The 57671-nt window shown below is 36.8% G+C and carries 56 protein-coding genes and 1 riboswitch (2 of these 57 running past the window's edge); of the genes, 46 read left to right on the top strand and 10 right to left on the bottom strand.

The genetic code is table 11. The annotated features are described in order from the left end of the window. Both feoB and JJQ93_RS08225 read left to right on the top strand, forming a co-directional pair. Nucleotides 1–207: the 3' portion of a ferrous iron transport protein B gene (gene feoB / locus JJQ93_RS08230; RefSeq protein WP_274893415.1), read on the top strand. The gene continues 1608 nt to the left of window position 1, outside the view; the window shows 207 of its 1815 coding nt (coding positions 1609–1815); its start codon lies off the left edge, out of view; the stop codon is at nucleotides 205–207. A 16-nt stretch (nucleotides 208–223) separates the two neighbouring features. Then, nucleotides 224–376 (top strand): FeoB-associated Cys-rich membrane protein, encoded by a 153-nt coding sequence (locus tag JJQ93_RS08225; protein WP_274893414.1) that lies wholly within the window; start codon nucleotides 224–226, stop codon nucleotides 374–376. A 15-nt stretch (nucleotides 377–391) separates the two neighbouring features. On the opposite strand, the gene JJQ93_RS08220 is transcribed toward JJQ93_RS08225, so the two are convergent. The 3 genes from JJQ93_RS08220 to JJQ93_RS08210 all read right to left on the bottom strand — a co-directional run bounded on the left by JJQ93_RS08220 (nucleotide 392) and on the right by JJQ93_RS08210 (nucleotide 2977). Further along, nucleotides 392–1555 (bottom strand): pyridoxal phosphate-dependent aminotransferase, encoded by a 1164-nt coding sequence (locus JJQ93_RS08220; protein ID WP_274893413.1) that lies wholly within the window; start codon nucleotides 1553–1555, stop codon nucleotides 392–394. Beyond that, the gene (locus JJQ93_RS08215; RefSeq protein WP_085111807.1) at nucleotides 1552–2040 is read right to left on the bottom strand and encodes an Lrp/AsnC family transcriptional regulator; all 489 of its coding nucleotides are present in this window, start codon (nucleotides 2038–2040) and stop codon (nucleotides 1552–1554) included. Before JJQ93_RS08215 ends, JJQ93_RS08220 begins: the two co-directional genes overlap by 4 nt. A gap of 73 nt (nucleotides 2041–2113) precedes the next feature. Further along, nucleotides 2114–2977 (bottom strand): DUF2156 domain-containing protein, encoded by an 864-nt coding sequence (locus JJQ93_RS08210; protein WP_274893412.1) that lies wholly within the window; start codon nucleotides 2975–2977, stop codon nucleotides 2114–2116. Between the two features lie 154 nt (nucleotides 2978–3131). On the opposite strand from JJQ93_RS08210, the gene JJQ93_RS08205 reads away from it, so the two are divergent. The 3 genes from JJQ93_RS08205 to JJQ93_RS08195 all read left to right on the top strand — a co-directional run bounded on the left by JJQ93_RS08205 (nucleotide 3132) and on the right by JJQ93_RS08195 (nucleotide 6704). Next, nucleotides 3132–3866, top strand: coding sequence for a class I SAM-dependent DNA methyltransferase (locus JJQ93_RS08205; protein WP_274893411.1), 735 nt, complete (start codon nucleotides 3132–3134; stop codon nucleotides 3864–3866). A gap of 90 nt (nucleotides 3867–3956) precedes the next feature. Next, nucleotides 3957–5093 carry a THUMP domain-containing class I SAM-dependent RNA methyltransferase gene (locus JJQ93_RS08200; RefSeq protein WP_274893410.1) on the top strand — a complete coding sequence of 379 codons (1137 nt, stop codon included), beginning with the start codon at nucleotides 3957–3959 and terminating at the stop codon, nucleotides 5091–5093. A 159-nt stretch (nucleotides 5094–5252) separates the two neighbouring features. Then, complete coding sequence (locus JJQ93_RS08195) at nucleotides 5253–6704, top strand: amino acid permease (protein ID WP_085111803.1); 1452 nt, start codon at nucleotides 5253–5255, stop codon at nucleotides 6702–6704. Between the two features lie 231 nt (nucleotides 6705–6935). Here JJQ93_RS08195 and JJQ93_RS08190 read toward each other — a convergent pair whose 3' ends face one another. Then, on the bottom strand, nucleotides 6936–7688 hold the full coding sequence (locus JJQ93_RS08190; RefSeq protein ID WP_274893409.1) for a DUF4367 domain-containing protein: 753 nt from the start codon (nucleotides 7686–7688) through the stop codon (nucleotides 6936–6938). Continuing rightward, on the bottom strand, nucleotides 7685–8242 hold the full coding sequence (locus JJQ93_RS08185) for an RNA polymerase sigma factor (protein WP_085111801.1): 558 nt from the start codon (nucleotides 8240–8242) through the stop codon (nucleotides 7685–7687). Before JJQ93_RS08185 ends, JJQ93_RS08190 begins: the two co-directional genes overlap by 4 nt. A gap of 252 nt (nucleotides 8243–8494) precedes the next feature. Here JJQ93_RS08185 and JJQ93_RS08180 point away from each other — a divergent pair, with 252 nt between their 5' ends. The 22 genes from JJQ93_RS08180 (at nucleotide 8495) to JJQ93_RS08075 (ending at nucleotide 28319) form a co-directional block, all read left to right on the top strand. Beyond that, complete coding sequence (locus JJQ93_RS08180) at nucleotides 8495–8983, top strand: RNA polymerase sigma factor (protein ID WP_274893408.1); 489 nt, start codon at nucleotides 8495–8497, stop codon at nucleotides 8981–8983. Nucleotides 8984–8985: 2 nt separating this feature from the next. Further along, complete coding sequence (locus tag JJQ93_RS08175) at nucleotides 8986–10929, top strand: peptidase S9 (protein ID WP_274893407.1); 1944 nt, start codon at nucleotides 8986–8988, stop codon at nucleotides 10927–10929. 382 nt (nucleotides 10930–11311) lie between these two features. Further along, on the top strand, nucleotides 11312–11863 hold the full coding sequence (locus tag JJQ93_RS08170; RefSeq protein WP_274893406.1) for a hypothetical protein: 552 nt from the start codon (nucleotides 11312–11314) through the stop codon (nucleotides 11861–11863). 193 nt (nucleotides 11864–12056) lie between these two features. Continuing rightward, nucleotides 12057–12920 (top strand): Rpn family recombination-promoting nuclease/putative transposase, encoded by an 864-nt coding sequence (locus tag JJQ93_RS08165; protein ID WP_085111798.1) that lies wholly within the window; start codon nucleotides 12057–12059, stop codon nucleotides 12918–12920. A 170-nt stretch (nucleotides 12921–13090) separates the two neighbouring features. Further along, nucleotides 13091–13222: a hypothetical protein gene (locus JJQ93_RS08160; protein WP_274893405.1), complete on the top strand. Its 132-nt coding sequence runs from the start codon at nucleotides 13091–13093 to the stop codon at nucleotides 13220–13222. After that, entirely contained in the window at nucleotides 13209–13844 is a 636-nt protein-coding gene (locus JJQ93_RS08155; protein WP_085111797.1) for a hypothetical protein, read from the top strand. Before JJQ93_RS08160 ends, JJQ93_RS08155 begins: the two co-directional genes overlap by 14 nt. 67 nt (nucleotides 13845–13911) lie before the next feature. Next, complete coding sequence (locus tag JJQ93_RS08150; protein ID WP_274893404.1) at nucleotides 13912–14574, top strand: hypothetical protein; 663 nt, start codon at nucleotides 13912–13914, stop codon at nucleotides 14572–14574. A 401-nt stretch (nucleotides 14575–14975) separates the two neighbouring features. After that, nucleotides 14976–15147, top strand: a riboswitch (cobalamin riboswitch). A gap of 150 nt (nucleotides 15148–15297) precedes the next feature. After that, a complete protein-coding gene (locus tag JJQ93_RS08145) occupies nucleotides 15298–16248 on the top strand; it encodes an ABC transporter substrate-binding protein (protein ID WP_274893403.1) in 951 nt (316 codons plus the stop codon). Nucleotides 16249–16288: 40 nt separating this feature from the next. Then, on the top strand, nucleotides 16289–17239 hold the full coding sequence (locus JJQ93_RS08140; protein ID WP_350494250.1) for a FecCD family ABC transporter permease: 951 nt from the start codon (nucleotides 16289–16291) through the stop codon (nucleotides 17237–17239). Between the two features lies 1 nt (nucleotide 17240). Next, nucleotides 17241–18041, top strand: coding sequence for an ABC transporter ATP-binding protein (locus tag JJQ93_RS08135; RefSeq protein ID WP_274893402.1), 801 nt, complete (start codon nucleotides 17241–17243; stop codon nucleotides 18039–18041). Beyond that, nucleotides 18034–19416 (top strand): cobyrinic acid a,c-diamide synthase CobB, encoded by a 1383-nt coding sequence (locus JJQ93_RS08130; RefSeq protein ID WP_274893401.1) that lies wholly within the window; start codon nucleotides 18034–18036, stop codon nucleotides 19414–19416. The genes JJQ93_RS08135 and JJQ93_RS08130 overlap by 8 nt, the downstream gene beginning before the upstream one ends. Further along, entirely contained in the window at nucleotides 19406–20920 is a 1515-nt protein-coding gene (locus JJQ93_RS08125) for a cobyric acid synthase (protein ID WP_274893400.1), read from the top strand. The genes JJQ93_RS08130 and JJQ93_RS08125 overlap by 11 nt, the downstream gene beginning before the upstream one ends. 1 nt (nucleotide 20921) lies before the next feature. Continuing rightward, on the top strand, nucleotides 20922–21872 hold the full coding sequence (gene cbiB / locus JJQ93_RS08120; RefSeq protein ID WP_274893399.1) for an adenosylcobinamide-phosphate synthase CbiB: 951 nt from the start codon (nucleotides 20922–20924) through the stop codon (nucleotides 21870–21872). Then, nucleotides 21873–22358 (top strand): ECF transporter S component, encoded by a 486-nt coding sequence (locus JJQ93_RS08115; protein ID WP_085111789.1) that lies wholly within the window; start codon nucleotides 21873–21875, stop codon nucleotides 22356–22358. Between the two features lie 9 nt (nucleotides 22359–22367). Next, on the top strand, nucleotides 22368–23099 hold the full coding sequence (locus tag JJQ93_RS08110) for an AIR synthase related protein (RefSeq protein WP_274893398.1): 732 nt from the start codon (nucleotides 22368–22370) through the stop codon (nucleotides 23097–23099). Nucleotides 23100–23109: 10 nt separating this feature from the next. Then, on the top strand, nucleotides 23110–24159 hold the full coding sequence (gene cobD, locus JJQ93_RS08105) for a threonine-phosphate decarboxylase CobD (RefSeq protein WP_274893397.1): 1050 nt from the start codon (nucleotides 23110–23112) through the stop codon (nucleotides 24157–24159). A 24-nt stretch (nucleotides 24160–24183) separates the two neighbouring features. Beyond that, the gene (gene cobU, locus JJQ93_RS08100) at nucleotides 24184–24750 is read left to right on the top strand and encodes a bifunctional adenosylcobinamide kinase/adenosylcobinamide-phosphate guanylyltransferase (protein WP_274893396.1); all 567 of its coding nucleotides are present in this window, start codon (nucleotides 24184–24186) and stop codon (nucleotides 24748–24750) included. A 13-nt stretch (nucleotides 24751–24763) separates the two neighbouring features. Continuing rightward, on the top strand, nucleotides 24764–25522 hold the full coding sequence (cobS, locus tag JJQ93_RS08095; RefSeq protein WP_274893395.1) for an adenosylcobinamide-GDP ribazoletransferase: 759 nt from the start codon (nucleotides 24764–24766) through the stop codon (nucleotides 25520–25522). Between the two features lie 217 nt (nucleotides 25523–25739). Next, nucleotides 25740–26231 (top strand): QueT transporter family protein, encoded by a 492-nt coding sequence (locus JJQ93_RS08090; protein ID WP_274893394.1) that lies wholly within the window; start codon nucleotides 25740–25742, stop codon nucleotides 26229–26231. 79 nt (nucleotides 26232–26310) lie between these two features. After that, nucleotides 26311–27213, top strand: coding sequence for a DUF5685 family protein (locus tag JJQ93_RS08085; protein ID WP_274893393.1), 903 nt, complete (start codon nucleotides 26311–26313; stop codon nucleotides 27211–27213). Beyond that, nucleotides 27189–27800 (top strand): J domain-containing protein, encoded by a 612-nt coding sequence (locus JJQ93_RS08080; RefSeq protein WP_274893392.1) that lies wholly within the window; start codon nucleotides 27189–27191, stop codon nucleotides 27798–27800. Before JJQ93_RS08085 ends, JJQ93_RS08080 begins: the two co-directional genes overlap by 25 nt. Before the next feature lie 12 nt (nucleotides 27801–27812). Next, a complete protein-coding gene (locus JJQ93_RS08075; RefSeq protein WP_274893391.1) occupies nucleotides 27813–28319 on the top strand; it encodes a hypothetical protein in 507 nt (168 codons plus the stop codon). A gap of 3 nt (nucleotides 28320–28322) precedes the next feature. On the opposite strand, the gene JJQ93_RS08070 is transcribed toward JJQ93_RS08075, so the two are convergent. Beyond that, complete coding sequence (locus tag JJQ93_RS08070; RefSeq protein WP_274893390.1) at nucleotides 28323–29408, bottom strand: VIT1/CCC1 transporter family protein; 1086 nt, start codon at nucleotides 29406–29408, stop codon at nucleotides 28323–28325. Between the two features lie 127 nt (nucleotides 29409–29535). Continuing rightward, complete coding sequence (locus tag JJQ93_RS08065) at nucleotides 29536–29994, bottom strand: FMN-binding protein (RefSeq protein ID WP_085111778.1); 459 nt, start codon at nucleotides 29992–29994, stop codon at nucleotides 29536–29538. A 216-nt stretch (nucleotides 29995–30210) separates the two neighbouring features. Between JJQ93_RS08065 and JJQ93_RS08060 the strand changes: the two genes are divergently transcribed. Further along, a complete protein-coding gene (locus JJQ93_RS08060; RefSeq protein ID WP_274893389.1) occupies nucleotides 30211–30768 on the top strand; it encodes a hypothetical protein in 558 nt (185 codons plus the stop codon). 24 nt (nucleotides 30769–30792) lie between these two features. Here JJQ93_RS08060 and JJQ93_RS08055 read toward each other — a convergent pair whose 3' ends face one another. The 3 genes from JJQ93_RS08055 to nifJ all read right to left on the bottom strand — a co-directional run bounded on the left by JJQ93_RS08055 (nucleotide 30793) and on the right by nifJ (nucleotide 36697). After that, a complete protein-coding gene (locus JJQ93_RS08055; protein ID WP_274893387.1) occupies nucleotides 30793–31740 on the bottom strand; it encodes an AEC family transporter in 948 nt (315 codons plus the stop codon). Between the two features lie 72 nt (nucleotides 31741–31812). Beyond that, entirely contained in the window at nucleotides 31813–33024 is a 1212-nt protein-coding gene (locus tag JJQ93_RS08050; protein WP_085111775.1) for an NADP-dependent isocitrate dehydrogenase, read from the bottom strand. Between the two features lie 145 nt (nucleotides 33025–33169). Continuing rightward, entirely contained in the window at nucleotides 33170–36697 is a 3528-nt protein-coding gene (nifJ, locus tag JJQ93_RS08045) for a pyruvate:ferredoxin (flavodoxin) oxidoreductase (protein ID WP_274893386.1), read from the bottom strand. Between the two features lie 575 nt (nucleotides 36698–37272). Between nifJ and JJQ93_RS08040 the strand changes: the two genes are divergently transcribed. The 18 genes from JJQ93_RS08040 to JJQ93_RS07955 form a co-directional block, all read left to right on the top strand. After that, nucleotides 37273–39141 (top strand): DUF4914 family protein, encoded by a 1869-nt coding sequence (locus JJQ93_RS08040; protein WP_274893384.1) that lies wholly within the window; start codon nucleotides 37273–37275, stop codon nucleotides 39139–39141. 112 nt (nucleotides 39142–39253) lie between these two features. Beyond that, nucleotides 39254–40150: a glutamate formimidoyltransferase gene (ftcD, locus tag JJQ93_RS08035; RefSeq protein WP_274893383.1), complete on the top strand. Its 897-nt coding sequence runs from the start codon at nucleotides 39254–39256 to the stop codon at nucleotides 40148–40150. Between the two features lie 58 nt (nucleotides 40151–40208). Further along, nucleotides 40209–40844, top strand: a complete 636-nt coding sequence (locus JJQ93_RS08030; RefSeq protein WP_085111771.1) for a cyclodeaminase/cyclohydrolase family protein — start codon at nucleotides 40209–40211, stop codon at nucleotides 40842–40844. A gap of 206 nt (nucleotides 40845–41050) precedes the next feature. Continuing rightward, nucleotides 41051–42109 (top strand): BMP family lipoprotein, encoded by a 1059-nt coding sequence (locus JJQ93_RS08025; RefSeq protein WP_085111770.1) that lies wholly within the window; start codon nucleotides 41051–41053, stop codon nucleotides 42107–42109. A gap of 51 nt (nucleotides 42110–42160) precedes the next feature. Then, nucleotides 42161–43687: an ABC transporter ATP-binding protein gene (locus JJQ93_RS08020; protein WP_274893382.1), complete on the top strand. Its 1527-nt coding sequence runs from the start codon at nucleotides 42161–42163 to the stop codon at nucleotides 43685–43687. A 2-nt stretch (nucleotides 43688–43689) separates the two neighbouring features. After that, complete coding sequence (locus tag JJQ93_RS08015; RefSeq protein ID WP_274893381.1) at nucleotides 43690–44745, top strand: ABC transporter permease; 1056 nt, start codon at nucleotides 43690–43692, stop codon at nucleotides 44743–44745. Beyond that, nucleotides 44742–45665 carry an ABC transporter permease gene (locus tag JJQ93_RS08010; protein ID WP_274893380.1) on the top strand — a complete coding sequence of 308 codons (924 nt, stop codon included), beginning with the start codon at nucleotides 44742–44744 and terminating at the stop codon, nucleotides 45663–45665. Before JJQ93_RS08015 ends, JJQ93_RS08010 begins: the two co-directional genes overlap by 4 nt. Nucleotides 45666–45673: 8 nt before the next feature. Then, a complete protein-coding gene (locus JJQ93_RS08005) occupies nucleotides 45674–46396 on the top strand; it encodes a GntR family transcriptional regulator (RefSeq protein WP_274893379.1) in 723 nt (240 codons plus the stop codon). Nucleotides 46397–46410: 14 nt separating this feature from the next. After that, on the top strand, nucleotides 46411–46806 hold the full coding sequence (locus JJQ93_RS08000) for a cytidine deaminase (RefSeq protein WP_085111859.1): 396 nt from the start codon (nucleotides 46411–46413) through the stop codon (nucleotides 46804–46806). A 58-nt stretch (nucleotides 46807–46864) separates the two neighbouring features. Next, a complete protein-coding gene (locus tag JJQ93_RS07995) occupies nucleotides 46865–48034 on the top strand; it encodes a phosphopentomutase (protein ID WP_274893378.1) in 1170 nt (389 codons plus the stop codon). A gap of 15 nt (nucleotides 48035–48049) precedes the next feature. Continuing rightward, complete coding sequence (locus tag JJQ93_RS07990; protein ID WP_274893377.1) at nucleotides 48050–49345, top strand: pyrimidine-nucleoside phosphorylase; 1296 nt, start codon at nucleotides 48050–48052, stop codon at nucleotides 49343–49345. Between the two features lie 96 nt (nucleotides 49346–49441). Further along, nucleotides 49442–51088 (top strand): methyl-accepting chemotaxis protein, encoded by a 1647-nt coding sequence (locus tag JJQ93_RS07985; RefSeq protein ID WP_274893376.1) that lies wholly within the window; start codon nucleotides 49442–49444, stop codon nucleotides 51086–51088. Between the two features lie 129 nt (nucleotides 51089–51217). Further along, on the top strand, nucleotides 51218–52168 hold the full coding sequence (locus tag JJQ93_RS07980; RefSeq protein WP_274893375.1) for a DUF7916 family protein: 951 nt from the start codon (nucleotides 51218–51220) through the stop codon (nucleotides 52166–52168). 155 nt (nucleotides 52169–52323) lie between these two features. Next, on the top strand, nucleotides 52324–53712 hold the full coding sequence (gene nagE / locus JJQ93_RS07975) for an N-acetylglucosamine-specific PTS transporter subunit IIBC (RefSeq protein ID WP_274893373.1): 1389 nt from the start codon (nucleotides 52324–52326) through the stop codon (nucleotides 53710–53712). Between the two features lie 100 nt (nucleotides 53713–53812). Then, nucleotides 53813–54301: a PTS sugar transporter subunit IIA gene (locus tag JJQ93_RS07970; RefSeq protein ID WP_085111760.1), complete on the top strand. Its 489-nt coding sequence runs from the start codon at nucleotides 53813–53815 to the stop codon at nucleotides 54299–54301. 28 nt (nucleotides 54302–54329) lie between these two features. Then, nucleotides 54330–55166 carry a glucose PTS transporter transcription antiterminator GlcT gene (gene glcT, locus JJQ93_RS07965; RefSeq protein ID WP_274893372.1) on the top strand — a complete coding sequence of 279 codons (837 nt, stop codon included), beginning with the start codon at nucleotides 54330–54332 and terminating at the stop codon, nucleotides 55164–55166. Between the two features lie 120 nt (nucleotides 55167–55286). Continuing rightward, entirely contained in the window at nucleotides 55287–56438 is a 1152-nt protein-coding gene (gene nifV, locus JJQ93_RS07960) for a homocitrate synthase (protein ID WP_274893371.1), read from the top strand. 17 nt (nucleotides 56439–56455) lie between these two features. Continuing rightward, nucleotides 56456–57671 carry the 5' portion of an aconitate hydratase gene (locus tag JJQ93_RS07955; RefSeq protein ID WP_274893370.1) on the top strand. The gene runs 707 nt beyond the window's last position, so the window shows 1216 of its 1923 coding nt (coding positions 1–1216); the start codon lies at nucleotides 56456–56458; its stop codon lies off the right edge, out of view.

Raw genomic sequence — 57671 nt, 5'->3', positions numbered from 1 at the left:
TTGCCGACAGTTTTTACGCCGATTTCAGCTATTAGCTTTCTCGTCTTTGTGCTTTTGTACACACCGTGTATATCTCTAATTGCCACAATGAAAAAAGAATACGGTGGAAAGATGGCAGCATTCTCTGTAACATATCAGTTGGTCTTAGCTTGGGTAGTTTCATTTATAGTTTACAATGGCGGAAATTTAATTTTGAGAATATTTTAATAAAAGGAGTGGTCATATGATTATTGAAGTGATTGCAACTATAGCAATAGTGACGGCAGCGGTGTTTATTCTTTATAAAAACATAAAGAAAAGCACTTCTGGTCAATGCAACTGCGGTAGTTGTTCTTCCAGTTGTCCTAAATTTTCTGCAGTAAAGCAAAAAAAGTAGGGGCACCTACTTTTTTTAAAATATTTTCTTAGCAAAGCTTTCTATTCTTTCAAGGGCTTTCATTATCTTATCGATAGAATACGCATAAGATACCCTTATGAATCCTTCTCCTCCGGGTCCAAAAGCATCTCCTGGTACGACGGCTATTTTTTCTTCTTTTAAAAGCCTTTCGCAAAATTCTTGTGATGAAAGGCCTGTTTTTTTAATTGAAGGGAATATATAAAAAGCTCCCTTTGGTTCAAAGCAATCAAATCCTATTTCTCTGAAGCCATTTACTATGAGACGTCTTCTTTGATCGTAAGTTTTACGCATCTTTTCTATATCGTCTTCGCACTCGTATATCGCTTTTATCCCAGCATATTGAGCCATTATGGGAGCGCATATAGTCGTATACTGATGAATCTTATTCATAGCCTCTATGAAGCTATGCTCCGCTGCTATGTATCCCAATCTCCAACCTGTCATGGCAAAAGCTTTTGAAAAGCCGTTTAAAACGATAGTCCTTTCCTTCATATCAGGCAATGAAGCTATGCTTACGTGTTTCCCGTCATAAGTAAGTTCACTGTAGATTTCATCAGATATTACGATTAAATCATGCTCTATTATTATGTCTTTTATAGCTTCTAACTCCTCTTTTTTCATGATAGCGCCTGTGGGATTATTTGGATATGGCAGTATAAGTGCTTTTGTCTTGCTGGTGATTTTTGATTTCAGATCATCAGGTGTTATTATAAAATTGTTTTCTTCATAGGTAGGTACGTATACCGGCACCCCTCTTGTAAGCTCTATACAAGGTGAATAAGAGACATAGCTTGGTACAGGCACTAAAACTTCATCGCCATCATTTATAAGGCATCTAAGTGCTAAGTCTATGGCTTCGCTGGCGCCTACGGTTATCATTATTTCATTTTCAGGATCGTAATTTAAGCCGTAATGATTTTTTAGAAAGAATGATACGGCTTCTCTTAATTCTAAGAGTCCAAGGTTTGATGTGTATGTAGTAGCACCTCTATCAAGCACATCTATGGCTTCTTTTCGCACAGTCCATGGCGTCACAAAATCTGGTTCGCCAACACCGAGAGAGATAATATCGCGAGAATTTGTAACAAGGTCGAAAAATTTTCTTATTCCAGAGGGTGGGATGTTTTTTACTACATCTGAAATGTATTTATTGCTCATGGTGTTACCACCAATCTTTTGTCTTCAGGACCGTCTGTAAAAAACACCCCATCTTGTTTGTATCTTTTAAGTATGAAGTGTGTAGTTGTACTTAGTACGCCGTCAATAGGAGCCAGTCTTTCCGCTACGAAAATAGCTATCTCCTTCATGGTTTTCCCTTCTACTTCTACGGATAGATCGTATCCGCCAGAGATTAAAGAGACAGATTTTACTTCATCGTATTGTCCAATTCTTTCAGCAATAGCGTTAAAACCTTGTCCTTGCTGTGGTGTGACTCTTACATCAATAAGTGCTCGCACTACTTCCTTTTCGGTTTTTTCCCAATTGACCAATGTGCTGTACTTTAATATAACTTTTTCTTCTTCAAGGCTTTTTACTATATCCTTTACTTCATCTTCGCTGAGCCCGGTGATTACGGATATTTGCTTGTCTGTCAAACGGCTGTTTTCATGAAGAAGCTCGACTATATCCATCTTTTTAGACATTTACGGCACCTCCCAAAAATAATGTTATGCACATTATAATACAAAAATTATAATAATTCAATCTATTAAAGTTTTAAATTTGCAACTTTCCTTTGAATTTCAATATCATCTTTGCAGGGTGGTATGACTTCTTTGCATACCTAAGGCCTGGGATTCCCAAATCTTGTTCTCTGTTTATATATTTGTACTCAGACATTAGCTTAGCAAAACACATGTTTATAAATGCGTACGCATCTTTAATCTCTGGGTTTGCCTTTTCTATGTGAGTCACTGCCGTTTCTGTATTTAATTTTTCTCCGAATGAATATGCTTCTATTTTTCCATTTATCTTTAATACGATTCCTTTTACATTAAAAAAATCGTAGTTTTCCAGAACTTTTTTTATCGCATCAAATTCCTTTAGTATTCCAGGATTTTCTTCTATGTCTTTTAAGGAAATCCATTTTTCAGTAAAATTTAAACATTCTAAAGCATTTTCACTGCGAAGTTCTTCCAAAACATAATCATAAGTTCTCATAAATTTGTTTATATGATTTTTTTTATTGTGATATTTTCTACCAGAAAGATTGATAAGGTCTTGTGTATTGTACACGTAGTCAAAATTGTCTTCATCTGGTTCCATCTTAACATTAAAATTTTCTCTAATCTTAGTGGCAGAATCATTGTCAAAGCGAGTTAGATTGATTTCAGAGTAATCTTTTTTAAGCATTTCACAAAATTTTTCCAGTGCATTTAATGTATTTTCAGATGGACCTACAGGAGGAAATACATTATTGCCTGAAGCAATCAAAAGACACCCATCGATTATCTCATATTTAATGTCGTAAACGTGATTCCACATAAAGAGATTTGTAAATGTGTATTCTGATATTTCTGGTGGATATGCACAAAAGTATTCATCAAAAACATTTTTATCTTCTATGGATAATGGTTTCAACTATTTTCACCTCTTGGATAACAATTATTTATTAAATATAGTTATTTGCACGTGTTAATATTATAACATACAGTTATTGAATAACAAAATTGACTTAAGCATTGTGATAATATAATATAGAAGAATGATAAAAAAATAATTAAGAGGTGTTTTTATGTACGACGAATTTGCTAAATTTTACGATAGATTAGGCTGGGATTCCTATGCTAAGGAGTTGTGGCCAGATTTTAAAAGATTTTTAGACAAATCTGGTTTTAATATTAAGACTATGTTGGATTTGGCATGTGGAACTGGGGTTTTTTGCATAGGCGCTTTAAGAGATGGCATAAATGTAGAAGGCCTTGATTTATCTGAGGAAATGCTTAAGAAGGCAGTTGAAAATTGTAGAAAGTATGGTTACGATATAAAGTTTCATCTTGGCGATATGAGCGATTTTGATTTAGGCAAAAAATTCGACCTTATAACTTGCACATTTGATGCTATAAATCACATGACGGATTTTCAAAAGTGGAAATCTATGTTTAATTGTGTTAAAAGACATCTTAACGAAAAGGGAGTTTTCATGTTTGACATGAACACATTGAAAGATTTAAGCGATAATTGGAATAATATCCATATAAGGAAGTATCCAAACGGTGATTACTATATTTCCAAAAGCATATCTTTTGGAGATAATGCTTTTATAACATTTACCGCCTTTTTAAAGAAAGAAGGAAGGCTGTATGAAGAATATGAAGAAACAGTTCATGAAATCAGTTTTTCATTAGACGAAGTTGTAAATGAATTAAAAATGGCTGGATTTAAAAGTGTCAACATAATGAATAGAAAATTTGATATTGTTGAAGATGTAGATAGTTTAGATAGAGCTTTCATTCTCTGCAGCATTTAAGACAATGTGGCGATGTGATTAAAGGGATTTAGTGCAATAATATAATATTGGAATTAATAAATTTGGAATTAATAAACGGGAGATAGTGATATGTCAAAGATTGAATTAATAGCACCTACACTTTTTGGAATTGAGTCAGTGACGGCTGATGAGATAAGATCTTTAGGCTATGATGATGTAAAAGTAGAGGACGGCAAAGTTACATTTAGTGGCGATATAGCTGCTATATGTAAGTCAAATTTGTGGTTAAGGACTGCTGAGAGGGTATACATTAAAGTTGGTGAATTTACGGCTACTACTTTTGATGAGCTTTTTGAAGGTGTAAAGTCTTTGCCGTGGGAAGAGTGGATTCCTGAAAATGGACAGTTTCCCGTCGATGGATACTCTCTTAAGTCGAAGCTTTTTAGTGTGCCTGATTGCCAGTCGATAGTAAAAAAAGCGGTAGTTGAAAGGCTTAAGAAGAAGTACAAAAGAGAGTGGTTTGAGGAAGATGGTCCAATATACAAGATAAAATTTTCATTAATGAAAGACAAAGCCGTACTGATGATAGACACAAGTGGAGAGGGACTTCATAAAAGAGGATATAGAGCTGTGTCAAATGTGGCGCCTTTAAGGGAGACTTTGGCGTCAGCCATGATAATGCTAAGCTATTGGAGGTACGATAGACCACTTATGGATCCATTTTGCGGATCAGGAACTATACCTATTGAAGCAGCGTTAATTGGTGCAAATATGGCTCCTGGGCTATATCGACAATTTGCATCGGAGAAATGGAGACAGATACCAAAAAAGCTGTGGACTGACGTGAGAAATGAAGCTTTTGATTTAATCAAAAAAGATGTAAAACTAAACATAAATGGATATGACGCCGATGAAGATGCAGTGAAATTATCCATAGACAATGCTAAAAAGGCTTGTGTCAGTGACTATGTAAAATTTTCAAAGCGATCTTTGAAAGATCTGAAAACCGATGATAAGTATGGGATAATAGTCTGCAATCCGCCTTACGGAGAAAGGATGGGGGAATTAAAAGAGGTAGAGAAATTGTATAGGGAGATGGGAAGAGTATTTACGAGGCTTGATACGTGGTCCTACTATATAATAACATCGCATGAAAATTTTGAAAAACTTTTTGGAAGGGATGCAAGCAAAAGAAGGAAGCTATACAATGGCATGATAAAAACCACATATTATCAGTATTTTGGGCCAAGGCCGCCGAAAAAATGACGCGTAAGCGTCTTTTGTTTTTGCGAAAAAATTTTAATAGTTGTGAAAAAGTTATTTGCGGCTCAATATAATTTTAATTATAATAAAATAAAATATCCTATTTTAAATAATCAATCTAAAATAATTAAATCTAATTAAAACTGGGGGGATAAATATAAGATGGCTCGCAAGGAAAACACTGGTAATTTAAATATATTAAGAAAAAAATCTCTTGACATGATAATAGATGACACACAGGACAAAAAGCACGCATTGAAAAAATCGCTATCATGGTTTGACCTTATTCTCTTTGGCATTGGCGCAATAATTGGCACAGGTATTTTCGTATTGACTGGCGTTGCGGCTGCAAAATATGCAGGACCAGGTCTTATATTGTCATTTGTTCTTTCAGGTATTGCATGCTCGTTTGCTGCGCTAAGTTATGCGGAGTTTGCATCTACATTTCCTGCAGCAGGATCTACGTATAGCTATAGTTATGTGGCACTTGGTGAAATATTCGCATGGATAATAGGATGGGACTTGATATTGGAGTATGCATTCGCTATACCTGCCATTGCATTAGGTTGGTCAGGGTACTTTACAAGTTTGCTTCACAGCTTTGGCATTAACATACCTGTATGGGCTGCAAATTCGGCAAGCTCTGCACCTGGTGGAATAATAAATCTACCGGCTATAGGCATAGTATTGCTTTTGGGAATAATTCTACTTTTTGGAACAAAAGAAAGTTCGATACTAAATAATATTGCTGTTATATTTAAAGTAATGGTGATATTGTTTTTTATAGCTGTCGCTGTATGGCATGTACATCCATCAAACTGGAAGCCGTTTTTGCCATTTGGATGGAAGGGAGTATTTTCAGGCGCTGCAATAATATTTTTTGCTTACATTGGGTTTGACTCTGTGTCGACGGCGGCCGAGGAGACAAAAAACCCTGAAAGGGATATGCCTATAGGAATTTTAGGGTCTTTAGGAATAAGCACAATTTTGTATATAGTCGTCGTTGCAATACTTACAGGTGTCGTATCATATACAAAGCTTAATACGCCTGAACCTGTGGCATTTGCACTAACAAGCCTCGGCATAAACTGGGCGTCGGGATTAGTTTCTTTTGGTGCGATAGCAGGAATAACGACGGTTCTTTTAGTTATGATGTATGGACAGACCAGGATATTCTTTGCTATGTCAAGAGATGGACTTTTACCGCCATTTCTTTCAAAACTTCATGAAAAGCACAAGACGCCTGTTGCAAGTACGATAATAGTTGCGCTATTTGCAGCAGTTGTTGCAGGATTTTTCTCTATCGATGAACTTGCAAAGCTTGTGAATATAGGAACCATGTTTGCTTTTGTCCTTGTATCGGTAGCTGTTATTGTTTTAAGGTACACAAAGCCTGAACTTCCGAGAAAATTTAGATGTCCATTTGTTCCGTTAGTGCCTATCTTATCCATTGCTTCAACTGTATTTTTGATGGTTTCACTGCCTCTTGAGACGTGGATAAGGTTTATAGTATGGTTTGTGTTGGGAATTGTCGTATATGTGTTTTATGGATATAGGCACAGCAAGCTGGCACAAAATGATTACAAAGGTGTGAAAACCGAAACCATTTATTAAAAAAGTATGATTATAGAGCCTTGGATGACCAAGGCTCCTTTTTATTATGGGTGAATGGACATATATAGAGAAAATATGCCGTAAAATATCGCATAGTTTACGACTACGATTAAAAAGACTATAATAAATGCTTTAACAAAATTCTTCTTCAACATTAAATCCCCTCTATGTTAGTTTTTTCTCCATATATATTAGACAAATAATCATTAATTTTGTTACAGTTAAAATAAATTATTTTTTCAGTTTGATGCTATTGGCAGCTTTTATAAGTTCGTTCTTATCGATTTTCGACATTAAGGAGAATAAATTGTTGTCTTTACGCCATACGATAGTGTTTAAACCGTTTTTTTGAACTAAGATGCCCTCATAGCCGTTTATATCAATCTTTTGTGTTATAGCATTTTCCGTGTCAACCATCATGTCAGTGTTTTCGTTAGAGCTTTGACTGAAAATTATGAAATCGCCTTTGTCATTTGTGTATTGAATGATTTTGGTTACCTCCTGTGATTCTACCTTGCTTATCTTGAAGCCATGTGGCACGTATGAAAGATAATATTCATTTTCCCAGTTGGATGGAACCAGCGATGTGGAAGAAGACGTACTGGGTTCATTGTTTTCTTTTAATTTTATGTCTGTATAATCTTTTTTGATTTCAATTATGAGGTTAAAGATGCGAGCTCTAAAAGCAGAAACAGTCGTCATTGCCACAGTGAAGCCAATAAAAACCACAAAGAAGAATACCGCGACTTTTGGGAAGATCATTTTTGCCGATGTGAAGAATTTTTTGACTGCTTCTTTTCTTTTGTGATGTATTAACATCTTTCTAATTTTAATGCTTAATTCTTCAGGGTAAGGTATTTCTTCACCATTGGCTTCTTCCAGATCATTAATTATGTTGTTTACATGGCAAGCCCCTGCATATTCTAGCAATGCCTCAAATATTTTGCTTTCAGATTTTAGCTTTTCATCGTAAAGGTCTTTCATATTTCCACATCTCCTTTATACTGGTATAAAGCATCTTTAAGGCTTTGCCGCGCGCGATACAGTCTTACTCTTACATTGTCTTCTGTGATGTTTAAAAGATTTGCGATGTCTTTATTAGAGTATCCGTAGTAGTATTTTAGAGAAATAATGTCTGCGTACTCTGTCTTTAGCTCTTTTACTTTTTCAGATACTCTTCTAAAAATGTCATCATTTATTACCTTCTCGTCAAACGGCTCTGAGTCATCATGGAAAAACTCATCCGCATCTTCAATAAATAAATTTTTTTGCCGCTTTATTTTATTGTACATATTTATTGAGATGTTTCTAACTATAATAACAACTAATGCTCTTATTTTGTTACAGTCATAATCAGAAATTTTTTCGATATAATTGATAATATTTATAAAAGCAGATTGGACCGCATCTTGTGCCAATTGATAGTCGTTTAAAATGTTGTATGCCACTTTAAACATATCTCTGCTGTACTTTACATATATATCTTCGACTTTTTTTCTTTGACTTTCGTCTGTAATCGTGTCAAATAAGATAAACAATTTCCTCCCTCCCTCGTCCATGCTTGCCCATAAAAATTTAAGCATGTCAAATAGATTATATCATAAAACTTTTTATGTGAGATATTTAACGATGTTAAAAGATTTAAAGATTATTTTTATGAAAAAAGATATAAGTTCACTCATACTGAGTATTTCTTTCTAAATTAACGTAAATTATTTTATTATATTAGAAGGAAAAAGTGTTACTATGATTTGGTTGATTCGTCTTTATATACGGAGGGAGGTTTAATGGTGCAAAATGATTTTTTAGATATGTATGAAAGCTATTTTGATGATGTGTATAGGTATGTGTATTTCAAAGTGGGCAACAGATGGGATGCAGATGATATTGTCAGCGACATTTTTAAAAAAGCCTATGAAAAGTACAGAAACCTTAATGCTAGTCCTAAATCGTGGCTTTTTACAATAGCAAGAAATACAGTTATCGACTTCTATAAAAAGAAAAAAGATATAGCTATAGGTGAAAGCCTTGAGCAATACGCCTATCCAGATATTTTTGAGGATAAATTTGATAAAGAGGCGGAGCTGAATTGCCTAAAGAAATCAATATACAGTCTGCAAAAGGAGGAAGTCGAAATCATAAACCTAAAGTATTTTTCAAATATGACAAACAAGGAATTATCGCTAATACTCAATAAAACAGAAGATGCAGTCAAAATGAAGTCATATAGGATTGTACAAAAGCTTAAAAAACTAGTCAATATATGTTTGGAGGGATAAAAATGGATGAGAATAGAATAGAAAATAACCTTAATAAAATAAAAGAGCAAATACCTGTTAATATGGAACTAAAGCGAAAGCTCCGCAAGAGATTTAAAAAAAATAACAATTGGATAAAAAGAACTTTTGTAGGAATGGCTGCTGTGGCATGCCTATTGACGGTGTTTTACTCCCTTGATATCAAGAAGATTCCTGACACAATCATTCCAAAAGTCAACGCAGCAGATCTCAAGATAGCTAATCAAATGTCGTTTGTGGATATCGGCGGAGGAGTCAACGGAAGAATTACTGAATATAATGGAACAATTTATATGCCAATAAGTGATAAAGGCTTATTTGAATACAACAAAGAAGGCTTTAAAAAGATTTCAAATAGGGAAATTAATTATGTTAGTGTTTCTAACGATGGCGATAAACTTGTTTACTCTTCAAACGGAAATATTTATTTGCTTGATCTTAAAACAAATAAAGAAACAGTAATATTAAAAGGTGATGAAGTGTCTATTTACTATGATGAACCTTCGTTTTCACCTGATGAAAATAAAATTATCTATACAAGAAAAGTCATATCACCAAGAGAGACACATGGATTTGATATAAAAGAGTCTTCTTTAAATGAAATAGATCTAAAAACATTGAAGTCCACTAAACTCGCAGACGGTTCATATGGCTCATTTATCAAAGGTGCTGATGCAATTGTATTTGAAAGGGACAATAAAATAATATACAAAGATTTGAATTATAACAAAGAAAAGATTGTCGATGATGGAAGATTCCCTTCCGTCTCTCCGGATGGCAATTATATTGCATACGAAAAAAGCGAGTTAAAAACAGATAAGATAAAAGATAATATAAGCGTAAAAGAATCAGTTTCAAATATATGGGTTACAGACACAGTGAATTTTGCCACTAAAAGACAGGTAACGTCTAATATATCTAATGAAATCACTGTTGAAAATTGGCTTAAAAGCATAAAACCTTCTGATGAGGCTCAAACTTTCGAGACGAATGGGTTGTACAGCTATTTTGATCCTGTCTGGAACAGCGGCTCAAATAGCATATTTGTTCTCAAAAATGCAAATGTAGACACAGGCGGCAATGCTATGCGCCTAATGAAGATAGATATAAGCAAAGAAAAAATCAGTGCACAAGATGTTGTAAGAAGGTATTTACAAGCATTGGTAGTTAGAGATGATGATTTTGCAAGAATGCTTATGAAAAATCCGCCACAGCTGCTTACAATATCAAATCCTCACCCGGTGGGATACACAATACTGTCGTCAGGCACGGAAAACGGAAAGATATATGTAGATGCTGAGTTAAACTATGCATATACGATGGAAAGCTACTACTCTATAGAAAAATCGAGGTACTATCTGATACCCAACAGCAATGGATATATAATAGATAGCATAAAAAACTTAAGCAAAGCAGAATATATAAATAAGAATGGATCTTTGTACATGGTAGAAGGACAAAGCAATGTAAAACTATTTGACAAAACAGACATTCCAAAGCAGTATTTGCCAGACGGAGACTATAGACTTGGACCAATAGCGTACAGTAGCAAGACGAATACGCTTGTATTTACAATACAAAATACAGGTAAACCAAGTGTGAAGTTGATAAGTTATGAATTAAACGGCAAGAAATTTAAAATGATCGATAGCATTAATAGCGGCGGATTTTTTGAACTTAAGATCGATGAAAGCGGAAGATACCTTGCGGCAAACTATATAACAGCACAAAATACAGCGAAAACGTATGTCTACGATTTAAATGATAACAAAAAAATAGATTTGCAAACATTGATTAAAGACACAACCATTCAAGCTTTAAACTCAAATTTTTGGGATGGTAAAACGCTTATGTTTAATGTAAATACAAACCATCAGTATCTTTATTATAAATACAATCCTGAAAAGTTTGAAATAAGCATTCCATAATGTATAAGGTTAATGATACGAAAAGTATCCTTAACCTTATATACTTCAAAAAGCAAATCATGATGGGTAAAAAGATTTATTGCTAGAAAATTTTGATATAAAAATATATTAATGCCCTCAATAAGGCTATTTTTTATACTTAAAAAGTTTTTTTAAAAAATTGTAACAAATTCTTTAAAAATTTGTCTTATATTATGGAGAGCTAATTTAGCGAAAAAAGTTTTAGGGTGGTACGATTTTAGTCCTAAAGGTCTATTTGCTAATCTCTTAAAACAAGGATATTTTTGCACTTTGTGATAAAGATAGATACGCAATTGATTGTCTGAAGGAAGAAAGTGTAATACCATGGAAGATTGTAGATTATAGATTGGAGGACGTTTCAATGTCAATAAAAATTAAAAAGAAAACAATTATTTTCACAATTGTTGGCATCGTGATTGTATTACTGGGTTTGTATTTTATTTTCGCACACAAGGGAAATACCGTTAATTATACAACCATATCAACAAATATGAAACAATTACAACAAGACGAAGAAAAATTTTTTCTTAACAATGTGCAAGTAAGCAATTTATCAATACAAAGGTGTCAAATGGAGGTTTCCGATAAAGTAGGACAGGGATTAAATTTTATTGTGACATACACACTACCTGGAATAAATAATGCTATAAAAAATCATAAAATTGGATTTCAAATAATATATCCCAAGAAATATGCAGATTTGATAGGGAGTAATATGACGCCCATAGCTTATGTATATCCCAACAATAACAATAATCAGACAATGTCTTCTGTTCTTAGCATATATATGCCAGACATTTCTGACGATGAATTAGACAAATTGATAAAAGAACAGAATGATTTCACAATATACATTTACGTCGATCAATTAAAGAAAAAAGAAATTACAGTCCATAACGATATTACAAACTAAATCAATTTATATGAAAGGCAGAAAATATTAGATTTAATCAAAAAGCTTATAAAATTGATTATAAAATGGGACGGTGGGGAAGAAGACTTAATGTTACAAAATTTTGATATAAAAATGTTAGAGCAATAATCTGTATTTTTAATATTCGTATGATATAATAAAGGTAAGATAAAGAGAGATGGAAGGAAGAAGTATGAGCCAGAAATACGATATAACGATGAAAAATATTTTTTCTGATATGGCTGATGACATAATGAGCTATTTTTTAGGTCTCCAATACACAAAGATTGATGAACTAAATATAGAATTTGCAAGAGTAGAACGCAGAGACAGCGATATGATATTTAAATGTACTACTGACAAAGGAAATGTGGCTGTGCACATAGAATTTCAATCGAAAAATGATGAAAAGATGCCTTACAGGATGCTAAGATATTCCCTGGAGATAATGGAAAAGCATGATCTCTTGCCATATCAGATAGTAATTTATATAGGCAAAGATAATGCAAACATCAAAAGTAGCTTAAATTACGACTTTGGAGAACAGAACATATTAGACTATAAATATAGAACAATAAATGTTGGTGACATAAAATATACTGATGTTTTAAAGACAGACTATTATGACTTGTATTCCCTTCTTCCGCTGATGGACAAAAATAGAAGGAAAGAAGAAGGAGAAAAATATCTGGAAAGATGTGTTGAGGCTATAAAAGATATTCCATTAGACATAAACAAAAAGAAAGACATAGCGTTTAAGGCAGAGATATTATCGGGCATAGTCTTTAAAAAAGAAGTTATTGAGAAAGTTTTTTCGGAGGTGATGAGGATGTTTAGGATTGAAGAATCTGAGACGTACAAAATGATATTAGAAAAGGGCATTAAACAAGGTATTAGAGAAGGCATGGAAAAAGGTATTGAAAAAGGTATTGAAAAAGGCGAAAAAGAAAAAAGTATAAAAATAGCAAAGAAGTTGTTAAAAGAAGGTATGGACATCGACAGAATAGCAGAAATTACAGAGTTGTCAAAAGATGAGATAAAAAAATTGATGAATTAGGATCATAAACAGGCTTCAAGCCTGTTTTTTTATGTGGTTTATCTATGACCGAAAGACGGTGGCGATTTCGACAATATATTACATAGATTGACAAAGGGTGACAGAAAAATTGACCTAATTTAGCACCTTCCCAGATGACGATAATTGGTTTATAATATCATTAACAGAAATTGGCGCCATTTCCTGCAGATCTTTATGCTAATGTCATACCACATTATTATGATGAAAATTGGATTACACAACAAGCCGAGTACAATTATCGTATGGGTGATAGGATAACTGAAGAATATGGCTGGAGGTGATTTTATAAAAAATAAGCGCATAATAATCTTATGTTTAATAGCAGTAGTTGTATTGAGCTTTTTTATATATTATGATTACTACAGCTATAATAAAAGTCATTTTCAAATTTATCTATATCAAACAAACGATGCACCTAATTTGAATTATACGACGAAAAGCAAACATTTTAAAATCAATACAACGATTGAGATTGGGAAAAATAATAATACAAAGACGAATGGTTTGGATTCTGCTGAAGACATCCAAAAAACACAAGATTCAAATGAATTTACTTCACTGAATTATACTATAAGAGTTGAGAACATTAGTAAGGAAAAATTAAATAACATTAAAATTGTTGTATTTCTTGATAAAGGGCTTGAGCCTTATGTAGTATCTGGACTTGTGTATTTTGGAACACCAATTCAACAGAGAATAGATTTAAATGTACCAAATACAAAGAAAAAAGATAATTGTATTGATGTTAGCAGATCTACATGGCTACCCAATTTCTCTCAAATAGATGCAGATGAAAGGCAGAAAATATTAGATTCAATCAAAAAGCCTATAAAATTGATAATAAAATGGGATGGCGGGGAAGAAGACTTATTGCTGCAAAATTTTGATATAAAAATGTATTGATGTCCCTTAATGGGGCTATTTTTCTTGAACAGCTACTACATTCGCTATATGATGTGAGGTGATATCAATGAATCTGCATACGCAATTGTATTTAGGCAATTTAGGCAATCGCATGGTTTACATATATGAAATATTTCTTATTAATGTAGCTGTATTGATGATTGTTTGGCTTGGCTTTTCGCTTTATAAATGGAGGCGATCTGGAAATAGGAATCTCATAAAATGGTGGGGGATAACAGTTGGTATTCTTTTTACTTTGGGATTGTGTATACTGATTTTTTCTAAGATATTTTCTGGGCCACAATATTTTGTCGCCTCCCAAACTGGCATCTACATTCCAAGATCAGTTAATGTGCTGGAGAATAACTATACAGGCGATAGGGATGAAGAATTGCATTATATCATTTTAAAGTTCAATAAGACCCAAATGGATGATTTCATAAAAGCTGCAGAAGAAAAAGGATGGAAGTTTGGTTCTGTCATCCCGTACTCATTAGCAAAATCACTGCCACAACCTAATTTAACGCTTGGGGAAAAATATCCATTTCCAAAAGTGAAAAAGGATGGATACTATTATTTATATACAAATACAAAGTCCAAAGGTTCAACTTCTTTTAGAACTAACTATACGACTAATAAACTATTCTTTTTGGATACTAAATCAGGGATATTGTACTTTTACTATGATAGTTTCGAACTTACATCGGATTTGCGTTTTGAAACTCATTAAAACAGTGTGCTTTTTGATACTGCACATTTCATTTGATAATTGGCCCTTTGGGCTATTTTTTATACATAAAAATTTTTTTAAAAAACTGTAACAAAATGAGGAAGAAATTTGTCTATATATTCAGAGAGGAAATTAATCTCGTGAAATTTTCGTTATATAGATAATCTGTTTTATAGAAATTGGAGGCAGAGCGCGGGATGAAAAAATACAGAGAGTTTATCTTAAAGGCATTTATTTTGATTTCAATTATTTTAGCGGTATTCATCATGTTTGTGATTTTGGATATTACAGTAGTAAAAATTTATACAGGATGATATGAAAAAATTCATGACAAATTATTGCAAAAAAAAGGCCGTTTATTTTCATTGACGCAATTTTGCATTAAAGATATAATATAGTTAAACTAAATATGGTCTTAAGGTCCGAAAGGTTAATAGGGAAAGCGGTGAGAAGCCGCTGCAGCCCCCGCTACTGTAAGCGATGATGAGGCTCAAAAAACCACTGGTGAAACTGGGAAGGTTGAGCTAAAGATGAGTCGCAAGCCAGGAGACCTGCCTTAAGATGTGAAAAACACCTTCGGAGGGGAGGTTGGTAATGTGATACATATTTGCTTTGGAAAATATGGGGCATACCTTCTCGGTATGCCTTAGTTTTTTGAGTTAATGTTTATGTGCTTTGGCTATGTTTCAAATCTTTATAAATAATTTAGGAGGAGAGATCTAAGTGAAAAAGTGGATTAAAAATATTTCGATTTTCATCATAGTAGCAGTTCTTTCATTAAGTCTTGTTTCATGTTCTCAAACTACAAAGGAAAAAGCATCTACTAATGCTAATTCTGTGAAGACGGAAGTTAAGGCTACATTCCCATTGAGAATTACTGATTTTATGGGTAGGCAAGTTACGATAAAAAAGGAGCCTAAGAGGATCGTATCCTTATCTCCATCAACGACCGAGCTGATTTACGCAATTGGCGCTGGCAAAAATGTTGTTGGTGTTACTAATTACGACGATTATCCTCCGGAGGTAAAAAGTGTTGCGAAAGTTGGAGGATATGAAGGGCCTAATATTGAAGCTATAATGGCTCAGAAACCTGATATAGTTTTTGCATCAAATCTTTCTGGGAAGGACCAGATGGAGACTATCGAGAAATCAGGCATACCAGTGGTGGTATTAGAAGCGCAAAACATAAACCAGATATATGATTCAATAAAGATATTAGGTGAGATAACAGGCAATGTAGAAAAGGGAAATGAAATAATAAGCAGCATGAAAGATAAAATTAAAGAGATCAATGATAAAGTGAAGGATTTGCCGAAAGTAAATGTGTTTTATGTTGTTGATACAAATGGGAACTGGACGGCTGGCAAGGGAACATTCATCGATGAGCTTATAACATTGGCTGGTGGAAACAATGTAGCCAGCGATGCAAACGGATGGGCACAGTACAGCATGGAAAAACTGGTACAGAAAAATCCTGATGTGATAATCACATCACCACATGCTGCAAACGCCAATGAAATAAAAAATATGGCAGGTTATAAGGATACAAAAGCGGCGAAAGATGGCAAAATATTTATAATATCCAACGATGACATTGTCACTAAGCCTTCTAATAGAATTGTCTTAGGATTGGAAGAAATTGCAAAAGATTTGCATCCGGAGGCATTTAAATAAATTGAAAGTGAGAAAAAGCTTTTATTTGATAATTTCTGCAATGGTTTTGATTGCATCCTTGATGTTTTCTGCATCAGTGGGTGCAGTCAAAATGCCATTAAAAAGCATTATTGATGTCATTTTTGGCGGTGGCAATGCTACAGACAAGATGATATTGTTAAATCTCAGATTCCCAAGAATAATTGAAGCTGCTTTTACAGGGATGGGACTTTCTGTGGCAGGTACATTCTTTCAAGGTCTTCTAAAAAATCCCATGGCAGATCCTTATGTTTTAGGCATATCATCAGGAGCTGCATTTGGAGCATCTATTGCTATCGTTTTAGGATTTGGGCTTCTTGGTCTTCAATTTTTTGCGTTTGCGTTTGCTCTCATGACTATTTACGTAGTATACATCATATCCAAAAAAGGACCTTACATTAAAATGCAGACGATGCTTCTTGCAGGCATTGCCATCAGTGCTTTTATGTCATCTATTATTTCTCTCATGATGCTTTTAAACCATGATGAGATGTCCCAGATAGTCTTTTGGACAATGGGTGGATTTAGCCTTATTAGTTGGAGTCAGACTTTTTACACAGTGCCAATCATATTTATTGGGTGTATAACGTTATACGTGTTTTCAAGAGATCTCAATGTCATTATGACAGGTGAAGAGATAGCGGAGCATTTGGGAATAGATACTGAAAGAGTAAAGAAAATTATTTTGATTGTAGGGTCTTTAATAACGGCTTCTTCTGTTTCAGCAGGTGGTATAATTGGATTTGTAGGGCTTATAGTGCCACACATATCGAGGCTTATTGTAGGTTCTGACAACAGATTTTTAGTTCCTTTTAGCGGTATTTTGGGTGCAGCGTTTTTGGTGTTAGCTGACACACTGGCGAGGACTGTGATGGCTCCTGTAGAAATACCAGTTGGCATAATAACTGCTGCCTGCGGTGGTCCGTTTTTCTTATACCTTCTTGTCAAAAATAAAAATAAAGAGGTTAAGTGAAATGACAATAGTAAATGTTGAAGATCTCCATTATAGTTATGGCAATATTCAGGCTTTAAAAGGTGTAAATTTTAAGATAGATGGATATAAAATGGTTGGTATATTGGGAAGCAATGGTTCTGGCAAGACAACTCTTTTGAAAAACATTTCAGGTTATTTGAAGCCTAGCAAAGGCAATGTATTTATAATGGACAAAAGTGTCTATAAAATGCGTTCGAAAGATAGGGCGAGGATTATTGGCTATGTTCCGCAGGATATGTATTTTGACTTTGAATTTACATCTTACGACGTTGTGATGATGGGAAGGACTCCTTATTTAAGGAGATTTCAAAGAGAAACCGAAAAAGATGTAATAAGCGTAAGAGAAGCGATGATTCTTACAAACACATGGGATCTTAAGGATAGATACGTAAATGAATTAAGTGGTGGGCAAAGGCAAAGGGTTTACATCGCAAGGGCATTGGCTCAAGAGCCTAAGATTTTGTTATTGGATGAGCCGATTTCACATTTAGATGTAAAATATCAGATAGAAGTGCTTTCAATACTTAAGCAGTTGACCACAAAAGGAATACTCGTGTTTGCTGTCCTTCATGACATCAATTTATCGTCTCAATTTTGCGATCTTATTTTGCTAATGAAAGATGGAGAGATTATATCAATTGGGACGCCAAATGAAGTTATAACTGAAGAAAATATGAAGACGGCTTTTTCTGTGAATGCAGATGTAATCAGAAATCCCATTACAGATACACCGCTTATTGTTATTTCAAAAAGACAAGGGGATGGTTTAACAAGTGGGTAAAGCATTTATGATAGCCGGGACTCATTCTGGTGCGGGGAAGACTAGCATTACTATTGGCATAATAGGATATCTTTCTAGAAAGTACAAAGTCATTCCGTTTAAAATAGGTCCTGATTACATAGATACGGCATATCACAGATTTGCATCTGGCAATTTTTCGTACAATTTGGATGTCTACATGCTTGGAGATGAGTACGTAAAAAAGTCCTTTTTAAACCATGCTTTATCTGGGGATGTGGCAGTCATAGAAGGCGTCATGGGGATGTACGATGGAATCAATAATACAAGCTATGGCAGCAGTGCTCATGTGGCAAAACTTTTAAATTTACCTGTCGTACTTGTCGTAGATGCATCTGGTATGGCTGCAAGTGTTTCTGCCTTAGTTAAAGGTTATATAGAATACGATAAAGATGTAAAGATTAAAGGGGTAATATTCAACAGGGTTGGCAGTGAAAAACACTACAAGCTTTTAAAAGAATGTGTCGAAAGAGATTTGGGTATAAAGGCATTTGGATACCTTCCACAGGATGATATGATAAGTCTACCTGAGAGACATCTTGGTCTTATGCCTATATATGAGACAAATGGAGATCACAATTTCAGCATTTTGTACGATAGAATAGGTGAGTTCATAGATGTAGATGGCATTCTCGATGCATGCGATGTGGAATTGAAAAAAGATGATTTAGACGATGGAAAAGCGGCAGCAAAGACAAAAGAAGATATCAAGATTGCATTTGCATACGATGAGGCGTTTAATTTTTACTATCAGGATAGCCTAGATTCATTGAACGATGCAGGAGTAGAGTTAATCCCATTTAGTCCTTTACGTGATGAAGCTATTCCTAAAGATGTGGTTGGAATTTACTTAGGTGGAGGATTTCCAGAAGTTTTTGCTGAAAGATTAAGCAAAAATCATTCCATGTTATCTTCAATTAAAGGAAGCATTGAAAAGGGAATGCCAGTCTATGCGGAATGCGGTGGTTTTATGTACCTTGCGAAAAAAATTGTTGATCTAAATGGAGATGGATACAATATGGTGGGAATATTCGATTTAGATGCCATCATGACGAAAAGGTTAGTCAATTTTGGCTACGCTGAGGCGGAAGTCGTAAAGGACAATGTGTTATTTAAAAAAGGAGATGTCATCTTTGGTCATGTTTTTCACAACTCGAAGATGTCGGGGATACACGATGAATTTGCATATGAAGTGCATAAACCACATTCTGAAGAAAAGTGGCTGTGCGGATATGTGTACAAAAATTGTTTAGGTACTTATGTTCACATCAACTTATTGAAATACCCGAATGCTGTAGACAGATTTATAAACCATTGCAAAGATTATGGTCGGGGGATGGGAAAGTATGGCACTTAAGATAATGATTCAAGGTACGGCATCATCTGTTGGGAAGAGTTTGTTGGTGGCTGCTCTCTGCAGGATATTTAAGCAGGACGGATATTCAGTTGCACCATTTAAGTCACAAAATATGGCTCTTAATTCTTTTATAACAGATGAGGGTCTGGAGATGGGACGAGCACAAGCTGTACAAGCTGAAGCTGCAGGCATAAAACCGTCGGTGCTTATGAATCCTATACTTTTAAAGCCAAGTTCAGACAAAAATTGTCAAGTTATACTAAGAGGAAAAGTTTATGACAGCATGGATGCATCTTGCTATCAGAGATTCAAGCCGAAACTTTTAAGCATGATAAAAGAGGATTTTGACAAGCTTAGCCAGTCGTACGACATAGTAGTGATTGAAGGTGCTGGAAGTCCTGCTGAGATAAATCTTAGAGAAAAAGACGTTGTAAATATGGGATTGGCGGAGTTGGTGGATTCACCGGTATTGATAGTAGGCGACATAGATAAAGGCGGTGTCTTTGCATCGATAGCAGGCACACTATTGCTTTTAAATGATGATGAAAGAGAAAGGGTAAAAGGAGTCATAATAAACAAATTTAGAGGCGACTTAGAGATATTAAAGCCGGGCTTAAAGATGCTGGAGGACATAATTAAAAAGGATGTCATCGGTGTAGTTCCTTACATGGATGTATATGTTGATGAGGAGGACAGTGCAACGGATGCTTATTACGGGAGAAAAAGCGGTGGGGCTATTGATATTGCGATTTTAAATCTTCCCCACATATCCAATTTTACTGATTTTGAACCATTGAAGAAGATTCAAGATGTAAATGTAAGGTACGTAAATAAAGGGGAGAAAATCGGCGACTGCGATGTATTGATAATACCAGGTACGAAAAATACGATAGGAGATCTTAAAGCACTTAAAGATGCCGGACTACATCATGAGATTTTGAATTTGAGAAAAATGGGAAAGCTTATAATCGGCATATGTGGAGGATATCAGATGTTGGGAAAAAGGATATCTGATCCACAACACATAGAAGGACCTGTTAGTGAGATGGAAGGTTTAGGATTATTAGACATAGAGACAGTTATTTTAAATGAAAAGATCACAACACAGGTGAAAGCTCAAATTTCTGATGATTTGCCTGATTTTTTATCACCGCTTAGAGAACTGTTTGTAGATGGATACGAAATACACATGGGCATAAGTTCTACAGGAGAAAAAAGTTTTTCCAATATCATTACAAGAAACGATGAAAAAATATCTGTCAGTGACGGATGTGTAAGCAGTGATGGGAAAGTGTTTGGTACGTATATGCATGGAATATTTGAAAACACGGAGTTCACAATGCGACTTGTAAATATTTTAAGAAGCTCAAAGGGGTTAAAAGATATAGATTACATTGAAGACTACAGGAAATTTAAAGAAAGAGAGTACGACAGGTTGGCAGATGTAGTAAGAAAGAGCTTAGACATAAATAAAATTTACCAGATAATGAAAGGTAGTCTTTGATATGGAAGTGATAGCTGCATATTTTTTAGATTTAATGATAGGCGATCCGCCAGGATATCCTCATCCAGTAAGACTCATGGGAAGACTAATCAGCTTTTTAGAGTGCAAATTTAGAAAGATTGCTAAAACTGAAAGGCAAGAAAGAATCGCCGGTTATTTCTTGTGTGCCATTGTTGTCTTTACAAGCTATATAAGCGGGTACTTTATCATTTACATTGTAAAAGAAATAAATGTCTATTTGGGCAAGATTTTAGATATGCTTCTCATCTACACTTGCCTTGCAACTAATGATTTAGCGAAATCAGCTATGAGAGTATACAATCCTCTTAAAAAAGACAACATTGTTGAAGCTCGGAAGATGTTGTCTTTCATTGTAAGCCGTGATACGGAAAATTTAGGCTACAGTGATATCATAAGAGGTGTCATTGAGACAGTGGCGGAAAACATATCTGATGGTATAATTGGGCCTTTGTTTTACGCTTTTATAGGCGGTGCGCCGTTGGCATTGGCTTACAAGGCTTCCAGTACACTTGACTCGATGGTTGGCTATAAAAATGAAAGATATTTAAACATAGGATATGCTTCTGCAAAGCTTGACGATATTTTAAATTTCCTGCCAGCCAGGATAACAGGACTTTTGATTGTAGCATCATCATTTTTGCTGAGATATGATTATAAAAATAGTTTTCGCATTTTAAAAAGGGATAGATTAAAGCACGAAAGTCCCAACAGTGCACACGGGGAAGCTGCTGTTGCAGGTGCGCTAAATGTGGAGTTGGGAGGGCTTAACTACTATTTTGGAAAGCCTGAACTGAAACCGAAGTTGGGAGATGGCAAAGAAGCACTTGAATTAAAACACATCAAGGATACTGTAAAGATAATGTATATGACATCTTTTCTGGGGTTTATTTTATTCTTTTCTTTTAAAACAATATTAACAGGAGGTATATAGATGAATACAAAGACAACAACGATTAAAAATGTTAAAACATTGACGCTTGTGGCTATGCTTATCGCCATGAGTGCCGTTGGTGCCATGATTAAAGTTTACAATACGGTGGCGTTTGATTCACTGCCGGGATATTTTGCGTCCCTTTATTTTGGAGGATACATAGGAGCGATCGTCATTTCTTTAGGCCACATTTTTACTGCACTTACATCCGGCTTTCCGCTTGGAATACCAAATCACATCATCATTGCTGTGTCGATGGCTGTATGTGCATATTTTTATTCATTGGCGTATAAGAAGTTTAACAGCTATGTGGCAGTCGCTGTTGGTACCATATTAAATGGGCCCGTTGCAACACTTATCTTTGTACCGCAGTACGGTTGGGGATTTTTCATTCAGATGGTGTTGCCGCTTACTATTGCATCTTTTGCAAATGTCCTTTTGGCGTCTATCATCTATAAGACAGTTTTAAAAATGATAAAAAGGTGATAGATGTATATGATAGAGAAGTACAGGGATGTTTTAATCATACACGAAGGCGATGTTGCATTCGCCGTATCATGTGACAGCACAGGTGCAATCGGGGAAAAGGAAAATGATGTTTTAAAGGTAGATGCTGAGATGGTAGGTAGAGCAGCCATAAAAGTTGCATTATCAGAGCTTTTGTGTATTGGTGCTTGGCCAATCGCAATATCAGATGCCTTGTCAAATGAAATGAAGCCCACTGGCATTAAGATCATAGATGGAATAAAAAAAGAGCTTGTTGAAAATGAGATATATGACGTTGCTTTAACTGGCAGCACAGAGGAAAATTTCCCCTCAACTATGACAGGTGTTGGCGTGACAGCAATTGGAAGGGCAGCGAAAGAGGATTTGAAAGTGCGAAAGGCTATGGCAGGCATGGAAGTAGGACTTTTTGGTTACCCCCGTGTTGGACAAGAGGTTTTGCGTTTTAATGATATTCTTTCCCTTAAAGACTATGTGAAAATATTTAGATGCAATGAAATAGCAGAAGCAATTCCTGTAGGGTCAAAGGGAGTAAAGTATGAGCTTGATGTTCTTAAATTTACTTCTGGACTAGATTTATTAAGAAAATACGATGACGAGATTGATGATGAAAAGTCAGGTGGACCTTCCACATGTTGCATTGTAGTTTACAAAAAAGATGATAGGCAGATAGTTAAAAATCTCTTAGACAAGCCATTTATTCGGTTAGGAAGACTCTTTTGAGGTGAATTGAATGGATAAATACGAACATGGTGGCAATATTTATATTTACGATAAAGATGTGATAGATTTTAGCTCAAACATAAATCCTTTTGGCTTTCCGGAGTGTATAAAAGATTCCATTGATATTGCGGATTTGACAAAGTACCCTGATGTAAACTACACAAAATTAAAAAATTCTATTTCAAAATATACAGGGCTGAAAAGTGAAAATATAATAGTAGGAAATGGCGCTTCTGAACTTATCTACCTTTTTGTACGGGCATTTTCTATTAAAAAGCCTCTTATTCCATCACCTGCTTTTTTGGAATACGAAAGAGCAGCTACATTGTCAGGCGGAAATCCTTTGTACTACCGGATTTCTGAAAAAAATGGATACGTGATTGATGTAAATGAAATAGCAAATCGCCTCAAAGAAGTGGATTCTATCATCATAGGAAATCCAAACAATCCTACAGGAAAGGCATTAAAGCGAAAAGATGTGGAATACATGGTGAAGGAAGCGAAAAAGCTTGATTTGCTGGTGATGATAGATGAAGCGTTTATAGAATTTATATGCGATTATGAAGAATACCAGTCTTTAGATCTTATAAATGACTACGATAATCTTTTTATCGTAAGAGCTGCCACCAAATTCTTTGGGCTGCCTGGATTGCGCTTAGGATACGGTTTTGGAAGTGAAAATTTGATAAAGAGATTGGAAGCTTATAAAGAGCCTTGGACGGTAAATGTTTTTGCTGATACAGCAGGGAGAAAGATTTTTGATGATGTCAAATTTATGGAAAATACGAGAAAATACATAAAAGAGGAAATAGATTATTTGACGAAAGAGCTTAAAAAGGTAGATGAATTAGTCGTTTTTGACACGCAGGTCAATTTTATGCTTATAAAGTTGAAGAACCGGCGAGTTAATGATTTAAAAGAAGAATTGTTAAAAAGAGGGATACTGATAAGAGATGCATCAAATTTCAGGTATTTGGACGATAAGTATTTTAGAGTGGCTGTAAAAAGCCATTGTGACAATGTAAAACTGGTAGAATCTATAAAAGAAGTTCTAAAATGATTTTTCCGAAAGAAGGTGTTTTTATTGGCTTTGATTATGGTGACAGGTGGCGCAAGGTCTGGCAAAAGCCAGTTTGCAGAAAGCCTTGCTGTAAAATATGCTGGTAACAGTGTCCTTTACATAGCCACATCTATACCATTTGACGATGAGATGAAAGAAAGAGTTAGAAGGCACAGAGAAAGAAGGCCAAAGGAGTGGGAAACAGTAGAAGCTTACAAAGGCATTTTTGATATAATAAGAAGCACAGATAAGAAAGCTGTGCTTTTAGACTGTCTGACAGTGATGGTGTCTAATCTGCTTTTAGAGATAGATATGACGTGGGAAGAGAAAGATTTAGAAGATGTAGTAAGAGCCGAAGAAAAAATAAGCAGGGAAGTTGATGGCTTTATAAAAGCCTCTAAAGAGAAGGATAAAGATGTAATAGTCGTGACAAATGAAGTTGGAATGGGACTTGTCCCAGAATATAAATTGGGAAGGATATTTAGGGACATATCAGGTAGAATGAACAAAAAAATTGCTGAGAATGCCGATTATGTCTATTTTATGGTTTCAGGCATACCCTTAGAAATAAAAAATAATAGCTTACGGTGATGTGATGAATAAGATGGATGAGATAAAGGCTTTTATATTATCGTTTCAATTTATGACAAGGATACCTATTAATATTCAAATTGATGCAGATAAAAATGACTTTCACAGGATGGTCAAATATTTTCCCTTTGTAGGTGGGGTTGTTGGCTCTGTTGCAAGTTTCATGTTTTTTGCTTCTAAAAATATATTTCCCCGGGAAATAGCCGTCACAGTAGCTGTAGCATCATCGTACATTCTGACAGGTGCTATGCACATCGATGGGTTTGCAGACACATTCGATGGTCTTTTTAGCAACAGAAGTCGGGATAGAATGCTTGAGATAATGAAGGATTCAAGGCTTGGGACGAATGGAGTTCTCGCTTTGGTTTTTTTAATAATTTTAAAGATATTGCTTTTAAATGACATCAAAGGCAACATATATTCTACATTGATATTGATGCCTCTTATTGGACGTTTTTCCATAATTTTAGCAGCGTATGCATCGAAATCAGCAAGAGGTGGAGAAGGGCTGGGAGGACTTATCATAGGGAAAATATCTACGGTGGAGTTAATATTAAGCTTATTGTTTACATCAGTTATAGGCATATATTTTGTTCATTTCACAGCATTACTGAAGCTTTTAGCTATCTCATCAATTGTCACGTATATTATCACTAAGTACATATCTATGAGAATAGGTGGCATGACAGGTGATACATTAGGTGCTGTCAATGAATTTGCAGAGCTTGTGATTGCTGTTTCGATGTATCTAATGAGCGCCATAAAATTGTAGGTATTTAAAAAGGAGAGATGGCAAAACCATACCAATGTCAGATGTGCTTATTGCTTATTTAGCGATAAAAAATGATATGATGATATTCTCATTTGATGGACATTTTAAAATGATAGACGGCGTTAAACTGTTTGACCATATAGCCGTTTAACTGTATAATGGAGTAAAGACAGTTCGCAAAATCCTGTCTATAAACAAAACTACGGAGGAGATAAAATTGAACAGTAAAACTAAGAAGATAGTCTACGGAGCATTGATCGCTGCAGTGTACGCAGCCGTCACAGTGGCCCTTGCGCCTATAAGCTATGGGCAAGTTCAAGTAAGGGTTGCTGAAGCATTGACAATCATGCCTTTCTTTTCGTCGTATTCCATTTTTGGACTTTTTGTTGGATGCATAATTGCAAATATGATAGGCGGAAATGGAATATTCGATGTGGTTTTTGGTTCTTTAGCGACGTTAATTAGCGCTGTAATAACGTATTATATTGGCAAATCGAATCTTAGATATAAGCGGTATTTAGCACCGTTGCCGCCTGTTATAATAAATGGAATCATCATCGGAATAGAATTAAATTTCCTTTACAAACTTCCTCTTGTAGCTTCGATGCTATGGGTTGGATTAGGTGAGATGATAGCGTGCTATGTGCTGGGATTACCATTGCTTTTGTACATAGATAAAAATGACAAGATAAAAAGCGTTATCGGATAGACTTAATACATATTTAATTTGAAATAGCTTTTACATCCTGATAAAATAAAATCAGGATTATTTTTTTGAGGAAGATGCTATGTTTGGATATATAAAGCCTTACAAACCTGAGATGAAGATAAAAGATTACGATGTTTTTAAGGCGTATTACTGTGGCCTATGCAAGGAAATCGGAAGAAAATATGGCGAGATAAGCCGATTGACTTTGAACTATGAGCTTACGTATCTTGCAATTTTTTTATCGGCCTTGTCTGACGAGGAGATATGCATAAGAAAAGAAAGCTGTGTGGCAAATCCGTTTAAGAAAAAACCTATTATGAAAGAAAACCCGTATATTGCTTATGCGGCAGATATGAATGCAATACTTATGTACTATAAATTTTTGGACGACAAAGAAGATGATAAATCTTTAAACGCAGCTTTATTGGAGTCTTTTTTTAAGACAAAATATAGAAAGGCGTATAAGTCATACTTAGAAAAGGCGGAAAAAATAAAAAGGTATTTAGAAGCTTTAAAGGGATTAGAAGAAACGAAGTGTTCATCTGTTGATGTGGCTTCTGAACCATTTGCCAATGTCATGAAAGAAGTGTTTCTAAAAGAGGATCTAAAAATTGGCGATGAAGATTATGCTAAAATCGGTCAAATTGCATATCACTTAGGAAGATTTGTGTATATTTTAGATGCCTACGATGATTTGAAGAATGATTTAAAAAACGGCAGTTATAATCCTTTTATATATCAGTACAATCTTTCTTACAAACAAACAGGCGATGATGAGCTGGAACATACACTGGGTGAGATCAAGGAGTGGACAAAATTTAATTTGACTTTTACGCTTTCTACGATAGTTAAATTGTATGAACAGTTGAAGTTCAAAAAGAATGTTGGAATAATCGACAATATTTTTAGAATTGGACTTTACATGGAATTTATGAGGGTTATGGAAGGAGATAAATCATGCAAAATCCGTACGAAGTCTTAGGACTTAAAGAGGGAGCATCAATTGAAGAAGTTAAAAAAGCATATAGAGAGCTTGTAAAAAAATATCATCCTGACCAGTATGCTGACAATCCACTTAAAGATTTGGCGGAGGAGAAACTGAGGGAGATTAACGATGCGTATAAGGCTATAATGGAAGGAGAAGCTTTTAGAAGTGATTACGCCAATGATAGAACTTATGGAAGTGGCAATAGTTCGTACAGTGACAGCAGTTCCATGTACTATGAAGTAATAAATGCCCTTAACAGAAATGATTTGTACGCTGCGGAAGCTATCTTAAACCGAATGACTGATAGAAGTGCACAGTGGTATTATCTCTACGGTCATGTAAATTACAGGAGAGGAAGATTTGGGGAGGCGTATAACTGCTTTAGGACGGCTGTCAACATGGATCCTGGCAATATTGAGTACCGTGAAGCATTAAACAACATGGAGATGCAAAGAGGTGTTTACCAAGGTGATGTTTACCGAAGGACGATGAACGATGATTGCTGTCAGACTCTTTTTGCTATATGGGCTTGTGACACATGCTGCGAATGTATGGGCGGAGATATGTTTAGATGCTTTTAGGGAGTTGATTTTATGTCAAGAGAGAGGTCGCTTTCTTTAGGGGGTATGCTTGCTGCTGTAAATGTGATTTTGCTTTTCATCTCTGCAGCAATGCCTACCAGTAGACTTTTTCTGCTGGTTTTATCTTCCTTTTCTGTATCTATAATGGTCATAGAAGCAAATGCTAATGTAGGAGCAGCGTTTTATTTTGCTACATCGTTGTTGGCATTTATATTGATACCAAACAAGCTTATAGCTTTTTATTATGCGTGCTTTTTTGGATTTTACGGAATCGTAAAATCGTACATAGAAAGGCTGTCATTAAATAGATTTTTTGAATACGTCTTAAAGCTTATTGTATTCAATCTATCTTTATCTATCATTTATGTGGTGTTTAAATACGTTTTTGCTGCAAATATATTTATAGGCTCTTATTCCACAGTGTTGGTTTTTACATTGCTGCAAGTATCGTTTGTAATTTACGATTACGCATATACTGTTTTTGTATCATTTTATTTAAAAAAGGTAAAAAGGCATTAATGACTATGCATTAATGCCGAATACAAACTGCACAAAAGTTCCGAATAAGTACGACAACGCCGCCGCTCCTAAACCGGACAATACCATTTCAATTATTTTATTTTTTATAGATAGGCTTTCAGACGCTATTGAGACTACTGCACCTACTATAGAAAGCGCTATAGCGGCAAAAATCACAGAGAAAACCAATGCAAATATCGAAGATGAAGTGATGAAGAAGTAGGGAATGACGGGAAAGAAAAGTCCTACCAAATACGCCAAGCCTGTGTACAAAGCTGATTTTATCTCATTTTCTTTTACTTCTTCCACCAGCAAATTTGCCATGGCATTTTCGTTGTCGCCTAATTTTTCTACGACTTCTTGACTTATATCGTCAGGTATGCCTGATTCACTTAGCTTGTTTAGAAGTTCTTCTTTAGCTCTATTTTTTGATACGTTAAATAGAAGCTCCATCTTGCTTTTGATGCCTTCATTTACCTGTCTTTGAGATCTTACAGATGTATATGCGCCTATTGCCATAGACAATGCGCCTGCAATACCTACCACAAGGCCAGATGCACCGACTATAAGCGGTTTGCTTTGGTACACAGCCGAAAGACCTGTGACAGTTCCTAATATTTCTACCAATCCGTCGTTCATGCCAAGTATAAAGTCTCGTATATTGGAGAAATTCGCTTCTTTGTTTTGGTTGCCTAAATTTTTTTCATGTTCCAGTTCATCTTCTATAATAAAAGCGAGACCTTGACGCTCTGATTCTGTTAGAATGGGGTCCTTGTAGTATTCATAGTATTCATCAGTGCTGTTTGATTCCTGCATCTCTAAAAGTATTATAAAAAGGCGGCTTCCAAGGAGTGTCCGCAGAATTTTATAAAACCACAGACTGTTAGCGCGCACTTTTGGTTTTAGCTTTACACCTCTATCGCTTAAAAAGTCGTACCAAAACTTCGTATGATTTGCCTCAATCTTTGACAGTTCCTCAAATAACTCCTTTACTTCCTTTTTAGATTCTACTTTTGCAAGGTAAGAGTACAACTGCTTTGCATTTAATTCATCGTAGTAAAATTTTTTGGCCTTTTCGATTGCCTGCATTTCAACTCCTCCTCCCATATATTTCATTTTATATTATTTGCCGTAAACATACAAGGCATCATATAAAAAAGACATTAAAATGCGAATTACTATCACATTTTAATGCCTTTTTAATCATGTCTAAGTATTATTTTTTTGCCTTTTCTAAGGCGTTTTTGACGGCTATCTTCCAGTTTGTAGTCGTCTCTGTAGCACCTGCTATTGTGTCAACATTGTAAGTTTGCTTTTTGATCATCTCATTGGCCATATCGACTCTGAACTTTTTTAAATTAGGATATACTTTGCCTGTCTTTGGGTCTTTTTGACCTGTCCATTTGTCGTAATTTATTTCTTTTCCGCTTTTATCCAAGCGCCTTAATGTTATGCTTGTTATTTTTCCATTTTTTATTACGACTGTAGCGTCTTCACTGCCTTCAGACCATTTTGGACCGGCACCTGTGTATGTACCATCTTTGTAAGATACTTTAGGCGTAGTTTGAGGCTTTGGCTTTTGAGTCGATGGCTTTGTCATAGTTTTGCATGAAACAAGGCTTAAAGCTAAAACTGCAATTATAGCTATGGATATGATTTTTCTTAATGCTTTCATCTTATTCCTCCTAAACTCGTTATTTACTATTTATTTTTCTTCAAGAAGATGATATTATTCAAAAATTCACTAAAATTTAACATACACCTTTTACAATTTGTTAATCGATTTAACAAAATTCTGACACAACTTCAGGACATAATAGTAAATGAAAAAGGAGGTGCAGATTTTGTTTAGACAATTTTATGTAATATCAAAGAAGGAGGTAAATGAACGATGATAAAATACAAGAGATTGTTGGCGGCTACAATGCTTGGTGTGATGCTTTTTTCGATGGTGGCGTTGGCAGATGAAACTGCGCTACCACAGCAAAGCACCATTTCAACAGCCGCTCCAAATAAAGTAGATCCAATAAAAAAATTGGAGGATATAAAGGCGAAGGTTACTGAAAAGTACAACCAAGGTAAAATAAGCAAAGAGAAGTATGACAGCATGATTTCAAAGATAAATGAAAAAGAACAATATATAAAAGAGCTTAACAGTTTGACACTTTCTCAAAAGCGGCAGAAGCTTATCAGTGATTTTACTGCTGCTTTAAATAAGAAAGTACAAAGCGGGAAGATTTCACAGGATAAAGCAAATGAGCTTATTAAAAAATACACTGACAAGGTAAACAAATGGGATGGAACAGGTTTTCCTCCTGGAATGAAAGGATTTAAAAGGGGAGATGGGTACAAAAAATTCAAAAGTGCCCTTGAAAAAGCTGTAAAAGACAAGAAGATTACAGAAAGCCAGAAACAGGATATATTAAATTACTTAAATGAAGGTAAATAGTCGAAAAGGGCAGATAACTGCCCTTTAAAATATATTGCTTATTATGTACATGTATATTGGCACCACGACTAAACTTAGAAGATTTGTTGCGGCTATCATTATGGATGGGTATTTCTGGTCGCTTTTGTAAGCATGGGCTACAATCGCTATTTGCGTCATCACAGGTAAAGCGCTTTGAATGACAAATACTTTTTCCATCAAAATGTTAAGTTTGAAAAGGTGCAGTACCAGTATCGTTATGATGGGTGCTATTATGATGCGACCTATAAGCAAAAATAAGACGTTTTTGTCCAGCTTAAAATCCTTCAAGTCTGTCATGTAGATGGACATTCCTATAAAGATCATAGAGAGAGGCGTTGTAAGCTGACCGATGTATTTTGCTGTGTCGACTAAAAATTGAGGCGTTTTTATTCCCAGCAATATGAAGATGATGCCTACAATGTATCCTAAAAGCGGCGCAGAAAATATCTTTTTTAATGCCTGGTACATTGAAAAATCTCCATTTGGGTCTTCTACATCTTTTCTTATGTTGTAAAGCCCTATCGTCCAAAACAGCGTTGTATTTGCAACGTAGTACAAAAGCACGTACGGGACGGCTTTATTGCCAAAAAGAGCTTGGTTGACAGGAAGACCTACAAATATCGTGTTGGAAAAGGCAAATATGGCAGAAAACAAGCCTGCTTTTTTTCTATCGAATTTCAGCAAGATTACAAGCATGTTAGCGATTAAATATGTTATCAAAATGCTTAGAAAAGCGGCGATTAAGCCAAATATCATGTGAGACAACTGATTTCTTTCAAGATTTTCGATGACGGTGTAAAACATTAGACATGGAAGGGAGATTTTGACGACGATTCTTGAAAAAATCTCAGATGCGGATTCATCCAGCCACTTTTTATACGAAAGAATATAACCTAAGACGATGATGAGGACAATGGGTAAAATGCTTTCAATTCCATTTAATAATACCAATTTATATCCCTCGCAGAAATTTGTATTTGAAAAGGCAGAAATGCCCTTTAATGGCTAAAGAGCATTTCTTAATCAAAGCAACTTTTCAAGGTTGTTTTTGATTTCATTTAAGAATTCTTTGGTGTTTACAGCCTTTTTATGAGGAAGTTCTGATATTGCAGCTAAATCTTTAGTCATTATGCCATCTTCTATTGTTTTTAAAGATGCTTCCTCTAATTTTTCAGCAAACTTCATTAAGTGCTTGTTTCCGTCTAATTCACCCCGCTTTTTCAATGCGCCAGTCCATGCAAATATAGTAGCGATAGGGTTTGTAGATGTTTCTTCACCTTGTAAATACTTGTAATAATGGCGCGTCACCGTTCCATGGGCTGCTTCGTATTCAAAATCGCCATCAGGCGATACTAATACGGATGTCATCATTGCCAAACTTCCAAAGGCAGTAGCAACCATGTCTGACATTACATCTCCATCGTAATTTTTCAAAGCCCATATCATGCCGCCTTCTGATCTTATGACTCTTGCCACTGCGTCGTCTATCAATGTGTAGAAATACTCGATTCCAGCTTCTTTGAATTTATCTTTGTACTCGCTTTCGTACATATCATTGAATATGTCTTTAAAAGTGTGGTCGTATACTTTTGAGATGGTATCTTTTGTGGCAAACCATAAATCCTGTTTTTGACTTAATGCGTAGTTGAAACAGGCTTTTGCGAAGCTTTTTATAGACTTGTCTATGTTGTGCATACCTATTAAAATCCCTGGACCGTCAAACTGGTGTATAGTCTGCCTTTCGATGGAATTATCGTCGTACGTTACTACCAATTCCGCTTTAGCTGCTTTTTCTACTCTGTATTCTACGTCTTTGTACACATCGCCATAAGCGTGACGAGCAATCGTTATAGGTTTTGTCCAACTTTTTACGAGAGGTTTGATTCCGTTTACCAGTATGGGTGTTCTAAAAACAGTACCGTCTAATATAGCTCTTATGGTGCCATTGGGGCTTTTCCACATCTTTTTTAAGTTGTATTCTTCGACTCTCTGAGCATTAGGTGTTATAGTTGCGCATTTGACGCCTACTTTGTGTTTTTTTATAGCATAAGCGGCATCTACAGTCACTTGATCATCTGTCAAGTCTCTATTTTTAAGACCCAGATCGTAGTATTCTGTATTCAGTTCTACAAAAGGATGTATAAGGGTATCTTTTATCATCTGCCAGATGATTCTGGTCATTTCATCGCCATCCAGCTCTACGATAGGATTTGCCATCTTTATCTTTTCTCTCATATCATCCGCTCCTTTTACGTAGTTTATAACATTAATTATATAAAACATTAAATAGATAAACAAGAGAAAAATTTAGAAGGAGGCAACTAAATCGATACATAAAAATTAATGAGCGAAAGTAATTTCGCTCATTAATTGTGTGAAGCTAATTTTGTTCAGCAAGCTTCTTGTATGTCTCATATTTTTCTTTTGCAAGTTCTTCAGCTTTTTCAAACAAGGCTTCTGCTCTTTCTGGGAATGTCTTTGCCAATGAAGAATAACGAACTTCTCCCATGATGAATTCTTTGTATGAAGCTGTTGGAGCCTTTGAGTCAAGGATAAATGGATTCTTGCCTTCAGCTTTAAGCATTGGGTTGTACCTGTATAGATGCCAGTAGCCAGCTTCAACTGCTTTCTTTTCTTCTATCTGACTGCAGCCCATTCCAAGCTTAATGCCGTGGTTGATACATGGAGCATATGCTATTATAAGCGATGGGCCAGGATAGCTTTCAGCCTCTTTCAAGGCTTTTATTGTCTGTGCTTGGTTGGCACCCATAGCTATCTGCGCAACATAGACATATCCATAGCTCATTGCGATGCGGCCTAAATCTTTCTTGCCGATTCCTTTACCTGCTGCAGCAAATTGTGCTATAGCACCTACTGGCGTTGCTTTTGATGATTGACCACCTGTATTTGAATATACTTCTGTATCAAATACAAGAACATTTACGTCTTCGCCAGATGCCAGCACATGGTCAAGACCGCCAAAGCCTATATCGTATGCCCAACCGTCACCGCCAAATATCCATTGTGACTTCTTGACAAGATATTCTTTCCTATCAAGTATTTCATTTAAAAGTTCCTTGACTTTTCCGTCATCTGTCTTGTAGTCCTGTATCAATGAAATTATGATGTTGGCTGTCTTCTTTGTTATCTCTGAGCTATTGAAGTTGTCAAGCCATAACTTTAAGGCATTCTTTAGATCTTGAGTAAGATCTAATTCTAATGCTTCTTTTACTATATCAGCTAATTTTTCTCTCTGTTGTTTTACAGCCAATGCCATACCGAAGCCAAACTCAGCGTTGTCTTCAAATAGTGAGTTAGCCCAAGCTGGACCATGACCATCTTTGTTTACTGTGTACGGTGTAGATGGTGCACTGCCACCCCAAATGGACGAACAACCTGTAGCATTTGCGATAAGCATTCTGTCGCCAAATAATTGTGTTACAAGCCTTGCGTATGGTGTTTCACCGCATCCTGCGCAAGCACCAGAGAATTCAAGCAAAGGCTTCTCGAATTGGCTGCCTTTTACCGTATCTGTTCCTAATGGGTTCTCTTTGTGGGATAATGACATAGCATATTCCCAATTCTTTGCCTGATCCAACTGCGTCTCTAAAGGCTTCATTATTAAAGACTTTTCTTTTGAAGGACATGTGTTTGCGCATACGCCGCAACCTGTACAATCAAGCACGCTTACTTGAATCCTGAAGTTTAATCCTTCTAAGCCTTTACCGATAGCTTTTTTGGAAGTAAATCCTTCAGGAGCGTTTTTGACTTCTTCTTCATTTAAGAGGAATGGCCTAATTGCTGCATGTGGACATACATATGCACACTGGTTGCACTGTATGCAGTTGTCCATCTGCCATTCAGGCACATCTACGGCGATACCGCGTTTTTCATACGCTGCAGTGCCCATTGGGAATGTACCGTCTTCCATGCCTACAAAGGCACTTACAGGCAATTTGTCTCCTTCTTGTCTATTCATAACATCTGCTATATTCTTTATGAAATCAGGAACATTTCTTTCTACTTTAACTTCGTCTTCAGCATTTGCCCATGATGCAGGAACATCTACCTTAACAAGTGCATCTATTCCACGATCGACGGCTGCGTAGTTCATGTTGACTATCTTTTCGCCTTTATGACCGTAAGACTTTACAATAGCATCTTTCAAATGCTTAACTGCTTCATCAATAGGAATGATGTTTGCAAGCTTAAAGAATGCTGATTGCATTATCATGTTTATTCTTGCGCCAAGGCCTAATTCTTTTGCTATGTCAACTGCATTTATGATGTAGAAATTAATGTTGTTCTTAGCGATGTACCTCTTCATGGAAGCAGGCAGCTTTTCATCAAGTTCTTCTGGTTTCCATGTGCAGTTTAATAAGAATGTACCGCCTTTTTTGAGGCCTGCAAGCACATCGTAGTTGTACACGTAAGCTTGTTTATGGCATGCAACAAAATCAGCATTGTTTATAAGGTATGTTGACCTTATAGGCTTTTTGCCAAAGCGCAAGTGGGATATTGTTACACCGCCAGACTTTTTAGAGTCGTATGAGAAGTATGCTTGTGCATACATGTCAGTATTATCGCCGATAATCTGTATAGCACTCTTGTTTGCACCAACTGTACCGTCTGAACCAAAACCCCAGAATTTGCAGCTTATAGTGCCTTCTGGTGTTGTTTCGATTTCTTCACCGACAGGAAGGGATGTGTATGTCACATCATCTACTATGCCAATTGTGAAGTTGTTCTTTGGTGTATCTGATTTCAAGTTGTCAAATACTGCTACTATTTGAGCTGGTGTAGTGTCTTTAGAGCCTAAGCCGTAACGTCCTCCTACGATAACAGGTTTCATTTCGCTGTCGTAGAAAGCTGCCCTTACATCTTCATAAAGTGGTTCGCCAAATGCGCCTGCTTCTTTCGTTCTGTCTAATACGGCTATCTTCTTTACTGTCTTTGGTATAGCATCCATAAAGTGTTTGAATGAGAAAGGCCTATAGAGATGTACTTTTACGACACCTACTTTTTCGCCTTTTTTCAGCAAGTAGTCGATTGTTTCCTCAATCGTCTCTGTAACTGAACCCATAGCGATTACAATGCGTTCAGCGTCTGGTGCACCATAGTAGTTAAATAGCTTGTACTCTCTGCCTGTAATCTTGCTTATTTCTTTCATGTACTCTTCTACTATTTCTGGCACAGCATTGTAGAATCTGTTGGATGCTTCTCTTTCTTGGAAGTATATATCAGGGTTTTGAGCTGTACCTCTTGTGACAGGATGTTCTGGATTTAATGCTCTCTTTTTGAACTCCCTTACTGCATCCATGTCCAAAAGCTTTCTTAAATCTTCATAGTCCATTACTTCTATTTTCTGATACTCGTGAGATGTCCTAAAACCATCAAAGAAATGCAAAAATGGTACTCTACCTTTTATAGCTGCTAAATGTGCGACTGAGCCTAAGTCCATGACTTCTTGAACACTGCCTGATGCAAGAAGTGCAAATCCTGTCTGTCTGCATGCCATTACGTCTTGATGGTCACCAAATATTGATAATGCGTGTGATGCAAGCGCACGAGCACTAACGTGGAATACGCCTGGCAAAAGCTCACCAGCGATCTTGTACATGTTAGGAATCATCAATAGTAATCCTTGTGATGCTGTGAATGTTGTAGTTAAGGCACCAGCAGCAAGAGAACCGTGTACTGCACCAGCAGCACCTGCTTCTGACTGCATTTCGATGACTTTCACTTCTTGCCCAAAGAGATTTTTTCTGCCGTGGGCACTCCATTCATCGACGTGCTCTGCCATAGGTGATGATGGAGTTATAGGATAGATGGCAGCTACTTCTGTAAAGGCGTATGCTACGTGTGCGGCGGCTGTATTGCCATCCATGGTTTTCATAACCTTCGACATTGTATTTCCCCTCTCTTTTTAAATTTATATTTAAATCTAAGGATATATAAGCAAACTATTATAATACAGCATAAACAAATATGTACTGTTATACAACAGCGGTTAAGCGATTATATAACAGTTTTCTGAAAATGCTTATATATATACCTTTAGACTTTATATAACAGTTCCACGATAATTATATCACAGATAATTAAAATATAAAAATATTTTTTTGACAAAATTTATTCATAAAAATTATGAGCTGGTCATATTATGTGATATAATATTGTTAAGTTGCCACAGCATCTATAATTTAATATTTCGGCTAATTGTGTATTTTGTTAAGCAGGGATTGACTTTAATGCTTGAAAATGATAAAATAAATTACATGAATTTTTTCTACATTGAAGGAAAGTAAATAGGGGGTTTCTATGAAAGGGTTGCTTTGCAAATTTACCGCTTAGCCAGTATTTATCTAATTTATAGATAGATAGTGGCTTTTATAAAATATTTCAAATATTAAAATTCTGCATAATATCACGTCTATTATTTCAAAAATTTTCATATCGTGTGAAAGGAATGAGATAGAAAATATGGAAAATGGCATTTTAGATTACTTTATACTACCTGATGAAGTTTCTGATATTTTAAGAAGTGGAAGAGAGATAATTATTCCTGAAAGTAGAAAAGAACTATTAGATTTGACGATAGGCGGCAGCGGAAACGACACGTTTGAAGTGTCATACGAAGTGCCAGGAAAAGGGAAAGTCGTGGAAGCCACTGTTGCAAAGTGCAAAAACGGCTTTGCAGTAAATTACCCTGAGCCTTACATGAGGCGGCGAGAACCAAACTGCATGGTTATAGCTGATGACAAAGACACTGATAAGGTTAGGTACAAAGACAGGTTTGGCGAGGACTTTGAACCTTTAAGGCTTGAGACTTTTAATTGGCTAAAGAAGCAGGATTTGATTGTAATGCCATTTATGGCTGGTGATGAAAGATTAGGATATGCTTCGTTGGTGATCGCACCAAAAAATGCCGGTTTTTTTGTTCTCGCTCTTGCAGACATCCAAGGCTTTATACCGAAGGAAAAAATCAGTGAGAACTTTAAACCATGCTCTATCATATTTGTAGCACCTCCTTTCAGGCATACCCATTTCAATGGAAAGCAAGTTGTCGTTCATAACAGGCTTGAAGACATGCAAGAACTATTTTCCTACAATTTATATCCTGGCCCAAGTGCGAAAAAAGGAGTTTATAGCGTTCTTTTAGATGTGGGTGAAAAAGAAGGATGGATAACAGCCCATGCATCTACTGTAAGGGTCATAACACCTTATGACAACATAATGACTATCATGCATGAAGGTGCCAGCGGTGGCGGGAAAAGTGAGATGACTGAGCAGCTTCCAAGGGAATTGGATGGAAGGATACACTTTGGCACTAACATCGTGACTAAAGAAAAATTCTACATGGAACTTAAAGAAAACAGCGAATTGCAGCCTGTTACAGACGACATGGCATTATGCCATCCATCATATCAAGATGCAAGCAAGAAGTTGGTTGTTAAAGATGCGGAAAACGGATGGTTTATAAGGCTTGACCATGTTACAGAGTACGGCTCAAGTCCTGATCTTGAAAAATTGTGTATCCATCCGAAAGAACCTCTCCTTTTTCTTAATATTGATGGCGTACCTAATTCTACATGCTTAATATGGGAGCACATAGAAGATAGCCCTGGAAAGCCTTGTACTAACCCGAGAGTCATAATGCCAAGGGGATTCATTGCAAATACAGTAGATGATGCTGTAGAAGTCGACATAAGAAGTTTTGGAGTGAGAACTCCTCCATGCACAAAAGAAAATCCTTCTTATGGCATATTAGGCGTGCTCCATGTACTGCCACCATCTATTGCTTGGCTTTGGAGGTTAGTGGCTCCAAGGGGCTACGCAAATCCCAGCATCATAGATACTGAGGGGCTAAGCAGTGAAGGTGTTGGTTCATATTGGCCGTTTGCCACAGGAAAGATGGTAAGACATGCAAATCTTATTTTGGAACAAATACAGAATACGCCTGCCACGAGATATGTACTTATACCAAATCAGCATATAGGTGCCTATAAAGTCGGATTTATGCCTCAATGGATTGCGAGAGAATACCTGTCAAGGCGTGGTGGTGCAAAATTCAGGCCCGATCAATTGACAGAGTCAAAGTGCCCTCTATTGGGTTATTCTTTGGAGTCACTTAAAATAGATGGTGAATTTATGCCAAAGCATTTCTTGCAGGTGCACTTGCAGCCTGAAGTGGGCGAAGAAGCATTTATGAAGGGTGCAAAGATATTGACTGATTTCTTTAAACAAGAGCTTAAGAAATATTTGACGCCGGATTTGTCAAAACTGGGCAGAGATATTATAGAATGTTGTCTTGACGACGGTTCTTTTGATGATTATATCAATATTCTGTAAATGCGGATCTTCTGATCCGTATTTTTTTATCGTAATTATTGAAAAAACATGGGCATTATTGTATTCTCAATTCGAGAAATAACTTATTAAATTTATGATAGCGGAGGTAAATATGGATAAAATCGTAGAGTGTATTCCAAATTTCAGCGAAGGCAGAGACCAAAAGAAGATCGCAGCCCTTGTGGCAGAAGTGGCATCTGTAAATGGCGTTAAATTGTTAGACTATACCATGGATAAAGACCACAATAGGTCTGTTATAACATTTTGTGGAGATGTGGATGGAATAAAAGAGGCTGCCTTTAATGTGGCCAAAAAAGCTTCGGAATTAATCGACATGAGGTATCATAAAGGACAGCATCCAAGAGTTGGGGCTTTAGATGTTTTGCCATTTGTGCCTCTTAAGAATGTCACTATGGATGAATGTGTAGCGATAGCAAAAGATGTAGGAAGGCGCATAGGGGAAGAACTTAAGATACCTGTATATCTTTATGAAGAAGCTCAGGGAAACCCATTAAGGAGAAACCTTGAGGACATAAGGAGAGGTGGATATGAAGGCTTTTTTGAAAAAATAAAAATGCCTGATTGGGTTCCTGATTACGGACCGCATGTAATGAATGAAAAAAGCGGTGTCACTGTTGTAGGCGCAAGAAATTTTCTGATAGCTTTCAATGTAAATTTAGGAACAACTAACATAGATATCGCGAAGAAAATAGCAAAGGCAATAAGGCATTCTTCAGGTGGCTTCAGATACTTAAAGGCGATGGGGGTAGATTTGAAGGAGCGAAATGTCGTACAGGTTTCAATGAATTTTACAAACTATGAGAAGACGCCGCTGTATAGGGTTTTTGAAGTCATTAAAAATGAAGCGTCAAGGTATGGAGTAAATATCGTTGGCAGCGAACTTATCGGTCTTATACCCGCTAAAGCGCTGTTTGATACTGCTGAGCACTATCTGATGATGGAGAACTTTAGCTATGATAAAGTCATAGAAAATAGAATTTACGAGTAGGTATTCAAGATAAGGGAAATAAGGTATAATTAAGAAAAAGGACAAAGGAGGCATATTTATGTTGGTAAACGAAACTTTAGAAGAATATGTAAAAGATGTATCATCTTCAAAACCTGCGCCTGGTGGTGGAAGTGTATCTGCTTTAGTGGCAAGCTTAGGTGTGGCGTTGTCATCAATGGTTTATAATCTCACAATTGGCAGAAAATTCTACGATGAGTATGACAGCGATATAAAGGATGAGATTGAAAACGGACTTAAAATATGCGAAAGGCTTATATCGGAGTTAATGCCTTTAGTAGATGAAGATAAAAATGCATACGAGGATGTCATAAAAGCCATCAAAATGCCTAAAAATAATGATGAAGAGAAGGCTTTAAGAAGTCAAAAATTAGATGAAGCTTATTTAAAAGCTATAAATGTGCCGCTTAAGTTAGCGAGACTTTTAAGCGAAGGGTTTGCACCTACTTTGCTTATTGCTCAGTATGGCAATCCAAATGCAATATCAGATGCGGCAGTTGGTGCGTTGCTTCTATTCGCAGGGCTTCAAAGTGCTTATATAAATGTAAAAGTAAATGCTAAATTTTTAAAAGACAAATCACTGGCAGATAGCGCCGTTGAAGAATGTGAGAGTTTGATAAAAAGGTATGAACCTGTAAAAGACGAGATACTGAGTATTTCTATTAAAAATTTGTGATAGATAAGTTTAAGTGTAAAAGTGTTAAAAGACAAGAAAAAGTGAGAAAGATAGAGAAAAGATGAGATAATTTTGTAATACAAGCTTAGAAATAATGTTGTGAATGAATGGTTTTAGAATTATAATGTTGTTAGATGTCAGACAACAGACGGAAATTGGAAAGCTAAATATTAGAAAAACGATATCAAAAATAGGAGGATGAAGTAATGAAAAAATTACGTGCAGTTCTTTCATTAATGCTGGCATTTGTTTTGACGTTATCACTTTTATCAGGATGTTCTTCAGCTACAAAACAACAACAGTCATCACAGTCAAACAATACGACTCAAAATGCGAAGAACAAAGACTTTAAAGTAGGTCTTGTAACAGACGTTGGCGGTATAAATGACCATAGCTTCAACCAGTTGGCATATCAAGGTCTTGAAAAAGCTAAAAGTGAGCTTGGTGTTACAGCTAACTTTATTCAATCAAAGCAACAGACAGATTACATTACAAACCTTACACAGTTCGCTCAGCAAAAGTACAACTTAGTAATAGCTGTAGGCTTCCTTATGAAAGATGCAGTTGAACAAGTATCAAAAGAATTTCCTGATACGAAGTTCTTGATCATCGATTCAGACATTACTGACAGGCCAAATGTTGCATCTGCTACATTTAAGACAGAGCAGTGCGGATACTTAGTAGGTGTGATGGCAGGTCTTATGGAAAAAGAAAAGAATTCAAAGCTTAATGATCAAAACGTTGTTGGCGTTGTAGGAGGAATGCAGATTCCACCTGTTGACAGCTACATTGCAGGTTTCCAACAAGGCGTAAAAGCTGTAAATCCTGATACAAAGGTACTTGTAAGCTACACAGGAAACTTCAATGATCCAGCATCAGGAAAGCAAATGGCTTTGACACAAATAAGCCAAGGAGCAGATATAGTATTCCATGTTGCAGGACAAACTGGCGATGGCGTTATAAATGCTGCTAAAGAAAAAAATGTATACGCAATAGGCGTTGACGCAGACCAAAATTACATGGCTCCTGATACAGTTATGACATCAGCACTTAAAAAAGTTGATGTTGCAACATTTGAGACTATAAAGAATGCTCTTAATAACAACTTCAAGAGTGGTCTCGTGTACTTCGACTTGGCAAATGATGGCGTTGGCTACGCTAAGCCGATAAAAGATGTTCCACAATCTATAATTGATAAAGTTAATGAATATGCTAATAAGATAAAAGACGGTACGATAAAAGTTTCAGATCAAGTACAGAAATAATGGCTAACTTAGGGGCTGACGGAGTTCAGCCCCTTTTTAGGAGGTATGTTAATGAGTGTATTATTAGAGGTTAAAAATATTACAAAAATATTTCCTAAGGTTAGGGCAAATGATGGTGTCAATCTGACTGTAGAAGAAGGAGAAATACATGCCATCTTAGGTGAAAATGGTGCAGGCAAATCTACTTTGATGAATATTATTTACGGATTATATAAGCCTGACTCTGGAGAATTAAAGCTAAGCGGCGAAACTTTAAATCTAAGCGGCCCTCATGAAGCTATAGAAAAAGGCATTGGGATGGTTCACCAGCATTTCATGTTGATACCGGTTTTGACGGTTGCAGAAAATATAGTTCTCGGTGCTGAACCTGGTGGCATTTCTTACAACAAGAAAAAAGCCAATGAATTGATTCGAGAGATATCAAAAAACTATCATCTTGAAATCGATCCAGATGCAAAGGTGAAAGATCTATCTGTTGGACTTCAACAGAGGGTAGAGATATTAAAGGCGTTTTACAGACATGCTAAGCTTCTCATTTTGGACGAACCGACTGCTATGCTTACTCCACAGGAGACGGAAGAACTGTTTGGGATAATGAGGAGATTAAAAGAGCAGGGCATTTCTATCATATTCATCAGCCACAAGCTGGATGAGGTTAAAGAGATTTCTGACAAAGTTACAGTAATGAGAAGGGGTAAGACGGTAGGCACTCTCAATACAAAAGATACAAACGAGCAAGAATTGGCTAATTTGATGGTGGGAAGGGAAGTCGTTTTAAGAGTAGAGAAATCAGAATACAAACCTGGTGATGTGGTTCTTTCAGTTAAAGATTTGACTGTTGCAGATGAACAAAACATTGAAAAGGTGAAAAACGTAAGCTTTGAAATAAGAAGCGGAGAAATCTTTGGATTGGCAGGCATTGATGGAAATGGCCAGACAGAGCTTATTGAGGCTTTGATGGGACTTAGGCAGATTAAATCAGGTATCATTAAGTACCAAAATACCGATATTGAAAAACTTCCTACGAGGGAAAGGTACAAGCTGGGCATATCTTACATTCCTCAGGACAGACAGCAGGAAGGGCTTATCATGAAGTTTAGCGTCGCAGACAATCTGATTTTGAAGGAATACAAAGATAGCCATTATTCGAAGAATGGCGTAATACAGTATAAGAAAGTATTTGAAAATGCATCTAAGAAGGTTGAGGAATACGACATAAGGCCTACTGATTATACTCTTTTAGCAGGCAACCTTTCAGGTGGCAACCAGCAAAAGATAATCCTTGCAAGAGAAGTTGGTTCTAATCCAAAGCTTTTGATAGCTGTTCAACCTACGAGGGGAATGGATGTCGGTGCTATTGAGTACATCCACAAAAAGCTTTTAGAGCTTAGAGATGGAGGTTCAGCGATACTGCTTGTTTCATTAGAATTAGAGGAGATAATGTCGTTGTCTGACAGAATCGGAGTAATTCATAACGGTGTAATAATGGATGTATTGGATGGCAAATCTGCTACAAGGGAAAAAATTGGACTGCTTATGGCAGGTTCTCAAATTGACGCAAAGGAAGTTGAGGTGTGATCATGAGTAAAGTATTAAAAAGCATTTATATGCCAATATTAGCTGTTGTAATTGCAATCATTATTGGTTCTATAATAATGTTGGCTACAGGCTTTAATCCAGTAGCTGCCTATACATCGCTTTTCATAGGTGCGTTTGGAACATTACCTAATATAGCAAATACACTGGCAAATGCTGTTCCACTTATAATAACAGGTCTTGGCGTTGCGATAGCATTTAATGCAGGGCTTTTCAATATAGGTGCTGAAGGACAGTATTGGATTGGCGCTATTGTAGGTACATGGATAGGCTATTCCTTTAAAGGTCTTCCATGGTATATCCACATACCTTTTGCACTTATTGCTGCGATGATTGCCGGAGGATTGTGGGGAGGAATAGTTCCTGGATTTGCTAAAGCATATACTGGCGCACATGAGGTCATTACGACTATGATGATGAGTTATGTGGCAATTTATTTTAGCCATTACCTATTGGAGTTTGGTCCAATGATGGAAAAAGGTTCTGTGCCTCAATCACCGCTTATCAGAAATTCTGCTGTGATACCTACCATCGTTCCAAACACGCAATTGTCTTATGGCATAGTTATAGCTTTGGCTGCAGCCCTTTTTGTTTACTGGCTTATGTATAAGACTGTCTGGGGATATGAGATGAGAGCCGTTGGGTTTAATCAGAGAGCATCAAAATACGCTGGAATGAATGTGCCATTTAACATCGTTTTGTCATTAAGTTTAAGCGGTATATTTGCAGGTCTTGCAGGAGCAGTTCAAATTTTAGGCGTTCAACATAGGCTTTACGACAGCTTTACATCAGGATATGGATATACTGCAATAGTTGTGGCACTGTTGGCAAAAAACAATCCTATTGGCGTCGTATTTTCAGCCCTTCTGTTTGCTGCGCTTGGAACAGGGTCCCAATACATGCAGCTTAATGCACAGGTGCCTGGCCAGTTGACAGATGTCATAACAGGTCTTATCATATTCTTCGTTGCCGCAGACAAGATCATTGAATTGTTTAAAACCATGTTTAAGAAGCAGAAAAAGGAGGAGTTAGCATCATGAAAGAAATTTTATTAAATCCTCAGTTGTGGTCGGCAACCCTTGCTATGGCAACACCATTAGCGCTGCCAGCCCTTGGAGGAACTTTTTCTGAGAGATCTGGCGTCGTAAATATCGCTATGGAAGGTATAATGCTTATTGCGGCTTTTTTTGCGGTACTATTTGCGCATCTTACAGGCAGTGCATGGCTTGGCCTATTAGGTGCGATTATAGTTGGCATGATAGTTGCTGTGATATTTGCCTGGGCTGCAGTAACACTTACTGCTGATCAGGTTATTCTCGGTATGGCAATAAATATATTTGCATCGGGTTTTACAGCATACCTTCTGAATACAATTTTCGGTTTCAGTGGTACGCCTACAGACACACCCATGCTTCCAAATATAGATATACCTATTATTAAAAATATACCATTTATAGGGCAGATATTAAGCGGTAACAGCGTCATAGTGTATTTGATGATAATATTGATATTTGCTTCAGATTACTTCTTATTTCACACTAATCTGGGCTTAAGGATAAGAGCCGTTGGAGAAAATCCTGAAGCGGCTGAGACTGCGGGAATCAATGTAATAAAGTTAAGGTATTTAGGAGTTGCTTTAAGTGGTCTTTTTTCAGCAATAGGCGGTGCATATCTGTCAATAGGTCTTTTAAACAGCTTTAGCACAGATATGTCCAGCGGAAGAGGTTATATCGCTTTGGCAGCTATGATATTTGGTAAATGGACGCCTTTCGGCTCTTTTGGTGCGGCTTTGCTTTTCGGCTTTGCTACTGCTTTAAGCATGCAGCTTCAAAACAGTGCCTTGTCAAAAAATATAATCATGATGCTTCCATATATTCTCACAGTTTTGGCTTTGGTAGGTGTTGGCGGCAAGAGTGTATCACCTGCGGCAGATGGTGTTCCGTATACTCCTAAGAAATGAGGATTAATATGTTAATTCCTGACAAAAAGCCACTTTATGAATTAGCATTGAATAAGATGGAGGAGCTTATTAAGACTGGTGTATGGAAGGAAGGAATGAAACTTCCTTCTGAAGCTTCTCTATCGAAAGAATTTGGCATAAGCAGGGCTACACTCAGGGAAGCTATGAGAATAATGGAAGATGAAGGCCTTATAACGAAGCAGCAAGGCGTCGGGACATTTGTCCGGAAAAAGCCGATAATAAGAAGTGGGCTTGAGGAGCTTTTCAGCGTCACGTCCCTTATTAAAAGGCAAGGGATGAAGCCTGGCACAAAGGATTTTACTTTCTACAAATTGCCTGCTTTAGAAAGTGAGGCAGAAAAATTAAAGCTAAATCCTGGTGAAGAAATTTACAAAGTTGAGAGGGTAAGGACTGCTGATGACATACCTGTTGTCTACTGTGTTGATAGATTGCCCTACAAAATTGTAGGAGATAATTTTAGCGGTTTCCAAGAATCTATGTTTACTTTCTTGGAAAAAGAGTACAACATAAAGATAACGTACGCTGTATCAAGCATTAAAGTCGTGAAGAATGATGTTATATTGGAGAAAAAGCTTAATATAGGGAAAAATGGTTCGGTTTTGCTTTTAGAGCAAATACATTACGATGAAAACAATAGGCCGATTCTTTTCTCATCAAATTATTTTAATGCTGATAAGTTCGACTTTTACGTCATCAGGAAGCGGGACTGATGGGAGGTATGATTATGGATTACGAAAAGCTGTTGGAGGTTGCAAAAGAGGCGAGGGAAAGTGCCTATGCACCATATTCTAAATTTAAAGTCGGTGCCTGCGTCATAACAAGTAATGGGAAGATATATAAAGGATGCAATATCGAAAATTCTTCATATGGACTTACTAATTGTGCTGAAAGGACTGCACTTTTTAGCGCTTATGCAAATGGTGATAGAGATATAGAGGCGATTGCAGTTGTAGCCGATACAGATGGACCTGTGTCACCTTGCGGCGCATGCAGACAAGTCATGTACGAGTTAGGTGGAGAAGACATGACTGTCATCTTGGGAAACATGAAAGGGGATTTTGTAATAAAAAAAGCGAAAGATCTTCTTCCGTATGCATTTTCTCTGAAAGATGAAAAATAATATTCGTGATATTTATTTAATATTATTTGTTGAGGGCATTATTGATAGAGGTGATTAAATGGTAAACAGAGTTTTACTTATTGTATTAGATAGCGTTGGAGCTGGTGAAGCGCCAGATGCGAATAAATATGGTGACGTAGGTTCAAATACTCTTGGACACATATGCGATGTGACAGGAGTAAAGCTTCCTAATTTAGGGAAATTGGGACTTGGCAACATACTGCCGCTAAAAAGTGTAGAGGCTGATAAGTCGGCTATAGGTGCTTATGGGAAGATGCAAGAACATTCGGCAGGCAAAGACACGACGACGGGACACTGGGAGATAGCAGGTCTTTGGATAGATAAGGCTTTTCCTACATTTCCAAATGGATTTCCTGATGAAGTGATAAATAAGTTTGAAGAAAGAATAGGAAGAAAAGTCATAGGAAATAAGCCTGCATCGGGGACAGAGATAATAGAAGAATTGGGAGAAGAACATGTAAAGACAGGTTATCCGATAGTTTACACATCGGCTGACAGCGTTTTTCAAATCGCTGCCCATGAAGGCGTTATACCTTTAAATGAGCTTTATGAGATGTGTGAGATAGCCAGAGAAATACTGACAGGCGATTATGCGGTAGGCAGAGTCATTGCAAGGCCTTTTATTGGGGAAGCGGGGAATTTTGTGAGAACGGAAAACAGAAGGGACTTTTCTTTAAAACCATTTAGCCCGACTATATTGGATAAGTTAAAAGACGCAGGGCATGAGGTTTTTGCGATAGGCAAGATTGAAGACATATTTGCAGGATGTGGCATAACGGGAAAAGACCATTCTACTAATAATAAGGATGGCATAATTGCGACTTTAAAAGCATTGGATAAAGTAAAAAATGGCCTTATATTCACAAATTTAGTGGATTTCGATATGCTTTACGGACATAGAAACAACCCTCAAGGATATGCAGATGCACTTAGATATTTTGATGACCACCTTCCTGAAATAATGTCAAAGCTTAAAGATGATGATTTGCTCATTATTACAGCAGATCATGGAAATGATCCTACGACGACCAGCACAGACCATTCAAGGGAGTATGTGCCGCTTTTGGTGTACAACCGCAGATTTACACATGGCAAAGATTTAGGCGTAAGACAGACATTTTCTGATATTGCCGCAACCATTGCAGAAATATTTGACGTTGAGGGAACTGGCCATGGAACGTCATTTCTTAATGAATTGCCATTTTGATAAGGAGGATCTTTTATGAGAATGTACGACCTTATAATGAAGAAAAGAGATGGAGGCACCTTTACAAAAGACGAGATAGATTTCATCATATCTTCATACACAAAAGACTATATACCTGATTATCAGATGAGTGCTCTTTTGATGGCTATATACTTTAATGGCATGACGAACGAAGAGACAGCAAACATGACGATGGCTATGGCCCATTCTGGTGATGTGCTTGATTTATCGGAAATAAAAGGTATTAAGGTTGATAAACATTCTACTGGCGGTGTCGCAGATACTACTACTCTAGTTTTAGCGCCTCTTGTGGCAGCGTGTGGTGCTCCTGTTGCAAAGATGTCTGGAAGAGGATTGGGCCATACCGGTGGTACGATAGATAAGCTTGAATCAATACCAGGCATGAGGGTTGAACTAAGTGAACAAGAATTTATAGACAATGTGAATAAATACGGCATAGCTGTCGTAGGGCAATCCAGCAATCTGACACCAGCCGATAAGAAGCTTTACGCTTTAAGAGATGTAACCGCCACAGTCGATTCGATACCACTTATAGCAAGCTCTATAATGAGCAAGAAGATTGCGTCTGGTGCTGATGGGATTGTTCTGGATGTAAAGGTGGGCCGCGGTGCCTTTATGAAAGATATAGAAAGCGCCAAAAAGCTTGCAAATCTCATGGTTGAGATAGGCAATTCCGTTGGAAGAAAGACAGTTGCACATGTTACAAATATGGATGAGCCATTGGGACTTGCTATTGGTAATTCATTGGAAGTAGTAGAAGCCATTGATGTTTTAAAAGGAAATGGTTCAAAAGATCTTATTGACGTGTGCATGATTTTAGGTGCTGATATGCTTACAATTGCTGGTGTTGCAAAAGATACCGATGAAGCAAAGAAGATGATGGAAGAAGCATTGACAAGTGGAAAGGCTTTAGAAAAGTTTAAAGAGTTTATAAAAGCTCAAGGTGGAGATGAAAGGATAGTAGATGATCTTTCATTGCTGCCACAGGCTAAATACGTTGAATCGTGGATTGCTGATGAAGACTTGTATATAAAAGATTTGTATGCATTAGACTTAGGTCTTATCGCCATGAGGTTAGGCGCTGGAAGATCTACAAAAGAAGACACAATAGATCTATCGGTTGGCATAATGTTAGGCGGGAAAATAGGTGACTTCATAAAGAAAGGCCAACCTATTGCTACAGTATATGCTAATGATAAAAATAAGCTGGATTGGGCGATGAATGAAATCAAAAAATATATATTAGTATCTGGTCAATATGTGGAGAGACCTCAACTGATTTACATGTAAAATTCCTCAATGAGGAATTTTTTTTTGCAATCATTTAACATTTTACTATTAATGCCGATATAGTAGTCAAAAGGTTTTATCTATGGAGGGGTGTAAATGACAAAAACATTAAGGGGCGAACTTATAAGAGCATTTGTAGTAATCGGCATTTTGCTTTTGGTATTATCATTTACGGTAAATCTGGGAATGATAAACACAAAAAATAACATCAACAATTTAAAAAAGTTTGTCATTAACCAGGTGCTTTACATTTCAAATTCACAGGTGCAGTTGGCGCAGTACAGCAGTGTCCTTCTCAATGATGTAAATAATTACACGATGGGACAAAGCACAAAAAGTGCTTTAAGGACAGATTTAAGCAATATATCCCAAAATGTAAACAATCTTGGAAACGCTTTAGACGATTTCAAAGGCACTAATATATACAATCAACTAAAATCAGATGTTGATAGCATCAATGACAGCATAAAAAATATCAGTTCGGCCATAGACAGCTTAAATGAGAAGTACATACTCGATCAAGACAGCGATAAGACATTGAAGGTAAGCTATTACGCAACGCAGATACAAAACAGCATGACAGACTTTAGCAATAAGTATTCGCAAGGATTTTTGCCAATGTTTAACGACATGATATCGCAAAATGACAGGACATTTAAGATGTCTGTCGCAATCAGCGCAGTAATCCTAATTGTGATAATCATTTACTCTTTGATAACCGTAAGGAGATTGAGAAAGCTATCAAGGCTTATAAACAGCGAAGTAAGTAAGTCGATGGAGCATTCTGAAAAGGTTCTTGATTCTTCAATACATCTTAAGAAGATGGCGGAGGAGAATACTGGAAACATCAAAATGTCGAGAGACGGCATTGAGCAACTTACCGAAAGTATCAACACTATTGCAGAAAATGCCAATGAAGTGGCTATGTCTATATCAAATGTTTCTGAAGTTAATGAAGAATTGGCAAGATCTTCTGATACTTTATTAAGTGATATGAATAGCGCTATATCAAAGATAAGAGAAATAGAGGAAAATGTAAAAAGTCAAGGCGATGTTGTAAGAAATCTTATAAATACGTTGAATCAAAGCCTTAAAAATTCAAAAGTCAATTCCAACGAACTGAAAGAGTTGGACAAGAAGATGGGTGGAATAAAAGAGATATTGTCAGCCATATCAGAGATAGCCGATCAGACGAATCTATTGTCCTTAAATGCTGCTATAGAAGCCGCAAGAGCTGGAGAATACGGAAAAGGCTTTGCGGTTGTGGCAGATGAGATAAGAAAATTGGCTAAACAGTCTACAGACAGCGTCGTAAAGATAAGCGAAATAATAGAGAACATAACCAGCTACACAGGTGTGACAATTGACAGCGTAATAAATGACATAGACAATTCAACTAAAGCAGCAATGGAAGTCAACAAAGTATTGGATATATTTAACGATGTAAAGAAGGCATTTGACGAGATTTCTATTGTTATTGGGGACATATCCAGCGTGACTTCTGAAACTGCAGCAAGCTCTGATAAGACTTTAAATGCTGTAAAGAGCGTCATGGGCGCATCACAAAACATATCAGCTCAAGTAGAGGAGCTTTTGGCGTCTTCTGAGCAACTTTTGGATATTATAAACAGAGTAGACGAAAACAACACAAAGAATTTGGATTATGTAAATAATCAGGTTGCGTTTACAGAAGAACAAAAGGCCAATATGGAAAGTATAACGAAAGTAGTCAAAAAGTTATGATGGTTTTACATTTTTAAAAAGATTTGGTATAATTGCATTAGATGGCGTGTAACTCTTAATGAGGCATTAGCCGGTGAGGTTTTATTACCTTGCCGGCTATTATTTTTTAGGAAGAAAGGATGGTAATTTATGAAGAGAATTTTTGAGCTAACATCAAGCGACATCATGAACATGACGGGCAGGAAATTGATTGAAACCATACGGCTATCTGAGGGAAGGACTGTCATGGCAGAGACGATAGTGACTTTTCCAACGCCGATTTATGGTGTATCAAATCCGGAGTTAGCGGCAGCATTTGGTGCAGATTTAATAACGCTAAACTTTTTTGATTTTAAAAGCCCTTTTATATTCGGAATTGATGATCTGGATGTAAATATCTCTAAAGGATTTGGAGAAATAGGAATGCTCGCAGAAAGAGCCTCAAAGAATTTAAACGATCCAAATTACATCAAGAAATTAAAAGAAATAACTGGTAGGGTAATTGGCGTCAACATAGAACCTGTTCCTGATGATGTCCAATATGTAGAGGGCAGGAAATTAAACAGGGAAAACCTTGAAAAGGTTAAGTTTTATGGTTTTGACTACATCATGATAACAGGAAATCCAAATACGGGAGTAAGTGTTGAAACAATAGTTAATGGCATTGAAATGGCGCGAAGCTTATTAGGTGACGACATGATGATAATTGCTGGCAAGATGCATGGTGCAGGGTCAGGCAATATATACGATCCACAATTGCTTGAAAAGTTTGTCAAAGCTGGTGCTGACTGTATACTCATACCTGCACCGGGAACTGTACCGGGAATCGATTTGTCTGTAGCAAAAAAGATGATTGATGTTGTGCACGATGCAGGTGCGTTAGCGCTGACTGCTATTGGCACATCTCAAGAAGGATCGCAAAAAAGTATAATTGAGAACATTGCGCTGCAATCCAAGATGGCTGGCAGCGACATACAGCATATAGGCGACGCTGGATTCGCGCCTGGAATAGCAACACCAGAAAATATAATGGCTTTATCTATCGCCATAAGAGGTGTAAGACATACGTACAGAAGGATGGCTTATTCGATAAAGAAATAGGTATTGACAAGATAAAAAGTATAGAGTATAATGATATTGTAAACGAATAAATGATGATTTCAGCGTGTTACTGGTAAAGCAGGCATGAGCTGGTTAGGTTTTGATACCTTACCAGCTCTTTTTTATGCCAAAAAAAATTTAAGGAGGTATAGTCAATGAAAGGATTAGGTAATTTACAAAAGCTCGGCAAAGCCTTGATGCTTCCAATTGCAGTTTTACCTGCTGCCGCGTTGCTTCTAAGGCTTGGCGCAAAGGATGTTTTCAACATTCCGTTTATCACAAATGCTGGCGGTGCCATATTTGACAACTTGCCACTTATCTTTGCGATAGGCATAGCAATAGGCTTCGCTGGTGGCGATGGAGTTGCTGGCCTGGCAGCTACTGTCGGATATTTGGTTTTGACGAAAGGTGCAACGACGATAAATAAAGACATAAACATGGGCGTTTTAGGCGGTATCCTTATAGGTATCATAGCTGGTTATTTGTACAATAGGTACCACGACGTAAAATTGCCCGATTTCTTAGGTTTCTTTGGAGGCAAGAGATTTGTTCCTATAATCACATCATTGGCAGCTTTGGTATTGGCTTTTGCGGCAGGTTATGTATGGCCGCCAATACAAAATGTCATATACGCTTTAGGAAAGTGGATAATAAGTGCAGGCGCATTTGGCGTATTTATCTATGGAGTATTGAATAGGTTGCTTATTCCGGTTGGACTTCATCACGTGATTAATAGCCTCGTTTGGTTCGTATTTGGGTCGTTTAAATCTGCATCTGGTGCAGTTGTCACTGGTGATTTAAATAGATTTTATGCAGGAGACCCAACTGCCGGTAGATTTATGACAGGCTTCTACCCTATAATGATGTTTGCATTGCCTGCAGCAGCGCTTGCTATGGTGATGGCTGCTAAGCCAAAGAACAGAAAAGCAGTATCTGGTATCATGATTTCTGCAGCACTTACAGCTTTCCTTACAGGTATAACAGAGCCAATTGAGTTTGCATTTATGTTTTTAGCACCTGTTTTGTACGTTGTACACGCGATTTTAACAGGTTTGTCGCTGGCAATAACGTATTTGCTTGGAATAAGGATGGGCTTTGGATTTTCTGCAGGTCTTATAGACTACATCCTAAGCTTTGGAATATCATCTAAACCGCTACTTTTATTGCTAATAGGAATAATTTATGCTGTAGTTTACTTCGTTGTTTTCTACTTCCTAATCGTAAAATTGAATTTGCCTACACCGGGAAGACTTGATGAGGACACGGATGAAAGCAACGAGCAATTGTCAAGTTCTGATATAGGTGAGATGGCTCAGAACTACTTGGCGCTTTTAGGAGGAGTTGGTAACATCGTATCTTTGGAGTCTTGCATCACAAGGCTGCGCTTAAGCGTCAAAGATGACACTGTCATAAACGACGATGAACTTAAAAAAGCTGGAGCGAATGGCGTCATAAGGATGGGCAAAGGGGCACTACAGGTTATCGTTGGCACAAAAGCCGATTTAATAGCACAAGAGATGCAAAAGCGGATGAAGAAAAAATGATCATTAGCGGCCTTTACGGCCGCTTAAAATATATTTTACTATTAACAATAAATTATATATTATTATTTTATGCACAATATTATTGAAAGGATTGGTTCTTATGTTCAATATATTTAAGAAAAAGTTTATGGGCGAAACAATAGTATCACCATTTAACGGAAGATTGATAAATATTGAAGATGTTCCTGATCCAGTATTTTCAGGGAAAATGGTTGGTGATGGTGTCGCAGTTGAGCCTAAAGATGGTGTAGTGTACTCTCCTGTAGATGGTGAGGTAATTCAACTTTTTCCTACAAAACATGCCATAGGCATAAGATCGTCTGGTGGACTTGAAATACTTATTCACATTGGAATGGATACAGTTGAGATGAAAGGGGAGGGTTTTGAAAGTTTTGTCGAAGAAGGGCAGAAAGTTAAAACAGGCGATAAACTTATAGTGTTTGACATTGACAAGGTAAAAGAAAATCATCCTATCATAAGCCCTGTAATCATTACTAACATGGAACTTGTAGAAAAGATGAAGAAAAAAGAGAATGGAGTCACAGTTGAAGGGGGAAAAACTGAAATAATGAAAATAAACTTAAAATGATATATAAAAACTTTAGGAGGGGAGGGTAATGTTCACTGCTTTAAAGGTATTGAATAACAATGTTGTGATGGCCTGTGATGAAAAGAATGTAGAGTGTATAGTTGTAGGAAAAGGCATAGGGTTTTCTAAAAAGCCAGGCGATGTGATAAATGAAAGAATTGAGAAGGTCTACTATCTGCAAGAAAAAGCCAATGTTGTAAAGTTTTCAGAATTACTTAACAACATAAGAGATGAAGTTATTGGAATATCTGAGGAGCTTATAGCATACGCTGAAAATGTGAAAGGTCGGAAACTGAATGAACACATCCACATAGCGCTTCCTGATCATATAGCGTTTGCCATTGAAAGAATAAAAGGTGGGATAGACATAAAGAACCCTTTTAATCAAGAGATAAGTGCCCTTTATAAAGATGACTATAAAATAGCACTTAGAGCTATAGATTTAATAAAAGACAGGCTAAATGTAAGGCTTCCTGAGGATGAAGCAGGTTTTATTGCACTGCACCTTCATGCGGCATTCGAAAATTCTGGTGTGTCAGTCACCATGAAAAATACGAGGCTTGTTTCTGAACTTGTGAAAAGCATTGAAGATATGATAGGCAGGAAGATTGAAACAGATTCTATTGATTACCTGCGGCTTATTACGCACTTGAAATTTGCAGTAGACAGAATAGAAAGGGGTATGCCGATTTCAAATGAGCTTCTTATTCCGATAAAGCGAAAATTTAAGAAGGCTTATAAAATAGCTGCAAGCATTGCCAAACACATCGGAAATTCATTAGGGACGAATGTGCCTGAAGATGAAATAGGTTATTTAGCCATACACATACAGAGATTGATGAATGATATGCAAAAGCCAGATTAGTACGTATAATCTGGCTTTTGCAATTTTAAATATAAAAAGTTGCAAAAACTATTGACTTTATTTCTTTATATGAATAAAATATATACATAAGTTTCTTTGATTTAAGAAGGGGGAAGTTCGATGAAATTCAAAAAAGAGGATGGTAAATTGTACCTCGTCGATACAACACTGAGAGATGGAGAACAAACAGCCGGTGTTGTTTTTGCTAATAGTGAGAAAATCAGAATTGCGAAAATGTTAGATGAAATTGGCGTGCATCAACTTGAAGTCGGAATTCCAACGATGGGCGGAGATGAGAAAGAGACGATTGCAAAAATTGCAAAACTTGGACTGAATGCCAGTATAATGGCATGGAACAGAGCTGTTGTAAATGATGTGAAAGAATCGTTAGAGTGCGGTGTTGATGCTGTTGCGATTTCAATCTCGACTTCAGATATACACATAGAACACAAGCTTAGAACTTCAAGGCAATGGGTTTTAGATCACATGACAAGTGCTGTTGAATTCGCCAAGAAAGACGGCGTCTACGTTTCTGTAAACGCAGAGGACGCATCCAGGACAGATATGGACTTTCTCATAGAGTTTGCAAGGTGTGCAAAACAAGCAGGTGCAGACAGATTGAGATTCTGCGATACTGTAGGTATATTGGATCCTTTTAAAACATACGACATCATAAAAAAGATTAAAGAAGCCATGGATATAGATATTGAGATGCATACACACAATGACTTTGGAATGGCTACGGCAAACGCTCTTGCAGGTTTTAAAGCTGGTGCTAATTTTATAGGCGTCACTGTAAATGGCCTTGGTGAAAGGGCCGGAAATGCAGCGTTAGAAGAAGTAGTTATGGCACTAAAGCACGTGTATAAGTACGACATCAATATAGATACAAAAAGGTTTAGAGAGATTTCAGAGTACGTGTCTACAGCATCTGGAAGGCAACTGCCGTCGTGGAAGGCAATTGTTGGTACAAATGTGTTTGCACATGAGTCGGGAATCCATGTTGATGGAGCTCTTAAAGATCCTCACACATATGAAATATTCGATCCAGATGAAGTAGGTCTTGAAAGACAGATTGTGATAGGCAAGCATTCAGGTACGGCAGCGTTAATAAATAAGTTCAAAGAGTACGGAAGAGTATTGCCTGAGGAGGAAGCAAAAGAACTTTTACCTTATGTGAGAAGTTTGTCTATTCAGCTTAAAAGACCGCTTTTTGATAAAGAATTGATATATCTTTATGAAGAGCACATATCTAAGATTAAGGCAATTTAATAAGAGGGGGATGACAAGTGAATTTAACGCAAAAAATTTTGAAGAAGCATTTGGTAGAAGGAGAACTTGTAAAAGGGCATGAGATCGCTATTAAAATAGATCAGACACTGACGCAGGACTCTACAGGCACTATGGCTTATCTGGAGCTGGAAGCTTTAGGAGTCGACAAAGTCAAGACAGAGCTTTCTGTCGCTTATGTTGACCATAACATGCTGCAGGAAGGCTTCGAAAACGCAGACGACCATAAGTACATCCAGACAGTTGCTGCGAAACATGGAATATACTTCTCAAGGCCAGGCAATGGTATTTGCCATCAAGTTCATCTTGAGAGGTTTGGAAAACCAGGTAAGACGCTATTAGGATCTGACAGTCATACGCCTACAGGTGGTGGCATAGGTATGCTGGCAATAGGCGCTGGAGGACTTGATGTGGCATTGGCTATGGCAGGTGAGCCCTATAGGCTGGTAATGCCAGAAGTGATTAACGTTAGACTTACTGGGAAATTAAAACCATGGGTATCATCGAAAGACATTATACTTGAGCTTTTAAGAAGGCTTACTGTAAAAGGTGGAGTCGGCAAGGTATTTGAGTACACAGGCGATGGCGTTGCAACACTGTCCGTTCCTGAAAGAGCTACTATAACAAATATGGGAGCAGAGTTGGGAGCGACTACATCTATCTTCCCATCTGATTTCCGCACGTATGAATTTTTAAAAGCCCAAAAGAGAGAAGATGACTTTGAGGCACTGCTGCCAGACGATGATGCTGAGTATGATGGCGTTATTGAAATCAATCTTGACGAATTAGAGCCTATGGTGGCACTGCCACACAGTCCTGACAATGTAATAAAAGTGAAAGATGCAGGAAAGTTAAAAGTCGATCAAGTGGCGATTGGATCTTGCACAAATTCGTCCTACATGGACATGATGAAGGTAGCGGCCATATTAAAAGGTGGTCTTATCGCAGAAGGAGTAAGCTTAGTCATATCTCCTGGCTCGAGGCAAGTTTTGAACATGCTTGCAAAAAATGGCGCATTATCAGACATGATTTCGGCTGGCGCCAGGATTTTAGAGACAGCCTGTGGACCATGTATAGGCATGGGTCAGGCTCCTGCTACAAATGCCATATCTCTTAGGACATTTAACAGGAACTTTTATGGAAGGTGTGGCACAAAATCAGCAAAAGTGTATTTGGTAAGTCCTGAAGTAGCCGCTGCATCAGCATTGGCTGGTT

Source organism: Thermoanaerobacterium sp. R66 (assembly GCF_028895185.1).
Taxonomy (GTDB): domain Bacteria; phylum Bacillota; class Thermoanaerobacteria; order Thermoanaerobacterales; family Thermoanaerobacteraceae; genus Thermoanaerobacterium.
Note: the sequence above shows the minus strand (reverse complement) of the source record. Positions and strands in the feature narration are given on the sequence as shown.

Bases quoted from the DNA above. Each gene is read 5' to 3' on its own strand.
- JJQ93_RS07995 (WP_274893378.1), top strand. From the start codon at position 46,865: ATGGTAAACAGAGTTTTACTTATTGTATTAGATAGCGTTGGAGCTGGT.
- JJQ93_RS08155 (WP_085111797.1), top strand. From the start codon at position 13,209: ATGGCTGGAGGTGATTTTATAAAAAATAAGCGCATAATAATCTTATGT.
- JJQ93_RS07980 (WP_274893375.1), top strand. From the start codon at position 51,218: ATGAAGAGAATTTTTGAGCTAACATCAAGCGACATCATGAACATGACG.
- JJQ93_RS08050 (WP_085111775.1), bottom strand. From the start codon at position 33,024: ATGAGAGAAAAGATAAAGATGGCAAATCCTATCGTAGAGCTGGATGGC.
- cobD (WP_274893397.1), top strand. From the start codon at position 23,110: ATGGATAAATACGAACATGGTGGCAATATTTATATTTACGATAAAGAT.
- JJQ93_RS08225 (WP_274893414.1), top strand. From the start codon at position 224: ATGATTATTGAAGTGATTGCAACTATAGCAATAGTGACGGCAGCGGTG.
- JJQ93_RS08020 (WP_274893382.1), top strand. From the start codon at position 42,161: ATGAGTGTATTATTAGAGGTTAAAAATATTACAAAAATATTTCCTAAG.
- glcT (WP_274893372.1), top strand. From the start codon at position 54,330: ATGTTCACTGCTTTAAAGGTATTGAATAACAATGTTGTGATGGCCTGT.
- JJQ93_RS08015 (WP_274893381.1), top strand. From the start codon at position 43,690: ATGAGTAAAGTATTAAAAAGCATTTATATGCCAATATTAGCTGTTGTA.
- JJQ93_RS08025 (WP_085111770.1), top strand. From the start codon at position 41,051: ATGAAAAAATTACGTGCAGTTCTTTCATTAATGCTGGCATTTGTTTTG.
- JJQ93_RS08135 (WP_274893402.1), top strand. From the start codon at position 17,241: ATGACAATAGTAAATGTTGAAGATCTCCATTATAGTTATGGCAATATT.
- JJQ93_RS08065 (WP_085111778.1), bottom strand. From the start codon at position 29,994: ATGAAAGCATTAAGAAAAATCATATCCATAGCTATAATTGCAGTTTTA.
- JJQ93_RS08010 (WP_274893380.1), top strand. From the start codon at position 44,742: ATGAAAGAAATTTTATTAAATCCTCAGTTGTGGTCGGCAACCCTTGCT.
- JJQ93_RS08080 (WP_274893392.1), top strand. From the start codon at position 27,189: ATGCAAAATCCGTACGAAGTCTTAGGACTTAAAGAGGGAGCATCAATT.
- JJQ93_RS08060 (WP_274893389.1), top strand. From the start codon at position 30,211: ATGATAAAATACAAGAGATTGTTGGCGGCTACAATGCTTGGTGTGATG.
- JJQ93_RS08220 (WP_274893413.1), bottom strand. From the start codon at position 1,555: ATGAGCAATAAATACATTTCAGATGTAGTAAAAAACATCCCACCCTCT.
- JJQ93_RS08215 (WP_085111807.1), bottom strand. From the start codon at position 2,040: ATGTCTAAAAAGATGGATATAGTCGAGCTTCTTCATGAAAACAGCCGT.
- ftcD (WP_274893383.1), top strand. From the start codon at position 39,254: ATGGATAAAATCGTAGAGTGTATTCCAAATTTCAGCGAAGGCAGAGAC.
- JJQ93_RS08115 (WP_085111789.1), top strand. From the start codon at position 21,873: ATGAATACAAAGACAACAACGATTAAAAATGTTAAAACATTGACGCTT.
- cbiB (WP_274893399.1), top strand. From the start codon at position 20,922: ATGGAAGTGATAGCTGCATATTTTTTAGATTTAATGATAGGCGATCCG.
- JJQ93_RS08165 (WP_085111798.1), top strand. From the start codon at position 12,057: ATGAGCCAGAAATACGATATAACGATGAAAAATATTTTTTCTGATATG.
- JJQ93_RS08195 (WP_085111803.1), top strand. From the start codon at position 5,253: ATGGCTCGCAAGGAAAACACTGGTAATTTAAATATATTAAGAAAAAAA.
- JJQ93_RS08005 (WP_274893379.1), top strand. From the start codon at position 45,674: ATGTTAATTCCTGACAAAAAGCCACTTTATGAATTAGCATTGAATAAG.
- JJQ93_RS08075 (WP_274893391.1), top strand. From the start codon at position 27,813: ATGTCAAGAGAGAGGTCGCTTTCTTTAGGGGGTATGCTTGCTGCTGTA.
- cobS (WP_274893395.1), top strand. From the start codon at position 24,764: ATGGATGAGATAAAGGCTTTTATATTATCGTTTCAATTTATGACAAGG.
- JJQ93_RS08125 (WP_274893400.1), top strand. From the start codon at position 19,406: ATGGCACTTAAGATAATGATTCAAGGTACGGCATCATCTGTTGGGAAG.
- JJQ93_RS08170 (WP_274893406.1), top strand. From the start codon at position 11,312: ATGTCAATAAAAATTAAAAAGAAAACAATTATTTTCACAATTGTTGGC.
- JJQ93_RS08000 (WP_085111859.1), top strand. From the start codon at position 46,411: ATGGATTACGAAAAGCTGTTGGAGGTTGCAAAAGAGGCGAGGGAAAGT.
- JJQ93_RS08110 (WP_274893398.1), top strand. From the start codon at position 22,368: ATGATAGAGAAGTACAGGGATGTTTTAATCATACACGAAGGCGATGTT.
- JJQ93_RS08040 (WP_274893384.1), top strand. From the start codon at position 37,273: ATGGAAAATGGCATTTTAGATTACTTTATACTACCTGATGAAGTTTCT.
- JJQ93_RS07990 (WP_274893377.1), top strand. From the start codon at position 48,050: ATGAGAATGTACGACCTTATAATGAAGAAAAGAGATGGAGGCACCTTT.
- JJQ93_RS08150 (WP_274893404.1), top strand. From the start codon at position 13,912: ATGAATCTGCATACGCAATTGTATTTAGGCAATTTAGGCAATCGCATG.
- nagE (WP_274893373.1), top strand. From the start codon at position 52,324: ATGAAAGGATTAGGTAATTTACAAAAGCTCGGCAAAGCCTTGATGCTT.
- JJQ93_RS08070 (WP_274893390.1), bottom strand. From the start codon at position 29,408: ATGCAGGCAATCGAAAAGGCCAAAAAATTTTACTACGATGAATTAAAT.
- JJQ93_RS08030 (WP_085111771.1), top strand. From the start codon at position 40,209: ATGTTGGTAAACGAAACTTTAGAAGAATATGTAAAAGATGTATCATCT.
- JJQ93_RS07985 (WP_274893376.1), top strand. From the start codon at position 49,442: ATGACAAAAACATTAAGGGGCGAACTTATAAGAGCATTTGTAGTAATC.
- nifJ (WP_274893386.1), bottom strand. From the start codon at position 36,697: ATGTCGAAGGTTATGAAAACCATGGATGGCAATACAGCCGCCGCACAC.
- JJQ93_RS08200 (WP_274893410.1), top strand. From the start codon at position 3,957: ATGTCAAAGATTGAATTAATAGCACCTACACTTTTTGGAATTGAGTCA.
- JJQ93_RS08085 (WP_274893393.1), top strand. From the start codon at position 26,311: ATGTTTGGATATATAAAGCCTTACAAACCTGAGATGAAGATAAAAGAT.
- JJQ93_RS08205 (WP_274893411.1), top strand. From the start codon at position 3,132: ATGTACGACGAATTTGCTAAATTTTACGATAGATTAGGCTGGGATTCC.
- JJQ93_RS08175 (WP_274893407.1), top strand. From the start codon at position 8,986: ATGGATGAGAATAGAATAGAAAATAACCTTAATAAAATAAAAGAGCAA.
- JJQ93_RS07970 (WP_085111760.1), top strand. From the start codon at position 53,813: ATGTTCAATATATTTAAGAAAAAGTTTATGGGCGAAACAATAGTATCA.
- JJQ93_RS08140 (WP_350494250.1), top strand. From the start codon at position 16,289: ATGGTTTTGATTGCATCCTTGATGTTTTCTGCATCAGTGGGTGCAGTC.
- nifV (WP_274893371.1), top strand. From the start codon at position 55,287: ATGAAATTCAAAAAAGAGGATGGTAAATTGTACCTCGTCGATACAACA.
- JJQ93_RS08190 (WP_274893409.1), bottom strand. From the start codon at position 7,688: ATGAAAGACCTTTACGATGAAAAGCTAAAATCTGAAAGCAAAATATTT.